This is a genomic window from Corynebacterium sp. TAE3-ERU12 (genome assembly GCF_019209905.1).
In the GTDB taxonomy this organism is placed as follows: domain Bacteria; phylum Actinomycetota; class Actinomycetes; order Mycobacteriales; family Mycobacteriaceae; genus Corynebacterium.
The window spans coordinates 1-54,737 of sequence record NZ_JAHUTM010000003.1 but is presented as its reverse complement, the minus strand read 5'-3'; the positions used below and the strand labels follow the sequence as shown (position 1 = coordinate 54,737).

At 61.2% G+C, this 54,737-nt stretch carries 57 protein-coding genes and 6 tRNA genes (1 of these 63 running past the window's edge); 42 read left to right on the top strand and 21 right to left on the bottom strand.

Annotated features, from left to right (window positions below):
- Together KRX51_RS08225 and KRX51_RS08220 are read right to left on the bottom strand one after the other, a co-directional pair.
- Positions 1–230, bottom strand: partial view of a metal ABC transporter ATP-binding protein gene (locus KRX51_RS08225; RefSeq protein WP_370625076.1) — the 5' portion only. The gene continues 469 nt to the left of window position 1, outside the view; 230 of the gene's 699 nt are visible here — the first part of the coding sequence; it begins with the start codon at positions 228–230; the stop codon falls past the left edge of the window.
- Complete coding sequence (locus tag KRX51_RS08220; protein ID WP_218362663.1) at positions 227–1,069, bottom strand: metal ABC transporter solute-binding protein, Zn/Mn family; 843 nt, start codon at positions 1,067–1,069, stop codon at positions 227–229. Before KRX51_RS08220 ends, KRX51_RS08225 begins: the two co-directional genes overlap by 4 nt.
- A gap of 94 nt (positions 1,070–1,163) precedes the next feature.
- Between KRX51_RS08220 and KRX51_RS08215 the strand changes: the two genes are divergently transcribed.
- On the top strand, positions 1,164–2,201 hold the full coding sequence (locus KRX51_RS08215) for a LacI family DNA-binding transcriptional regulator (RefSeq protein WP_218362861.1): 1,038 nt from the start codon (positions 1,164–1,166) through the stop codon (positions 2,199–2,201).
- On the opposite strand, the gene otsB is transcribed toward KRX51_RS08215, so the two are convergent.
- Complete coding sequence (gene otsB / locus KRX51_RS08210; protein ID WP_218362662.1) at positions 2,170–2,922, bottom strand: trehalose-phosphatase; 753 nt, start codon at positions 2,920–2,922, stop codon at positions 2,170–2,172. The two genes, KRX51_RS08215 and otsB, sit on opposite strands and share 32 nt — an antisense overlap.
- Before the next feature lie 35 nt (positions 2,923–2,957).
- Between otsB and KRX51_RS08205 the strand changes: the two genes are divergently transcribed.
- Positions 2,958–3,494, top strand: a complete 537-nt coding sequence (locus KRX51_RS08205; RefSeq protein ID WP_218362661.1) for a flavin reductase family protein — start codon at positions 2,958–2,960, stop codon at positions 3,492–3,494.
- Positions 3,495–3,503: 9 nt separating this feature from the next.
- Positions 3,504–4,004: a DUF4442 domain-containing protein gene (locus tag KRX51_RS08200; RefSeq protein WP_218362660.1), complete on the top strand. Its 501-nt coding sequence runs from the start codon at positions 3,504–3,506 to the stop codon at positions 4,002–4,004.
- Here KRX51_RS08200 and KRX51_RS08195 read toward each other — a convergent pair.
- From KRX51_RS08195 to KRX51_RS08180, 4 genes are read right to left on the bottom strand one after another with little or no spacing between them, the layout of a single operon-like run.
- Positions 3,943–4,377, bottom strand: coding sequence for a hypothetical protein (locus tag KRX51_RS08195; RefSeq protein WP_218362659.1), 435 nt, complete (start codon positions 4,375–4,377; stop codon positions 3,943–3,945). The genes KRX51_RS08200 and KRX51_RS08195 overlap by 62 nt on opposite strands.
- Positions 4,374–5,768: a trehalose-6-phosphate synthase gene (locus tag KRX51_RS08190; protein WP_218362658.1), complete on the bottom strand. Its 1,395-nt coding sequence runs from the start codon at positions 5,766–5,768 to the stop codon at positions 4,374–4,376. Before KRX51_RS08190 ends, KRX51_RS08195 begins: the two co-directional genes overlap by 4 nt.
- A 2-nt stretch (positions 5,769–5,770) precedes the next feature.
- The gene (locus KRX51_RS08185) at positions 5,771–6,160 is read right to left on the bottom strand and encodes a hypothetical protein (RefSeq protein WP_218362657.1); all 390 of its coding nucleotides are present in this window, start codon (positions 6,158–6,160) and stop codon (positions 5,771–5,773) included.
- A gap of 35 nt (positions 6,161–6,195) precedes the next feature.
- On the bottom strand, positions 6,196–7,617 hold the full coding sequence (locus KRX51_RS08180; RefSeq protein WP_255549571.1) for a threonine/serine exporter ThrE family protein: 1,422 nt from the start codon (positions 7,615–7,617) through the stop codon (positions 6,196–6,198).
- A gap of 40 nt (positions 7,618–7,657) precedes the next feature.
- Between KRX51_RS08180 and KRX51_RS08175 the strand changes: the two genes are divergently transcribed.
- The 4 genes from KRX51_RS08175 (at position 7,658) to KRX51_RS08160 (ending at position 10,918) form a co-directional block, all read left to right on the top strand.
- Positions 7,658–7,733, top strand: a tRNA-Thr gene (locus KRX51_RS08175).
- Positions 7,734–7,758: 25 nt separating this feature from the next.
- The gene (locus KRX51_RS08170; protein WP_218362655.1) at positions 7,759–8,211 is read left to right on the top strand and encodes a hypothetical protein; all 453 of its coding nucleotides are present in this window, start codon (positions 7,759–7,761) and stop codon (positions 8,209–8,211) included.
- A 30-nt stretch (positions 8,212–8,241) separates the two neighbouring features.
- Positions 8,242–9,048, top strand: coding sequence for a PaaI family thioesterase (locus KRX51_RS08165; RefSeq protein ID WP_218362654.1), 807 nt, complete (start codon positions 8,242–8,244; stop codon positions 9,046–9,048).
- Positions 9,049–9,193: 145 nt separating this feature from the next.
- Entirely contained in the window at positions 9,194–10,918 is a 1,725-nt protein-coding gene (locus KRX51_RS08160; protein ID WP_218362653.1) for a pyruvate dehydrogenase, read from the top strand.
- On the opposite strand, the gene KRX51_RS08155 is transcribed toward KRX51_RS08160, so the two are convergent.
- The gene (locus KRX51_RS08155; protein WP_370625075.1) at positions 10,915–11,673 is read right to left on the bottom strand and encodes an esterase/lipase family protein; all 759 of its coding nucleotides are present in this window, start codon (positions 11,671–11,673) and stop codon (positions 10,915–10,917) included. The genes KRX51_RS08160 and KRX51_RS08155 overlap by 4 nt on opposite strands.
- Before the next feature lie 3 nt (positions 11,674–11,676).
- Positions 11,677–12,093: an HIT family protein gene (locus tag KRX51_RS08150; RefSeq protein ID WP_218362652.1), complete on the bottom strand. Its 417-nt coding sequence runs from the start codon at positions 12,091–12,093 to the stop codon at positions 11,677–11,679.
- A gap of 53 nt (positions 12,094–12,146) precedes the next feature.
- On the opposite strand from KRX51_RS08150, the gene purD reads away from it, so the two are divergent.
- The 6 genes from purD to KRX51_RS08120 all read left to right on the top strand — a co-directional run bounded on the left by purD (position 12,147) and on the right by KRX51_RS08120 (position 19,206).
- Positions 12,147–13,400 carry a phosphoribosylamine--glycine ligase gene (gene purD, locus KRX51_RS08145; RefSeq protein WP_218362651.1) on the top strand — a complete coding sequence of 418 codons (1,254 nt, stop codon included), beginning with the start codon at positions 12,147–12,149 and terminating at the stop codon, positions 13,398–13,400.
- Between the two features lie 17 nt (positions 13,401–13,417).
- The gene (locus KRX51_RS08140; protein WP_218362650.1) at positions 13,418–14,740 is read left to right on the top strand and encodes a TrkH family potassium uptake protein; all 1,323 of its coding nucleotides are present in this window, start codon (positions 13,418–13,420) and stop codon (positions 14,738–14,740) included.
- Positions 14,733–15,389, top strand: coding sequence for a TrkA family potassium uptake protein (locus KRX51_RS08135; RefSeq protein ID WP_218362649.1), 657 nt, complete (start codon positions 14,733–14,735; stop codon positions 15,387–15,389). The genes KRX51_RS08140 and KRX51_RS08135 overlap by 8 nt, the downstream gene beginning before the upstream one ends.
- A 54-nt stretch (positions 15,390–15,443) precedes the next feature.
- Positions 15,444–16,817 carry an adenylosuccinate lyase gene (gene purB, locus KRX51_RS08130; RefSeq protein WP_370625087.1) on the top strand — a complete coding sequence of 458 codons (1,374 nt, stop codon included), beginning with the start codon at positions 15,444–15,446 and terminating at the stop codon, positions 16,815–16,817.
- A 141-nt stretch (positions 16,818–16,958) separates the two neighbouring features.
- Positions 16,959–18,314, top strand: coding sequence for an FTR1 family protein (locus tag KRX51_RS08125; RefSeq protein ID WP_218362647.1), 1,356 nt, complete (start codon positions 16,959–16,961; stop codon positions 18,312–18,314).
- Positions 18,301–19,206 (top strand): iron transporter, encoded by a 906-nt coding sequence (locus KRX51_RS08120; RefSeq protein WP_218362646.1) that lies wholly within the window; start codon positions 18,301–18,303, stop codon positions 19,204–19,206. The genes KRX51_RS08125 and KRX51_RS08120 overlap by 14 nt, the downstream gene beginning before the upstream one ends.
- Before the next feature lie 88 nt (positions 19,207–19,294).
- Here the strand turns inward: KRX51_RS08120 and KRX51_RS08115 are convergent, their stop codons facing one another.
- Genes KRX51_RS08115 through KRX51_RS08105 form a run of 3 tightly spaced genes read right to left on the bottom strand, consistent with a single transcriptional unit; the run spans position 19,295 to position 22,852 of the window.
- The gene (locus KRX51_RS08115; protein WP_218362645.1) at positions 19,295–20,158 is read right to left on the bottom strand and encodes a MaoC/PaaZ C-terminal domain-containing protein; all 864 of its coding nucleotides are present in this window, start codon (positions 20,156–20,158) and stop codon (positions 19,295–19,297) included.
- Between the two features lie 9 nt (positions 20,159–20,167).
- The gene (locus KRX51_RS08110; protein WP_218362644.1) at positions 20,168–21,517 is read right to left on the bottom strand and encodes a 3-oxoacyl-ACP reductase; all 1,350 of its coding nucleotides are present in this window, start codon (positions 21,515–21,517) and stop codon (positions 20,168–20,170) included.
- Between the two features lie 24 nt (positions 21,518–21,541).
- A complete protein-coding gene (locus KRX51_RS08105; protein ID WP_218362643.1) occupies positions 21,542–22,852 on the bottom strand; it encodes an acetyl-CoA C-acetyltransferase in 1,311 nt (436 codons plus the stop codon).
- A 118-nt stretch (positions 22,853–22,970) separates the two neighbouring features.
- Between KRX51_RS08105 and KRX51_RS08100 the strand changes: the two genes are divergently transcribed.
- The 9 genes from KRX51_RS08100 (at position 22,971) to KRX51_RS08060 (ending at position 32,115) form a co-directional block, all read left to right on the top strand.
- Positions 22,971–23,864, top strand: coding sequence for a phosphoribosylaminoimidazolesuccinocarboxamide synthase (locus tag KRX51_RS08100; protein WP_218362642.1), 894 nt, complete (start codon positions 22,971–22,973; stop codon positions 23,862–23,864).
- Positions 23,843–25,927, top strand: coding sequence for a S9 family peptidase (locus KRX51_RS08095; RefSeq protein WP_218362641.1), 2,085 nt, complete (start codon positions 23,843–23,845; stop codon positions 25,925–25,927). Before KRX51_RS08100 ends, KRX51_RS08095 begins: the two co-directional genes overlap by 22 nt.
- A gap of 52 nt (positions 25,928–25,979) precedes the next feature.
- Complete coding sequence (locus KRX51_RS08090) at positions 25,980–26,675, top strand: DUF2334 domain-containing protein (RefSeq protein ID WP_218362640.1); 696 nt, start codon at positions 25,980–25,982, stop codon at positions 26,673–26,675.
- An 81-nt stretch (positions 26,676–26,756) separates the two neighbouring features.
- Positions 26,757–26,996, top strand: coding sequence for a phosphoribosylformylglycinamidine synthase subunit PurS (gene purS, locus KRX51_RS08085; protein WP_218362639.1), 240 nt, complete (start codon positions 26,757–26,759; stop codon positions 26,994–26,996).
- Complete coding sequence (gene purQ / locus KRX51_RS08080; protein ID WP_218362638.1) at positions 26,996–27,655, top strand: phosphoribosylformylglycinamidine synthase subunit PurQ; 660 nt, start codon at positions 26,996–26,998, stop codon at positions 27,653–27,655. Before purS ends, purQ begins: the two co-directional genes overlap by 1 nt.
- A complete protein-coding gene (gene purL, locus KRX51_RS08075) occupies positions 27,652–29,922 on the top strand; it encodes a phosphoribosylformylglycinamidine synthase subunit PurL (RefSeq protein ID WP_218362637.1) in 2,271 nt (756 codons plus the stop codon). The genes purQ and purL overlap by 4 nt, the downstream gene beginning before the upstream one ends.
- Positions 29,923–29,928: 6 nt before the next feature.
- Positions 29,929–30,966, top strand: a complete 1,038-nt coding sequence (gene arsB / locus KRX51_RS08070) for an ACR3 family arsenite efflux transporter (RefSeq protein WP_218362636.1) — start codon at positions 29,929–29,931, stop codon at positions 30,964–30,966.
- Between the two features lie 619 nt (positions 30,967–31,585).
- The gene (locus tag KRX51_RS08065) at positions 31,586–31,846 is read left to right on the top strand and encodes a hypothetical protein (RefSeq protein ID WP_218362635.1); all 261 of its coding nucleotides are present in this window, start codon (positions 31,586–31,588) and stop codon (positions 31,844–31,846) included.
- A gap of 29 nt (positions 31,847–31,875) precedes the next feature.
- Complete coding sequence (locus tag KRX51_RS08060) at positions 31,876–32,115, top strand: hypothetical protein (RefSeq protein ID WP_218362634.1); 240 nt, start codon at positions 31,876–31,878, stop codon at positions 32,113–32,115.
- A 63-nt stretch (positions 32,116–32,178) separates the two neighbouring features.
- Here the strand turns inward: KRX51_RS08060 and KRX51_RS08055 are convergent, their stop codons facing one another.
- Positions 32,179–33,135, bottom strand: a complete 957-nt coding sequence (locus KRX51_RS08055) for an acyl-CoA thioesterase (RefSeq protein ID WP_218362633.1) — start codon at positions 33,133–33,135, stop codon at positions 32,179–32,181.
- 22 nt (positions 33,136–33,157) lie between these two features.
- Here KRX51_RS08055 and KRX51_RS08050 point away from each other — a divergent pair, with 22 nt between their 5' ends.
- From KRX51_RS08050 to purM, 3 genes are read left to right on the top strand one after another with little or no spacing between them, the layout of a single operon-like run.
- Complete coding sequence (locus tag KRX51_RS08050; RefSeq protein WP_218362632.1) at positions 33,158–33,523, top strand: sterol carrier family protein; 366 nt, start codon at positions 33,158–33,160, stop codon at positions 33,521–33,523.
- Positions 33,524–33,558: 35 nt separating this feature from the next.
- A complete protein-coding gene (gene purF / locus KRX51_RS08045; RefSeq protein WP_218362631.1) occupies positions 33,559–35,058 on the top strand; it encodes an amidophosphoribosyltransferase in 1,500 nt (499 codons plus the stop codon).
- Positions 35,055–36,119, top strand: coding sequence for a phosphoribosylformylglycinamidine cyclo-ligase (gene purM / locus KRX51_RS08040; protein WP_370625086.1), 1,065 nt, complete (start codon positions 35,055–35,057; stop codon positions 36,117–36,119). Before purF ends, purM begins: the two co-directional genes overlap by 4 nt.
- On the opposite strand, the gene KRX51_RS08035 is transcribed toward purM, so the two are convergent.
- Both KRX51_RS08035 and KRX51_RS08030 read right to left on the bottom strand, forming a co-directional pair.
- Positions 36,116–36,295, bottom strand: coding sequence for a DUF3073 domain-containing protein (locus KRX51_RS08035; protein WP_218362629.1), 180 nt, complete (start codon positions 36,293–36,295; stop codon positions 36,116–36,118). The genes purM and KRX51_RS08035 overlap by 4 nt on opposite strands.
- Before the next feature lie 109 nt (positions 36,296–36,404).
- The gene (locus tag KRX51_RS08030) at positions 36,405–37,430 is read right to left on the bottom strand and encodes a folate-binding protein YgfZ (RefSeq protein WP_218362628.1); all 1,026 of its coding nucleotides are present in this window, start codon (positions 37,428–37,430) and stop codon (positions 36,405–36,407) included.
- A gap of 30 nt (positions 37,431–37,460) precedes the next feature.
- On the opposite strand from KRX51_RS08030, the gene KRX51_RS08025 reads away from it, so the two are divergent.
- Positions 37,461–38,270, top strand: a complete 810-nt coding sequence (locus KRX51_RS08025; protein WP_218362627.1) for an aminodeoxychorismate lyase — start codon at positions 37,461–37,463, stop codon at positions 38,268–38,270.
- Here the strand turns inward: KRX51_RS08025 and KRX51_RS08020 are convergent.
- Together KRX51_RS08020 and KRX51_RS08015 are read right to left on the bottom strand one after the other, a co-directional pair.
- A complete protein-coding gene (locus KRX51_RS08020; RefSeq protein WP_218362626.1) occupies positions 38,267–38,875 on the bottom strand; it encodes an FABP family protein in 609 nt (202 codons plus the stop codon). The genes KRX51_RS08025 and KRX51_RS08020 overlap by 4 nt on opposite strands.
- A 14-nt stretch (positions 38,876–38,889) precedes the next feature.
- The gene (locus KRX51_RS08015) at positions 38,890–39,636 is read right to left on the bottom strand and encodes a DUF2993 domain-containing protein (RefSeq protein ID WP_218362625.1); all 747 of its coding nucleotides are present in this window, start codon (positions 39,634–39,636) and stop codon (positions 38,890–38,892) included.
- Positions 39,637–39,711: 75 nt separating this feature from the next.
- Between KRX51_RS08015 and KRX51_RS08010 the strand changes: the two genes are divergently transcribed.
- The 6 genes from KRX51_RS08010 to pstB all read left to right on the top strand — a co-directional run bounded on the left by KRX51_RS08010 (position 39,712) and on the right by pstB (position 45,331).
- Positions 39,712–40,392 carry a response regulator transcription factor gene (locus KRX51_RS08010; RefSeq protein WP_218362624.1) on the top strand — a complete coding sequence of 227 codons (681 nt, stop codon included), beginning with the start codon at positions 39,712–39,714 and terminating at the stop codon, positions 40,390–40,392.
- Between the two features lie 3 nt (positions 40,393–40,395).
- A complete protein-coding gene (gene mshD, locus KRX51_RS08005; protein ID WP_218362623.1) occupies positions 40,396–41,187 on the top strand; it encodes a mycothiol synthase in 792 nt (263 codons plus the stop codon).
- 201 nt (positions 41,188–41,388) lie between these two features.
- Positions 41,389–42,480, top strand: a complete 1,092-nt coding sequence (gene pstS, locus KRX51_RS08000) for a phosphate ABC transporter substrate-binding protein PstS (RefSeq protein WP_370625085.1) — start codon at positions 41,389–41,391, stop codon at positions 42,478–42,480.
- Between the two features lie 75 nt (positions 42,481–42,555).
- Positions 42,556–43,593, top strand: coding sequence for a phosphate ABC transporter permease subunit PstC (gene pstC / locus KRX51_RS07995; RefSeq protein WP_218362622.1), 1,038 nt, complete (start codon positions 42,556–42,558; stop codon positions 43,591–43,593).
- Positions 43,593–44,525: a phosphate ABC transporter permease PstA gene (gene pstA, locus KRX51_RS07990; RefSeq protein ID WP_218362621.1), complete on the top strand. Its 933-nt coding sequence runs from the start codon at positions 43,593–43,595 to the stop codon at positions 44,523–44,525. The genes pstC and pstA overlap by 1 nt, the downstream gene beginning before the upstream one ends.
- Before the next feature lie 29 nt (positions 44,526–44,554).
- Positions 44,555–45,331, top strand: a complete 777-nt coding sequence (pstB, locus tag KRX51_RS07985; protein WP_218362620.1) for a phosphate ABC transporter ATP-binding protein PstB — start codon at positions 44,555–44,557, stop codon at positions 45,329–45,331.
- Positions 45,332–45,403: 72 nt separating this feature from the next.
- On the opposite strand, the gene phoU is transcribed toward pstB, so the two are convergent.
- Both phoU and dusB read right to left on the bottom strand, forming a co-directional pair.
- The gene (gene phoU / locus KRX51_RS07980) at positions 45,404–46,135 is read right to left on the bottom strand and encodes a phosphate signaling complex protein PhoU (protein ID WP_218362619.1); all 732 of its coding nucleotides are present in this window, start codon (positions 46,133–46,135) and stop codon (positions 45,404–45,406) included.
- A 46-nt stretch (positions 46,136–46,181) separates the two neighbouring features.
- Complete coding sequence (gene dusB / locus KRX51_RS07975) at positions 46,182–47,330, bottom strand: tRNA dihydrouridine synthase DusB (RefSeq protein WP_218362858.1); 1,149 nt, start codon at positions 47,328–47,330, stop codon at positions 46,182–46,184.
- Between the two features lie 160 nt (positions 47,331–47,490).
- Between dusB and KRX51_RS07970 the strand changes: the two genes are divergently transcribed.
- The 7 genes from KRX51_RS07970 (at position 47,491) to KRX51_RS07940 (ending at position 49,552) form a co-directional block, all read left to right on the top strand.
- Positions 47,491–47,566: transfer RNA gene (locus KRX51_RS07970), tRNA-Lys, on the top strand.
- Between the two features lie 101 nt (positions 47,567–47,667).
- Positions 47,668–48,447, top strand: a complete 780-nt coding sequence (locus tag KRX51_RS07965; protein WP_218362618.1) for a CPBP family intramembrane glutamic endopeptidase — start codon at positions 47,668–47,670, stop codon at positions 48,445–48,447.
- 91 nt (positions 48,448–48,538) lie between these two features.
- Positions 48,539–48,614: transfer RNA gene (locus KRX51_RS07960), tRNA-Glu, on the top strand.
- Positions 48,615–48,624: 10 nt separating this feature from the next.
- A tRNA-Asp gene (locus tag KRX51_RS07955) sits at positions 48,625–48,701 on the top strand.
- A gap of 135 nt (positions 48,702–48,836) precedes the next feature.
- A tRNA-Asp gene (locus tag KRX51_RS07950) sits at positions 48,837–48,913 on the top strand.
- 25 nt (positions 48,914–48,938) lie between these two features.
- Positions 48,939–49,011: transfer RNA gene (locus tag KRX51_RS07945), tRNA-Phe, on the top strand.
- 73 nt (positions 49,012–49,084) lie between these two features.
- A complete protein-coding gene (locus tag KRX51_RS07940; RefSeq protein ID WP_218362617.1) occupies positions 49,085–49,552 on the top strand; it encodes a hypothetical protein in 468 nt (155 codons plus the stop codon).
- On the opposite strand, the gene epsC is transcribed toward KRX51_RS07940, so the two are convergent.
- Together epsC and cysK are read right to left on the bottom strand one after the other, a co-directional pair.
- Positions 49,549–50,142, bottom strand: coding sequence for a serine O-acetyltransferase EpsC (gene epsC, locus KRX51_RS07935; protein WP_218362616.1), 594 nt, complete (start codon positions 50,140–50,142; stop codon positions 49,549–49,551). The genes KRX51_RS07940 and epsC overlap by 4 nt on opposite strands.
- Positions 50,143–50,158: 16 nt before the next feature.
- Entirely contained in the window at positions 50,159–51,091 is a 933-nt protein-coding gene (gene cysK / locus KRX51_RS07930; protein ID WP_218362615.1) for a cysteine synthase A, read from the bottom strand.
- Between the two features lie 162 nt (positions 51,092–51,253).
- Here cysK and KRX51_RS07925 point away from each other — a divergent pair, with 162 nt between their 5' ends.
- The 3 genes from KRX51_RS07925 (at position 51,254) to murA (ending at position 54,343) form a co-directional block, all read left to right on the top strand.
- Positions 51,254–52,030: an enoyl-CoA hydratase-related protein gene (locus KRX51_RS07925; protein ID WP_218362614.1), complete on the top strand. Its 777-nt coding sequence runs from the start codon at positions 51,254–51,256 to the stop codon at positions 52,028–52,030.
- Positions 52,031–52,200: 170 nt separating this feature from the next.
- Positions 52,201–53,037: an acetate metabolism transcriptional regulator RamA gene (ramA, locus tag KRX51_RS07920; RefSeq protein WP_218362613.1), complete on the top strand. Its 837-nt coding sequence runs from the start codon at positions 52,201–52,203 to the stop codon at positions 53,035–53,037.
- A 40-nt stretch (positions 53,038–53,077) separates the two neighbouring features.
- Entirely contained in the window at positions 53,078–54,343 is a 1,266-nt protein-coding gene (gene murA / locus KRX51_RS07915; RefSeq protein ID WP_218362612.1) for a UDP-N-acetylglucosamine 1-carboxyvinyltransferase, read from the top strand.
- The last annotated feature ends 394 nt before the right edge of the window (positions 54,344–54,737 follow it).

The following is a 54,737-nucleotide window of genomic DNA, read 5'->3' as shown; positions in this document are numbered from 1 at the left end:
ATCGGCAGCTGTGGGTCGAACATTTTCTGCTGGGGGATATACCCCACCTGGCCGGTGGTGCTAATAGAACCACCGGTGAGCGGCCGCAGCCCCAGGGCGGCGGTCAATAATGTGGATTTGCCGACCCCGTTTGGCCCCAATACGGCCAAGAACTCACCGGCGGCAACCGCAAAGTCGAGGCCTTCCCACAGTGGCGCCATCGCCGCATTGCGGCAGGTTAAAACGCTCACTCGTCGATGGCCTGCAGTGCTTGGACGGTCTGGAGGTACAGGTCGAAGAAATTCTGTCCCTCGGCCGGAGTTTCGTACACCTCCACCACCGGGATGCCCTTGGCCTCAGCGGTTTCGCGCAGGCGCTTGGAGACCTGGTCGGTGGTCTGCGGGGAATCGATCAGCACATCCAGGTCGCCGGAATCGATCAGTTCCAGGAAGGCCTGCACATCGCGTGCCGACGGGGTGGATTCGGCCAAGGTGGCCTTACGGAAACCCTCCGGGGTGGCCTCAATGGCATCAGTGCCGTCGAGGATGCCGTCGGCAAGCGGGTGAGTCTGGGCTACCCGGATCTCGCCGACCTTCGACTTCGCCTTCTTGATCTCATCGACGCGCTCATCTACGGCATCGGGGTCGCCGGCGCCGACAGCGTCGGCAAGCTCCTCGGCGACCTCCTCTAAGGCGTCGGTGTCGTACCAAATATGCTCGTTTTCGACTTGTTCGTCCTCATCGAGGGCGACGATGACCTTCGCGTCGGTGTCCATCGCGGCTTCGGTAAGCCACAGGTCATAGTGGCCGCCGCCGGCGACGAGCACATCGGCGTCCTCAACCAGAGCCATATCCGCGGCGGTGGGCTCGTAGGAATGCGGGTCAATGTCCTGCCCAGAGATGATGGGGCGCACCGAGATGGTGTCCTGGCCGGCCAGGACGACGTTGGCGACATCGCCCCACACGGTCGTTGAGGTAACAACGCGGGTGGTGATGGCGTCGTCATTGGCGGCTTCGGTGCTGTCCGGGGCGCTGGAGCAGCCTGCCAGCAGGCTCGTGGCAGCAACAATGCAGATGAGGTGGCGTGTCATATTCCATATTCAAACACGAGATGAAAAAAGTTCCCAATAGCAGGTGTTGTGTAAATTTGGTGCCGTGACCGCAACGCCGCGCCGCCGAGGAACCATGGCCTCCATCGCTGCTGAAGTCGGCGTATCGCGCACCACGGTATCCAACGCCTACAACCGGCCCGAACAGCTCTCCCCAAAACTGCGCGAACATATCCTCGCCGTCGCCCACCGGCAGGGCTACCCCGGCCCAGACCCCATGGCCCGACACTTGCGCACCCGCCGCGCCGGAGCCGTTGGCGTACTGCTGACAGAGGAACTGTCCTTCGCCTTCGACGACCCCGCCAGTGTCGAATTCCTCGCCGGGCTGGCCGAAGAATGCGGCGTGCGGGAATCCTCACTGATGATCATCCCGGCCAGCTCAGGTGCAGGAAAGGCCGGGGAGGACCTTATCCGTGGCGCCGCCGTCGACGGCATGATCGTCTACTCCGTCGCCGACGATGACCCATTCCTCGATATCGTCGCCCGCCGCGGCCTGCCCACCGTCATCTGCGACCAACCCACCGGGCGCACCCACCTGCCTTTCGTCGGCATTGATGACCACGCCGCCATCCAGCCGGCCGTGCGCCGCCTTACTGACCTAGGCCACCGCCGTATCGGCATCCTCTCGGTGCGGCTATCCCGCACCCAGCACGACGGCCCCGTGCGGCCTGCCGATCTCGCCGACGCGCACCACCACGTCCAGCGGTTCCGCATTGAAGGCGCCCTCGAAGCGCTTGCCGACGCTGGTATCACCGACGTGCCCATCGTCGGCAGGCACCTCAATACCCGCACCGCCAATGATGAAGCCGCCGCCGAGCTGCTCGGCAATAACCCGGACCTGACTGCCGTGGTGTGCACCACCGACACCCAGGCCCTGGCTGTGCTGCGCTACGCCAGCGCGCACAATATCCGGGTGCCAGAAGACCTCTCCGTCACTGGCTTCGACGGCATTGAGTTAGCCTTGCGCGCCGGGCTGACCACCATCATTCAGCCCAACCGCGAAAAAGGCCGCGCCGCTGGGCAGGTGCTGTTCAACGAATCCAACCAGCGGGTGATCCTGCCCACCGAATTGTTCCCCGGAGCTACTGTCGCGCCTGCTCGCGAGCGTCCTTGAGGTCTCGTAAAAACTCCGTGACCGCTGCGGTATCAGCCAGCCGGCAGTTCGCCGCGGTGTCTCCCGGGCCCACTTTGACGCCCACATCGGTGCCGGTGAGCACCTCCATGGCTGACTCGTCGGTGACATCATCACCGATAAACAGCACCGTCTGCTGGTCGGTGCGGGCCTCCTTGAGCCAGGAACCCTTCGTTATCTGCACCACCGAGATCTCCAGGACGTCTTTGCCGTCGGTGAGGTACAGGCCCGGGACGGGGTGCATATGGGCGCGCACGAGGTCCAGAATCTTCGTGCGCTGCACCGCACCGTGCACCTGGCGCACGTGCACCACCCGGGAGGCAGGCTTTTTCTCAACCCACGCGCCCGGGGTGTCCGCAATGAGCTCATTGACCCGAATATCAATCGCGGAGAGCAAATCCGTCTGCGCGCCGTCGATATCCACGCCTTGGTCAGTTTCCGCACCGTGGCTGCCCACCAGCCCCACACTGGGGCCGAAGTCGGCGAGCTGGCGCAGGTCCTGCATCCGGCGGCCGGAAACGACCACAACATCGGTGTCGGGCAAAGCAGCCAATCCTTGCAGTGCCTCAGCATTACCGGGGCGGGGGGTGGCCGCCATCGGGTCATCGGAAAAATCAGCCAAGGTGCCGTCGTAGTCGACGGCTACCAGCAGCTGACTGGCGCGGCAGAGTTGGGCAATGGCATCACTGGAGTCGATCTTCACGCCATCGACACTACCTACGACTAAGGTCGGCGCATATGGAACCTTTGCGCGACCTAGATGAGTGGTCAATCCGACGAGCACTCGGCGAATTCGCTACCGGCATTACTGTCGTCACCACCAAAGGGCCCTACGGTTTTGCCTGCCAATCTTTTACCTCGCTTAGCCTCAATCCGCCGTTGGTTCTTTTCACAGTGATGCGCACCTCGCGGACATGGCCATTTATTGAAGAAAACGGCACTTTTACGGTCAATGTGCTCACCGCTGAGCAGCAGCACATCTCCGAAACCTTCGGTCACTCCGCGCGCGATAAGTTCGCCGTGGGCACCTGGGAGGACTCTCCGCTGGGTAACCCGGCATTGGTGGGCAGCGCGATCTGGATCGACTGCGAGGTTCACCAAGTCCATGACGGCGGCGACCACCATATTGTGATCGGCCGGGTGTGCGATATCGGCCACCGGCAGGATGAAGGCACAAAACCCCTGGTGTATCACCGTGGTTCCTATACGCGCCTCGACGACCCCGGGCACGATGCGGACCGCGCCGCTATGTCGGATCAGCGCCCATCTTTGTAAACTTTCCCCATGCGAATGACACCAGCGCGACTGCGCCGATATATGTGGCTATGGCCGCCGTACCTCGGCGCCGGAGTGCGAGTAACCGAATGCGCCGAAGACGGCTCCCGGCTTGTCGTACAGCACCGCCAGCGCCCCTGGAATACCAACGCCCTGGGCATCATTTTCGGCGGCACCATGCAGTCCATGACGGACCCGTTCTACACGCTGCTGGGCCTCATCCGGCTCGGCCACGACTATGTGGTGGTCGACAGCGCAGCCGAGATTGAATTCCTGGCCAGGGGGCGTGGCACCGTAACGGCGGTTATTGAATTCACCGACGCGGACCTGGCTGATATTAAAGCCAACACCGCCGCCGGGCAGGCCTACCGCAAGTGGTTCAGCACGGAGATCACCGACGAGTCCGGCACTGTCATCGCCCGGGTACGCCGCCAGCTCTATGTGCGGCTTAAGCCGAAGGCACGGCCGCAAAACCCCCAGGAGCCTGGCCCGCAGGGGTCTTCCCAATGACATAACCGCGCAGCGCGTCGTCTTTGACTTCCAGCCGCAGCGGGCCACGAACTTGCCGACGTAGGCGCTGGTCGAATACCCGCTCATCGTCAGTGCAGTCCGTGGTGCGCAGGATGTCGGGTTTCTCAAAATCGGCGGTGGTGTCATCCACCCACGTCAATTCGCCGCGCCACTGGCCGCACTGCGAGCTGCCGGTATATGAGGTACGTCCTAGTACCAGCGTTGGGGGAGCGGTCGGCTTAGCCGGCGCCGTCGGCAAGCCCGGGTCGTCATAGACATGCGTGATCTGCCAGGAGGTGTCGGCCAGCAGATCACTGGTGCTGCTACAACCCACCAGCACTAATGCGCACCCAATCGCGGCGAGACGCTTCACGATTCCAGATCCCCCAGGAAATTCGAGGCCCATAGCTTCACATCATGGTCACGTACCTGGGCGTGGAGTTTCGACATCCGCTCCTGAGAACCGGACAGGGCACTCATCACCGCCCGCTTCATTGACTCCTGATCATGCGGGTTGCACAGGAAAGCGTCGGAAAGCTCCACCGCAGCACCGGTGAACTCAGACAGCACCAGCGCACCAGAACCATCGGGATGGCAGGCCAAGTACTCCTTGCACACCAGGTTCATGCCATCGCGCAGCGCGGTGACCAGCATGACGTCGGCGGCGGAATATAAATCCAGCAGGCGGGCAAACGGCACCGGGCGGTGAATGTAATGGATCACCGGGTGGCCCAACCGGCCATAGCGGCCATTGATCCGGCCCACGGCTTGTTCCACCTCAGCGCGCAGCCGTCGGTAATCCTCGACGCGCTCACGCGAGGGAGTAGCTACCTGCACCAAAACAGCGTCCTCAGGCTCCAGGGCGCCGCTGTCGAGCAGTCCCTCAAAAAGCTCCAGGCGCTGCAGGATGCCCTTGGTGTAGTCCAGGCGATCCACGCCGAGCAGCAAATGCTTCGGGTTGCCCACAGCCGCGCGGACCCCCGCAGCATCAGAATTGAGGGCCTGCGCAATAACGCTGCCGGAATCAATCGAGATCGGGTACCCGCCCACGTGCACGCGCCGACCATCAGTGGCGGTCACCTGGTTGCCGTCGACCTGCAGCTCATCCGGCAGGCCCGTATGCGAAGAACCGCGGCCACCAATATTGGCGCACAATTCCAAGAAATTCTGGGCGCACTCCTCAAGCTGGAAACCCACCAGGTCAGCACCCAAAAGGCCGCGCACGATCTCTTCGCGCCACGGCAACTGGCGGAAAATCTCCGCCGCCGGGAACGGGATATGCAGGAAAAAGCCGATCTTGACGTCGGGACGCAACTGGCGCACGATGCCCGGCACCAGCATCAGCTGATAATCCTGCACCCAAATCGTCGCACCCTCATCGGCATGCTCCACCGCAGCGCGGGCGAAACGGTCATTAACTTCGCGGTAGGACTCCCACCAATCCCCGTCATACTTCGGGGTGACAATAAGACCATGCAGCAACGGCCACAGGGTGGCGTTGGAAAACCCCTCATAGAACTGCTCGTATTCCTGGGCGGATAGCTCCACCGGGAATAGGTGCAGGCCTTCGTCGGTGGTGAGCTCTTCGGGGGCAGTGATATCGCCCTGCGTGCCAGGCCACCCCACCCAGGCGCCGTCCTGGGCCAACAGCACAGGGGTCAGTGCAGTAACAAGACCACCCGGGCTGGACTCCCAGCGCACCTCATCGCCATCGACAACAGGCGCAACCGGCAGCCGGTTACTGACAACAACCAGGTCAGCCACTACTAAGCCTTCTTAGTGGTCTTTTTAGCCGCCTTCTTCGTCGCCTTTTTCGCGGACTTCTTGGCGGTCTTCTTCGTGGCCTTTTTCGCGGACTTCTTAGCGCTCTTCTTGGCGGATTTCTTAGCCGCCTTCTTCGAAGCCCTCTTCTTCGGGCCGGTCTTGGAGCTAGAGCGGGTGCGCGCGGCTTCCTGCTCCTCCAGGTACTCCTTCTCGACCTTCTTGAACTTCAGGCCATCTGGCTCGATGCCCAGCATGCACATCAGCTGCACGCAATCGAAAAAATCGTCCGAAAGCGACGCAACGATCTTTCGCGCGTCCGCTGCCGTGCGTTCCTCGACCTTGACGAGAGCCTCGTTCTGCGCAGTGCGGGTGTCGGTAACCTTCGGCGGCACGGATTCTCCTTTTGATGAGCGGCGTTGTAAGTGACCTATTCTACCAGCGGCGGTTTACGCCGCATCCGGCGAATCCGGGGGCGCATAATATTGCCGGCCCGGTGCACCATCCGGGGACGCCGCAACCGGCGGGCCATCCACTCACCAAGTACCAGGCCAGCGGCCAAAGCTGACGCCGCCGCCAAGGCCGCGAATAAGGCGGTAAAGCCCACCACATTCTGCTCATGCAGCATGCCGTAGAGGCCACGGTAGATAGACATGCCCGGCAACATCGGAGTGATACCAGCAATAGCGGTCACCAATGGCGGCACCGCGTAGCGACGCGAAAGCAAACCGCCAGCCAAACCCACCGCAGTCGCTGCGATACCAGCAGCGGCAATGGGGCCCACACCCATCGGGATCAGCAGGTAGTAGTTCAACATCGACCCCAGCAGGGCAGTCAGGCCGGTGACAATAAGGCCCTTCAGGTTCGCCTGGGAGGCCATGGCAAAAGCCACCGCCGCTGCGGTGCCAGCAAAGACCTTCACCGTCGACTGGGCGAAACCAATCGGGGGAGCGGCATCGACAATCGGCAAGTGCACATTGAGCAGGTTGAGCAGCTCAAAGCCCATTGCCACGCCGACGATGATGCCGCCAGTGAGCAGCATCGTGTCGAAGAACCGCGCAGAACCAGTCACCGGGGCGCCGGTGATGCCGTCCTGCAATGCCTGCACCAGCGTCAGGCCCGCCAGCATCACGATGATGCCAGAGGCAATAATGCGCGAGGGCGGCAGTGCGTAGTCGAACTGCAAACCAATCTGGTAGCACAGGGCAGCGAAGGTGGTGGCAATAAAACCACCCGTCGCATTGAGGAAGAATGCTGGCAGACTGCGCAGGGCCAAGGCACCAATCGCGGTGACAATGGCGAGGGTGGCGAAGAAACTCGATATCGCCACAAGCATATTTGAGCCGAATAGCAGCGAGACAGACGCGGCCATCGTCGCCCACGCCAGGTAGACCACGCGCATCCGGTAGCGCGGCGGTGCCTCTTCGATATCGGTCATGACGCACAGAGCGTCGTCAAGCGTGATGAAACCGCCACGAATATCGCGCACCAGGCGATCCACCCGGGCGAGTTTTTCCATATCCACCGTGGTGGACTCCACCACGCGCAGTGCGGTCACCGGGACGCGCCGCTCACCGATGAGGTGGAAGACCGTGACAGAAGTCAGGGTGATATCCACCTGCACTCGGGTCAGGCCGAAGGCGGCGGTAACCGCCCGCAGTTGCACCACCGTGTCATTATTTCCGGTGCCGCACGCCAGCAACTGGCCACCGATTCGTGCCGCCAACTCCAACACGTCACTGACCTGGTTGGGGTCCTTATAATCAATCGGTGCCAGCGGCAACGGGGCGCTCGCGGAGCGGACCAAGTCCACGGTCGCGGTCGGCCCCCGAAGCCATTTTCGTAAGCCCATCGGCATCACCTTTCGACTTCCTTGTACGATGTTGCGCAGTGCCGGAGTGGCGCAATTGGCAGCGCGCCCGCCTTGTAAGCGGATGGTTGTGGGTTCGAGTCCCATCTCCGGCTCCACGTGAGCATAGGTCAGGAGGCCCTCATGCCGGAACGTAGCAACACCAATCGCACGTTGGTTATCGTTTTCAGCGTCTTAGCAATCGCTGCTGCGCTGCTCATCGGGGCGTTATTCGCCAAGGTGGCTAGCGAAAATGAGCCCGCCAATGTGCTTGCTGCTGCCACGACAAGCGAGTCGACGGCGCCCACAATGCTTGAAGCCGGTTCCACCACTGTTGTGGAGACCCGCACGATTCATGTGTGCGAGATCGGTAATGGTTACGGTGTTTCGCATATTGGTGTCGAAGGCGACGGAAGCTGCGATACCGCCTCGGACTACATGCGGTCTTTGGTCAGGGGCCATAACCCCGATGAGGATGTGCTTGCCGACGTTGCCGCCGACCGGCCGGAATGCACCCAGCGCGGCACGGCCCGGCTACGGTGCGAAGCCGATGATGGCACTTTCGTGTGGCTATGGGATGAAGCCAAGTTCGGATAATTCGCGCGACAAAACGCTACATTTTTACATATGTCTTTACGGGAACGGATTGTCGGACGCTTCGCTGACCGGGTAACTCCGGGGATGCTGCGTCAATTTCTTAACGCCTGGCCGCCGCTGGCTGCTGCCGGCATCAGGATCACCGATATTGCCAGTGACTGGTCTGGTGGTCGGCTCGAGCTGCGAGTTAACCGGCTCAACGCCAATATGCACGGCGTGGCGTTCGGGGGCACCCTGTTCTCTATGACCGATGTGCTTTTCGGCACCTTGGTGATGCAGCGGCTTGGCTCAGAATATGAGGCCTGGACGCGCACCGGTTCCTTCGAGTTCATCCGCCCGGGCCGTCGCGGCACCTACCTTGAAGTCGAAGTGTCCGACGAATTGATCGACCAGATCCATGCTGATCTCGCTGGTGGTTACTCCACGGTCGTCCAGTACACCTCTGTGGTGCGCGATGCCGGCGGTGGGCTGGTCGGCATTGGTCACCAGGACCTGTATGTGCGCCGTCGCGGCGGCATGAAGCCGCCACCGAACCCGAACCTGGTCAACCGCGTGGCGGGGGAGAACCTCATTGCCGCGGCGCGCACCATGGCCCGTCTGGGCTGGCGTGATGAGCTTGAGCGGCTCACCGAGCACGAACGTGTGGCACGTCGTTGTATCGATCCTCGTGCCCGCGCTGTGGCGTGGCTGCAAGGTGTGCCCGGTGCTGACGAGGACTTCATCGCCGCTGGTATGCCCCCTGAGGTCATGGATGCGATTAACGGCAAGCGCACCCCGGAGTCAGTTCCGCTGCTTGATGAGGTAGATGCCGCGCGGGCCTCCTTGGCGCAGTACTAGACCGAGGTGCTGACAGTCATCGGTAAGGGGTAATTCGTTCCGATCCACCGGGCGTGGCGAATACGAGGAAAACCGCGTTCAATTGGGGAAGCGGGCTGTCAATACCGGCGGCCCCTGCCCCCACCCGCTAGCCGAAAGGCCATGCATGAACGTCTCAGAACAACTCATCGACACCCTCGTCGCCAATGGCGTGCGCCGCATCTACGGCCTCGTCGGAGACAGTCTCAACCCTGTCGTTGACGCAGTGCGCTGCAATGATGACATCGAGTGGGTGCACGTCCACCACGAGTCCTCCGCTGCCTTCGCTGCTGGCGCGGAATCACTCATGACTGGGGAACTCGCCGTGTGCGCAGGTTCCTGCGGCCCCGGCAACCTGAACTTGCTCCAAGGCGTCTACGACGCCCACCGCAATGGCGCAAAACTTCTGGTGTTGGCTTCGCATATCCCGTCGGAGCAGATCGGCACCAACTTCTTCCAGGAAACCCACCCCGAGCAGCTGTTCGCGGAATGCTCCGGCTACTGCGAGATGGTCAATTCCCCGGCGCAGGGGGCGAAGATTTTGCACAACGCCATCCAGTCGACCGTCGCTGGTGCTGGTGCTTCAGTGCTGGTGCTGCCCGGTGATATCGCCGAGTCCAAGGCTGCCGACTCGCCGGTTCTGCAGTCCGCGATCACTGCAACCCGCCCTGCTGGAGTGCCATCCGACGACGAGGTCCAGGCACTTGCCCACGCGATTAATGAGGCAACCACGGTCACCATTTTCGCTGGTGCCGGCGCTTCCCGGGCCGAGACCCTGCAGCTGGCGGAGAAAATCCAGGCCCCCGTCGGCCACGCCCTTGGCGGCAAGGAGCACATCCAGTACGACAATCCCTTTGATGTTGGCATGTCCGGCCTGCTGGGCTACGGCGGCTGCCAGGACGCGCTTGATGATGCCGACCTGACCATCATGATCGGCACCGACTTCCCGTACGAGAGTTTCCTGCCGCACGATAACGTCGCCCAGATTGACGCCAAGCCGGAAAATATTGGTCGCCGCACCACCGTGCGCTACCCGGTAGCAGGAGATTCGGCGGAAGTTATCCGGCGACTACTGCCGCTGGTGGATGCCAAGGATTCCGAATTCCTGCATAAGCAGCTGAAAAATCACGCCCGCGAGCTGGAGAAAGTCGTCGAGGCCTACACCACCGGGGTGGAAAACCACACACCGATTCACCCCGAGTTCGCCGCCCGCGAGCTGGATAAGCTCGCTGCCGATGACGCGGTATTCACCTCCGATACCGGCATGAATAACGTGTGGGCCGCCCGCTACATCACCCCCAATGGGCGCCGCCGCGTGCTGGGTTCCTGGCGCCACGGCACCATGTCGAATGCTTTGCCGCATGCCATTGGGGCCAGCTGCACTGACCGCACCCGCCAGGTCATTTCCTTATCCGGTGATGGTGGCCTGGCCATGCTGATGGGGGAGCTGCTCACCGTGCGTCGGCACAACCTGCCGGTGGTCATCGTGGTGTTCAACAATTCCTCACTGGGCATGGTCAAGCTGGAGATGCTCGCCGCCGGCGACCCCGATTTCCAGACCGACCACGAGCCGGTCAATTACGCCAATATCGCCGAAGGCTGCGGTATCCGTGGGGTGCGCATTGAGGACCCGAAGCGGCTCAAAGAGCAGCTTGCCGACGCACTGTCCACCAATGGTCCGGTGCTAGTCGATATCGTCACCGACCCCAATGCCATGTCAATGCCGCCAGAGATCGACTTTGAACAGCTGCGCGGTTTCGCCAAGGCGTCGGCACGCACTGTCATGTCCGGTGGGGTGGGCGAGATGATTCAACTGGCCAAGTCGAATCTGCGCAATATTCCCCGGCCCTAGTCCACTTCACGCAAGGCGTCGCGAACAATGACGAGCACACGCTCGTCGGTCGCGACGTCTTCGTGAAGCACGACCGCACGCGGGTGCCGGTCCTGGAGCATGATGTTCTCCACCGTGCCCACGCCACCGTCGTCAAGGAAACACGACGATGATGGCTTAATCAGCTGATCGGTGCGCGAAGCGATGCAGGTGTAGGTCACCCCAGGGGCGAGCACGTCCCGATCCGCGACCGAATCCACCAGCTCAGAGCCGGTAATCTGGTCCAGCGCGGACTGGCCCCAATAACTGTGCACCAAACTCTGCAATAAACCTTCCGCGCCGGGCACCTTGAGCAGAGCAGAAGCACGCCCACCCAGCGGGGTGCCGTGATTCGGTGCCGCTAAACACACCACATGCCGAATCTGCTCCGTGGAGCTAAAAGACAGCAGTGTCGATAGCAGCCCGCCTTGACTGTGCCCCACCAGAATTGCGCGCTCCCCGCCTGTTGACCACAGCACGGCATGGATATAGGCACGCAACTCATCAAGAGATTGCGCCAGCGGGTTCGTGGCCCGGAAACCATAATCGGGCGCGAAAACAGCCCACCCATCCTCGCGCAGCATCTCGCCAAGGCCGGCCCACACACTCTTCGAATGCCCGGTGCCATGCAACAAGATCACCGGGTAGGGGCGCTCCTCAGTGACCTTGGCCAGCCAGTTGTCCTCGAAAATTCCCCTCCGGGTGACGTAGGTGGCAAGGGGCGCAGTATTCGCCACGGCCTAGGAGCGCCCGTCAGCGCCGGTGCCCAGTTCGGCACGCAGTGCCTCTGCGGCGGCATCCATTTTGGCCTCGTCCGGGTTGCGCAGCACATTCGACAGGTCATAGCCGGACATATCGTGCGCCGGGAAAATGTGGATATGCGCATGGGGGACTTCAAAACCTGCAATGAGGTAGCCAGCCCGCGGTGCGTCGAAGGCATCAATCACAGCGCGCCCAATCATCTGCGCGACCTCATTCATGCGGGCCCACAGCTGGGGCGGGGCATCGGTCCAACGGTCCACTTCCTGCACCGGAACGACGAGCACGTGACCGTACGCGATCGGTTCGATGGTGAGGAATGCGGCGACAGTGTCGTCACGGTAGACGAAACGTCCGGGCAGCTCGCCCTCGATGATTTTCGTGAATACGGTTGCCATGTCTCAAAGATAGCGGGACTGCAGTTATTGCGCTGGCAGTTAGAATCGCAAATATGCGCATCCTTGTTCTTGGTTCCGGTGCCCGCGAGCACGCCCTCCTCAACGCAATGCAGGGACACCAGCTCCACGTCGCCCCCGGCAATGCCGGGATGACGGCCCTGGCTGATCTGCATTCCATCGACCCCGCCGACGCTGACGCCGTCGTCACGCTAGCCAAAGAGCTCAACCCCGACCTCGTCGTCATCGGCCCCGAAGTGCCACTCGTCGAAGGCGTCGCCGACGCCCTACGCGCCGCCGACTACCCAGTTTTCGGCCCCGGCCGCGAAGCCGCCCGCATCGAAGGGTCCAAAGCATTCGCGAAAGACGTCATGGCCGCTGCCGGGGTGCGCACCGCCCAAGCCCAGGCAGTGCACACCGTCGCCGAGCTCGACTCTGCACTCGATAATTTCGGCCCCAACTACGTGGTCAAGGACGATGGCCTGGCTGCCGGTAAGGGCGTGGTGGTCACCGATGACCGCGCCGCCGCTTTTGAGCATGGCCGGGAGGTCATCGAATCCGGCAACCCAGTGCTGCTCGAGTCCTTCCTCGACGGCCCCGAAGTGTCCCTGTTCTGCCTGGTCGATGGCACCACTGTCGTGCCACTGCTGCCCGCCCAGGACCATAAGCGCGTCGGCGAAGGAGATACCGGCCCCAATACCGGCGGTATGGGTGCCTACACGCCACTTGAATGGCTGCCCGAAGGCGCCACCCAACAGATTGTTGACGAGGTCTGCATCCCCGTGGCCCGCGAAATGGCCCGCCGTGGCTGCCCGTTCTCCGGTCTGCTCTACGCCGGCCTGGCCTGGGGTGCTGAAGGGCCCGCCGTGGTCGAATTCAACTGCCGCTTCGGTGATCCCGAAACGCAGGCGGTGCTCGCCCTTCTGGAGTCCCCGCTTGCCGACGCCCTCTACGCCACAGCCACCGGCAGCCTTGACCAGCTCCCGCCGCTGCAGTGGCGCGATGGTTATGCATTGACTGTGGTGCTTGCCGCGCATGGTTACCCGGCCAGTACCCGCACCGGTGACCCCATTGGGGGTGCCGAGCCGGGCCGTGAAGCTGATGGCATTTTGCATGCTGGCACTGCCCGCAATGACGAAGGGGATGTGGTCTCCGCCGGAGGCCGCGTACTCAACGTCGTTGCCACAGGTCAGACCCTTGAACAGGCTCGGGAACGGGCCTATGAAACCCTGGACACCATTTCGCTGCCAGGCTCCCATGCCCGCCGCGATATTGCCCTGCCCGCAGTGGAAGGACGCATCACTATCTAGGGTGTATCGTCCTGAAAATGGCACTGGTACGTAGGCCACGCCCCCAAGCTGCGGTGGCTGTTGGTTTTGCTTCTATCATCCTCATCGGTACAGCCCTGTTGATGGCGCCATTTTCCACCGCGCCGGGCCACACCACTTCCCCCTCTGACGCACTATTCACCGCCACGTCCGCGGCGTGTTTGACCGGCCTCGTCACCGTCGACACGGCCACGCACTGGTCCCATATCGGCCAGTTCATCATCATGGTGCTCATCCAGCTCGGCGGCCTCGGGTTTATGACGCTGGCCTCCCTGGCCATCCTGGCTCTTTCCGGCCAGATGGGGCTGCGGGCCCGCGATGGTGCCAGTGCTGAGGGACGCGGTGTGGCCCTAGGTTCGGTCTCTGCTGTAGCACGCGCCACCCTGCTATTTACCCTGGTTGTTGAGGTCGTGGTCGCTGCCGTATTAACGGCCCGGTTTCATTCCGCCTACGACATGCCCCTTGCCAGCGCGGTATGGCAGGGCGTGTTTCACTCCATCTCTGGTTTCAATAACGCAGGCTTTGCGCTGTACAGCGATAATGTCATTGGATTCGTTTCTGACGCCTGGGTGCTTTTGCCGCTGGCTTTTGCCCTGATGGTTGGTGGCCTGGGTTTTCCGGTTTTGCGTGAGGTGTGGCTGCGGCCCCGGCGCTGGTCACTCACAGCGCGGCTTACTTTTATCGGCACTGCCGTGTTGGTTCCGGCCGGTGTGCTGCTTGTGGCTTTCGGTGAGTGGGAAGGCGCGATGGCCGGGCTGTCTTTCGGCGATAAGCTGCTGAACGCATTTTTCGCCGGGGTGAGCCCCCGTACTGCTGGTTTTAATGCCCTGGACTACGCCGAATTTCACCGCTCGACACTGATCGGTACCGATATTTTGATGTTTATTGGTGCAGGCTCAGGTGGTACCACCGGCGGGGTGAAGGTCACAACAGCGGCGGTGCTGGTTGCCGCGGTTATTGCCGAGGTGCGTGGCGATAATTCCGTCGCCCTGGGTGGCCGCACTGTGCCTGCGGCAGTGTTGCGGCAGGCCTTGTCGATTCTGTCTTTTGGTGTCCTGCTTGTTGTTGGTTCGACGACGTTCATCCTGTTCGTCGCCCCGCAGTTTTCTACCGACCAAATTCTTTTTGAAACCACTAGCGCATTCGCCACGGTGGGACTATCAACAGGTATTACCGGTGTGCTGCCGCTGGCTGCGCAATTCAACATTATTTTGTTGATGTTCGCTGGTCGTGTGGGGCCTGTCGCATTGGCAACCGCCATGGCGATGCGCCCGCAGGTGCGCCGTTATACCTACCCAGAGGAAAGGCCCTTCATTGGCTAGAAAGCACAATTCTCACGTCGTCATTCTTGGTCTGGGCCGGTTCGGTCAGGCGCTGGGCGAGGAGTTGATGTCCGGTGGGGTGGAGGTGCTGGGCGTCGATTCGGATTCCCGCCGGGTGCAGATGTTGTCGGATTCTTTCGACCACATTGTGCATGCCGACACCACCATCCCTGGTGCGTTGCAGGAACTTGGCGTCCATGAGGCTAAGCGTGTTGTTGTTGCCATTGGCGCGGATCTTGAGGCCTCTTTGCTCACCACTTCTGCGGTGGTGGATTTTGGGGTGCCGTCGATTTGGGCGAAGGCGGATAGCCCTGCCCATGCGAAGATTCTTAGCCAGATTGGTTGTCACCATGTGATTCGCCCGGAGGCCGATACTGGCCGTCGGGTTGCTCATCTTATTGGTGGTGGGGTGCAGGAATACGTCGAGTTCGACCATGATTTCGCGGTTGCTCGGATTGCCCCGCCGGTATCTGCCTTGGGTCACCGCGTCGGTGAGATTAACGCTTCTGGGGATGTGGAGATCCTTGGTTTGCGGCAGGGTGGGCAGCGTTTCCGCCGTGCGCTTGCCGACGATGTGCTCGCCGCTGGTGACTTGGTTCTTGCCGGTGGACCGGCGCGTAGCGTGGAGTCCTTCGCGGCGCGCTCCTAGACTGGGGGCGTGACTATCGCCAATGTTCTCGCCACCCGTTATGCCTCCCCGGAGATGACCCGCCTCTGGAGCCCGGAGCACAAGATCATTCTGGAGCGCCAGCTTTGGATTGCTGTGCTGAAGGCCCAGCAGGCCCGCGGTATCGATATCCCCGATGACGTCATTGCCGCCTATGAGTCGGTGATTGACCAGGTGGATCTTGATTCCATCGCCGAGCGGGAGCGCGTTACCCGCCACGATGTGAAGGCCCGTATTGAAGAGTTCTGTGCTTTGGCCGGCTCGGAGCATATCCATAAGGGCATGACCAGCCGCGATCTGACTGAGAATGTGGAGCAGTTGCAGGTCGTTGCTGCGCTGCGCATGATTCGCGACAAGATGGTTGCTGCCACTGTGCGCACCACTGAACTCGCCGAGCAGCATCGCGATCAGGTGATGGCTGGTCGTTCGCATAATGTTGCCGCCCAGGCCACCACGTTGGGTAAGCGTTTCGCCTCTGCTGCGGAGGAGATGCTGCTGGCCACGGAGAATATTGACCATGTGCTGGACACCTACCCGGCGCGTGGCATTAAGGGCCCGATGGGCACTGCCCAGGACATGTTGGATCTGCTTGATGGGGATGAGGAAGCGCTGGCCTCCTTTGAGCAGGAGATCGCCGCTGGCCTGGGCTTTGATCATGTTTTTGATTCCGTCGGCCAGGTCTATCCGCGCACCCTTGATGTGACTGCGTTGTCGAGTCTGGTGCAGGCCGGTGCTGGTATGTCTTCGTTGGCCACCACGATCCGGTTGATGGCTGGTAATGAGACGGTGACGGAGGGCTTTAAGGAAGGCCAGGTCGGTTCTTCGGCCATGCCGCATAAGATGAATGCTCGCTCCTGTGAGCGTGTGAATGGTTTCCAGGTGCTGCTGCGCGGCTACTTGATGATGGTTTCGGATCTGTCTGGCAACCAGTGGAATGAGGGCGATGTGTCCTGTTCGGTGGTGCGCCGGGTTGCGCTTGCCGACGCTTTTTTCGCCGCCGATGGCATGTTGGAAACCTTCCTGACGGTGTTGACTGATTTCGGTGCGTTCCCGGCCATGTTGGAGCGTGAGCTTGAGCGTTATTTGCCGTTCTTGGCTACGACCCGGATTTTGATGGCGTGTGTGCGCGCTGGTGTGGGTCGGGAGACCGCGCATGAGGTGATTAAGGAACATGCGGTAGCGATGGCGTTGGATATGCGGGAGAAGGGCGCTGATCAGAACCTCATCGAGCGGCTTGCCGACGATGACCGCATCCCGTTGGATCGTGCGCAGCTTAGCGACGTTTTGGCTGACCGGGCGGCCTTTACGGGTGCGGCCGGCGCGCAGGTGGATCGGGTTGCGAAGCGGGTGTCGGAATTGGCCACGCGCTACCCAGTCGCTGCTAAGTACCAGCCGGGTGACATTTTGTAGTTCGCTGTTGTGGCCGCCGTCTGGGCCTATTTCTCGTAGTAATTGAGATTTGGGTCTGGACGGCGGCTTCATGCGGGCCTAGCATTGGTATTGCTAACCCACCAAGACAAGGGTTTGCTTAATTTCCGTGAGGAAGTACTGATGCGACTCCTACATAGCGTCATAGTGGCACTGCTATTCCTGATGGTGCCTGCAGTAGCAATGGCAGCGCCCACCCAGGACGTGCCGACATGTGAAAAGGGAGTCACCAACCCAGATGGATCAACGCGTACTTATCGTGACTACGCGTTGTGTATGGCCGCTGAGCTCGACGAAGCTCAGGAAGCCTATGACAGCGGTGATACCCAAAAGGCCCTCGACGAAGTCGGTGAGGCGTATTTCGGCTGGTATGAGAATAATCTCGAGCCCGCGTCGATGACGCTGGCGGGCAACCGCAAGGTCAAGATGGAGGGGCGGTTTACCCGCCTCAAGATCGCAATCGGCGGTGCAGCACCAGCTGAGGAAGTCCATCAGGACATCGAAACCCTCAAGATCGCTGTTGCGCGAGACGCGATGGCACTGGACGGCATTATCGGTGATGATGCCCCGGAAAGCGCTGGTCGTGACCTCTTTGACGGTGATGCTGCGCAGGTAGAAACAGATCAAAGCACCATGCGCTGGGTCGATTTCTCCACCGCTTTCGCGCTGTTGCTACGGGAAGGCTTGGAAGCGCTCCTCGTTGTCGCCGCGATTGTGGTCTACCTCGTGCGCAGTGGAAATAAGCACCTCCTGAAGTCTGTGGCCGTGGGCGTCGGCGCAGCTGTCGCGCTGTCCTTCGTCTTGGCCTGGGTGATGCATTTCTTCACCGGCGGGGCCAGCAAAGCCTCTGAGCTATTCGAGGGATTCACGATGTTCCTCGCCGTAGGCATGTTGTTCTACGTCGCCAAGTGGATGCTGGCTCGCGCCTCACGTGAGAAGTGGGACAACTATGTAGCTGGTGTTGTTGACACCCGGGTGTCGAAGGGGGCGGCCAAAGCCCTGATTTTCACGGTCTTCATCACCGTGATTCGTGAGGGCGCGGAGCTCGTCTTGTTCTACACAGCGGCTTTCGCCTCCGGCGGGCACGATAGGACAGCTATTGCAGGTGGTTTCCTGGCCGCCTGTGCCGTTTTGGCTGTGATCTATGTGCTGTTCCGGTTCGGCGGTTCCAAGCTGCCGGTTGGCCCCATTTTCTACTCCACCGCGATTCTGCTTCTTGCCATGTGTTTGTCCTTCGTCGGCAAGGGCGTTGCAGAACTCAAGGAGGGCGACTTCATCCTGGGCGATACGAACCTGCCCTGGATGTCCCACTACTTGCCTGAATTAGGCATCTACCCGTGGGCAGAAACTCTTCTGCCGCAGCTGATTTTGCTTGTCGCTGCGGTGTGGATGGTTGCTGCCCATGCCATTAATAACCGCAAATCACAGCCAAAACTAGTACCGGCTGAGAAGGAGAATCCTCCACATGAAGACCACTAATAAGCGAGTTCTGGCAGCCGTTGCCGTTGGTGTGCTCGGCCTTGCTGGCTGTGCTGATAACGACGGCAGCGTCAGCGACGCAGCCGACGCCGCCGCCGACAGCGCCAGCAGCGCTACCGAAGCAGCCAAGGGCGATGACGAGGGCAATAAGGAAGAATCCGGCGAAGCCAGCGACGCTGTTGAGGTCAACGCTCGACCCGACGAGTGTGGCCTGCAGGAGCAGGAGGGCCCGACCGCTTCCTTCGGCCTGTTCGATGCTGCCGTGATGTTCTTCCAGCCGGGTCAGATGGCCCCGAACCCCAACTCCACGATGGAGATGCTCGACTACGACGAGTCGCAGATGCATATCGAGTTGGACCTGAAGGCCAATGCTTATGCCACCAACTGGGGCTACTCAGTTGATGAGACCCCGGCCAACCTGAAGATCGCCTACAAGATCGAAACCAAGGACGGCGATGAGGTCGACACCGGCATGATGATGCCGATGAACGCTATCGATGGTTCCCACTACGGCACCAACCTGGCCAAGGACACCATCAAGAAGCCGGGTGACTATAAGCTCACCGTCACCATTTTCCCGCCCAGCGACTACGACATCCACTCCGACTACATCACCGGTGTTCCGGCTACTGAGTGGTTCGGTCCGCTGACCCGCACTATGGACTGGAAGATCACCCAGGAGAATCTGGATGCCATCGAGAAGGCAACCGTGAAGGATCCGATGACTCCGCCGGAAGAGTGCAAGGACTACCAGAAGAAGATGTTCGAGGATAAGACTGCCGAGAAGAATCTTCAGGAAGCCGAGGATGAAACCCCGCTGGATATGCCGTCCATGGGCGGCCACTCCGGCCATAGCGACCACTCCGACCATGAGGATCACAACGACGAGTAATTCGGCATAGTCTGAGCCACAACGGATCGACGAAAGGCGCCCCAACCATTGCGGTTGGGGCGCCTTTTGGTGCTACTGAGCAGCCTGATTAATCAATCCGGTGCACAGCGCCGGTGAAGTGCGGGCGCTTCTTCTTACCGTGCCACGCGACGATCTCGCGACCTTCGGCACAGTCAGTAATCGCCAACTGCACCGTGGCGGGCAGCACGACGGGGGCGGCGAACGAGATAGTGAACTCGAACGGGCCGGTCACGTCGGCTTCAGCCAGGGCACGCGAGGCGGTGTACATACCGTGTGCGATGGCGGCGGGCATGCCCAGCGCCTTCGCGGTCAGACCAGTGATGTGGATCGGGTTCCAGTCACCAGAGATAGCGGCCCATTTGCGGCCGGTATCGCCGGACAGGCGCCACTGGGCAGTGGGGGTCGGGACGCGGAACTTCTCCCGCTGCCCACCCTCAGCGGGCAGCACATCCTTCAGACGACGGCCCTTGGCCAAATACACCGAACGTTCCTCAACGAGGACAGTATCGGTGCCAGCGGCCTTCACCGTGGCGTCCAAGAGAACCTCGGTGCCGGCGCGGTGCTCACGGAAACCAGAGACACGCACCTCAAGATCCACCGTGGAGTCCACCGGGACGTCGGCAAGCTGACGGTAGGTGTTGTCGGTGTGGACCAGGCCCATCATCGGCAGCGGGAAATCGTCAGCAGCCATCAGCTCCAGCTGCAACGGCATGATGAGCGAATGCACGTGGCCGAAGAAGGCGTTATCGGACAGCGGAGCGCCAACGAGGCGACGGAACTGTTCGTCACGTTCGCGCGGCACAGCAGCGCCGTTGACCGCCAGCGCGGGAGTGCGTAGCTCCGTGGAGTTCGGGCGCTTCTTGGCCATGCCGACGGCGGCCTTCGCGTACAGCGGGGCCAGTTCAGGGACAGCGGACAGAGTCTTAGTCATATACAGCTCCTAGGCGCCGACGATGTTCTGGCCACACACGCGCAGCACGTGACCATTAACGCCCAGGGCCTGGTCAGAGACCAGGAAGGCGATGGCGTTAGCGACGTCGAGAGGCAGACCACCCTGCTGCAGGGAGTTCACCCGGCGGGCGACCTGACGGTTGACGAACGGCACGGCGGCGGTCATCTCGGTCTCGATGAAGCCCGGTGCCACGGCGTTGATATTGCCGCCCTTCTCAGCGAAGGTGTCCGCCAGGGACTCGACCATGCCAATCACACCGGCCTTGGACGCGGCGTAGTTGGTCTGGCCACGGTTGCCGGCAATACCGGAGGTGGAGGCCAGCGACACGATACGCGGGGAATCCTGGAAGGCCGGGTGGGCCAGCAGCTGCTCATTCATCTTCAGCTGGGATTCGATATTCACCGCAATGACGGCACCCCAACGGGCCTCGTCCATATTGGCGAGCATCTTGTCGCGGGTAATGCCGGCATTGTGCACCACAATGTCCAGGCGGCCATAACGCTTCTCAGCGGCGTCGGCGATGATCGTGCCGGCGTCATCAGCGGTGATGTCCTGCTGCAGTGCCAGGCCGTCGATCTCATTGGCGACCTTGGCGAGGTTATCGCCAGCGGCGGGAACGTCGATGACAATGACCTTGGCGCCCAGCTCGGCCATCTGCTTTGCGATAGCAGCACCAATGCCACGGGCGGAACCGGTCACAGCGGCAACCTTGCCGGCCAGCGGCTTATCCCAATCCTCGGGCAGGTCACCGGCGGCGGAGGACACCCGCAGGAACTGGCCGTCGATGAAAGCGGAGCGGCCTGAGAGCAAGAAGCGCAGCGAAGCCAGCACCGACGGAGCGGAAATATCCACACCGTCTTCGACGAGGACACCATTAGCGGTGGAGCCGCCACGGACCTCGTGGCCCAGGGAACGCACGATGCCTTCGACACCGCCGCGCACGGCGTTGAGGGCCGGGTCGGTGATATCGGTGGACTTGGCGCGGGAAACGACAACCACGCGGCCGCCCTTATCCAGCTTGCGCAGGTGCTTCGCGGCGGCGAGCACCGGGTCCTGCAGGTCGGTGGGGCGGGCGGCGTCGGTCAGCACAACCACAATGGCGCCGACCTTATCGTCACCAGCCTGGTCACGACGGACATTGAGATCCCACTCGCCGAGGGCATTGGCGATGGTGTCTGCGTCCGCGCCGGAACCGGTGATGAGGACCTTATTGTTATTGCCCAGCACGCCGGCGCCCTTCTTGTGGCGGCGCAGGAACGGGGGCTGGGGCAGGCCCAGCGACTTGGCGACACCGGTGAGCGGGCCGCCGTTGACGAGATCCTGATACTTATCAGCCATGAAAAATCAAACTCCTTTTAGGTATTAGGGGCGAGCCTCGAGGATGGCGACAACGCCCTGGCCGCCGGCAGCACACACGGAAATCAGGCCGCGGGTGAGCTCGCCGGTTTCGTCGGTCTTGGCGCGCAGCATCTTGGCCAGCGAGGCCGCGATCCGGCCACCGGTAGCGGCGAAGGGGTGACCGCAGGCCAGCGAGGAGCCATTGACGTTGAGCTTCTCGCGCGGCACGGAACCAAAGGCGCCGTCCAGGCCGAGCTGCTCGCGGCAGAACTCTTCGTCTTCCCATGCCTTCAGGGTGGACAGCACCGTGCCGGCGAAAGCCTCGTGAATCTCGAAGAAGTCGAAATCATCGAAGGTCAGGCCGTTTCGGGCCAACATGCGCGGGGTGGCGTAGGCCGGGGCCATCAGCAGGCCCTCGGCGCCGTGCACGAAGTCCACAGCGGCGGCTTCGGAGTCGACCAGGTCGGCCAGCACCGGCAGGCCACGCTCATTGGCCCACTCTTCGGAAGAGATGAGCACCGCGGAGGCACCGTCGGTAAGCGGGGTGGAGTTACCAGCGGTCATCGTCGGCTCAGCTTCCAGGCCGCGGCCGAAGACCGGCTTGAGCTTGCCGAGCTTTTCGACGGTGGAGTCGGCACGCAGGTTGGTGTCGCGGGTAACGCCCTTGAACGGGGTCATCAGGTCGTTGAAGAAGCCCTCATCGTAGGCGCGCGCGAGGTTCTGGTGGCTCTTGGCGGCCAGTTCATCCTGCTCTTCGCGGGTGACACCCCATTTGGCGGTGGTGATGGCCTGGTGCTCGCCCATGGACAAGCCGGTGCGCGGCTCACCGGTGGAGGGAGCAGCGGGGGCGAAGTCCGAGGGGCGCAAGGAGCCGAAGATCTTGACCTGGTCCATCGGGGACTTGGCGCGGGTAGCGTCAAGCAGCTTCACACGCAGGTCATCGGACAGTGCCAGCGGGGCGTCGGAGGTGGTGTCCACGCCGCCGGCGATACCGGAATCGATCTGGCCCAGCTTGATCTTGTTGGCAATGGAGCTCATGGCTTCCATGCCGGTCGCGCAGGCCTGCTGCACGTCGAAAGCGGGGGTAGTGGGGGAGAGTGCGGAGCCGAGCACGCACTCGCGAGTGAGGTTGAAGTCACGGGAGTGCTTCAGCACAGCACCTGCGGCGACCTCGCCGAGCCGCTCATCGGCTAGGCCAAAGCGGGCGATGAGCCCGTCGAGGGCAGCGGTGAGCATGTCCTGGTTGGAAGCGTGGCTGTACTCCTTATTGGAGCGAGCGAACGGTATGCGGTTGCCGCCGACGATAACTGCGCGGCGAATTTCCTGGGAAGCCATGTGGTAGTGAACCTCTCCTGTCCCTATTTGTGAGGTGAGTAACTATTTTTAAACATTACGTAGTTACAAGGCGGCTGTCACAAGAACGCCGCTAACGACGGGTCTAGACTATGCGGACATGCGACCCCAACTCTCTTCGTACCCCCATCTCTCAGCAGGGAAAGTGCGCGAGATCTACGAGATCGACGACGACACTCTCCTGCTGGTGGCTAGCGACCGGATCTCTGCCTACGACCACGTGCTGCCGACTGAGATCCCGGACAAAGGCCGCGTTTTGACCGCCATGAGCGTGTTCTTCTTCAACGAACTCGACGTGCCGAATCATCTTGCCGGCCCCGCCGATGATGAGCGCATCCCCGAGGAAGTGCTCGGCCGTGCCCTGGTGTGCAAGAAGCTGGAAATGCTGCCCTTCGAATGTGTGGTGCGCGGCTACCTCACCGGATCGGGGCTGAAGGAGTACCGGGATACCGGTGCGATCTGCGGTATCGAGTTGCCCGAAGGCCTCACTGAGGGCTCTCGTCTGGAAGAACCCATTTTCACCCCCGCTACCAAAGCAGAAATCGGTGAGCACGACGAAAATGTGAGCTTCGACCAGGTTATTTGCATCCTCGGTCGGGAGCGCGCGGAGCAGCTCCGCGACGCCAGCATTGCTATCTATCAGCACGCCGCCAAACTGGCCGCCGAGCATGGCCTGATTCTGGCGGATACCAAATTCGAGTTCGGGCTGGATGCCGACGATAATTTGGTGCTTGCCGACGAGGTTCTCACCCCGGATTCCTCCCGCTACTGGCCGGAGTCGTCTTATGCCGAAGGCCAGGTCAACCCGTCCTTCGATAAGCAGTACGTGCGGGACTGGCTGACGAGCTCCAAGTCCGGTTGGAAGAAGGACGTTGGTACGCCCCCGCCGCCGCTGCCCGGCTCTGTGGTCGAGGCCACCCGCGAGCGCTATATCGAGGCCTATGAGCGCATCTCTGATCTGCGTTTCGCCGAATGGCACGGGGAGCCTGCGTGATCGTACCCACCCCGGAAAAGCGGCCCTTTATTCGCACCATGCACGGCCGCGAGTTCAGTGATGATTATGAGTGGCTGCGCGATAAAACGGACCCGAAGGTCATCGCCCATCTCGAGGCGGAGAATGCCTATACCGATGAGATGACTGCCGATCTCACCGAGCTGCAGGACGCGATCTATGAGGAGATCCGTGCGCGCGTGCAGGAGACGGATATGTCCGTGCCGGTGCGCGCCGGCGACTGGTGGTACTACGGGCGCACCGTTGAGGGCCGCGCCTATGGCCTGAGTTGTCGTATGCCTGCCGACGGTGATGATTGGCAACCGCCCACACCCGGCGACGGTGATGAGCAGGTGCTGCTAGATCTCGATGCCCTGGCCGAAGGCCACGAGTTCTTCAGCGTCGGTGCCTCCAGCGTCTCCCCGGATGGCAATTACTTGGCCTACAGCACCGATACCGTTGGCGATGAGCGCTACACCCTGCGCATTCTCGACTTACGCAGTGGCGAGTTGCTTGCCGACGTGATCCCCGGCATCGCCGCCGGGGCCACCTGGGCTGATTCCCGGTTTGTGTTCTACCAGAAGGTCGACGCCGCCTGGCGGCCGGATTCGGTATGGCGCCACGAGGTGGGCACTGACCCGGCCGCCGATGTGTGCGTCTACCGCGAGGACGATGAGTCCTACTGGGTTGGTGTGGGGGCCACTCGCAGTGAACGTTTCGTCATTATTGAGTCCGCGTCGAAAATAACGTCGGAAAGCTGGTTCATTGATACCGCTGAGCCCACTGGCGAACCCCAGTTGGTGCGCAAGCGTGAACGCGGCGTGGAATACGACATTGACCACGCGGTGGTGCGCGGCCGTGACTGCTGGCTGGTCACCCATAACCGCACCGGCCCGGACTTCGCACTGGGCGCCTGCCCGGTGGGCCCGTGGGACGGTGAACTCGAAGAGATCGTCGCGCATGAAGCAGGCCGCCGCATCGATGGTGTGGATTGCTTTGCTGGGCATACCGTGCTGGCCTACCGATCCGGCGGCATTGGCCGGTTGGCCTTGGCTGGGCCGGATCTGAACTTTGTGGAGCTGGACTTCCCGGAGGAACTATTCAGTGTCGCCCCTGCTGGTAACGCTGAGTGGGAAGCGCCGGTGCTGCGTTTCACCTACGGTTCGTTTACCACCCCAGGCCAGGTGTGGCAGTTGGATGTGGCTACCGGGCAGCGGGAGCTTCTCAAACAGCAGCCTGTGCGCGGTGGCTATGACGCGGCCGATTATGTTGCCGAACGCCGTTGGGTGACTGCCCGTGATGGGGCGCAGGTTCCGGTGTCGCTTATTCGTCGCCGGGACTGCGCACTCGACCAGCCCCGTCCGCTGCTGCTCTACGGTTATGGCAGCTACGAGATGCCGACCGACCCGGGTTTTTCGGTGGCGCGACTATCGCTGCTGGATCGCGGCATGGTGATGGCCATTGCGCACGTGCGCGGCGGCGGCGAAATGGGGCGTTCCTGGTGGGAGCAGGGCCGTGGGCTGACGAAGAAGAACACGTTCACTGACTTCATTGATGTCGCCGATGATCTGCTCGCCGCTGGGATAACAACACGTGAACAGATGGTTGCCGACGGCGGTTCGGCTGGTGGCATGTTGATGGGGGCGGTCGCCAACCTGGCCGGGGACCGGTTTGCTGGCATTGAGGCTGTGGTGCCTTTTGTGGACCCGTTGACCTCTATGCTCATGCCGGAGCTGCCGCTGACCGTGGTGGAATGGGATGAGTGGGGCGACCCGTACCACGACCCGCAGGTCTATGACTACATGGCCAGCTATGCGCCATATGAGAATATCCGCGCCCAGCACTACCCACCGATCCTCGCTGTGACCAGCCTCAATGACACTCGTGTGTTGTATGTGGAGCCGGCGAAATGGGTGGCGAAGCTGCGCGAGGTCGCACACGGTGGCCCATTCCTGCTCAAGACTGAGATGAGTGCGGGCCATGGTGGCGTATCGGGCCGGTATGCGAAGTGGCGGGAGACGGCGTTCCAGTTCGCGTGGCTGATGCGTCGCGCAGGGGCTGCCTGATATTCACGTCAGTCTCACTTAGAGTTCATCCGCACCTGTCAGATTGGTGTGCATGAACCAACCGGCACTCGTCGTCTCGCTATCAGGCCTGCGTGATGACCGCCTCCTCGACGCAGCGCGGTTCACCACCGCGCTGGCCGATCGCGGTATCGCGCCGGCATTGCTGGTTGCGCCTCATCTGGGGCGCGACTGGTCGCTGCGGCGTTCGCCTGCGGTGCTGGAGTGGATTCGGCGCCGCCAGGAAGAAGGCGCCGAGATTATGTTGGCCGGCTTCGACCAAACAGACCGTGGGCGCCGCGCCGAGTTCGCCGACCTTGGCGGCCATGAGGCCCGACTCCGGCTGACCGCCGCGACTCGGCAGATGGAAGCGCTGGGTTTGAGCACCGATATGTTCGCCCCGCCGCGCTGGTTGCTGTCCCCCGGCACTCTGGAAGTGTTGCCGTCCCTTGGTTTCCGTATCGCTGCGGACCTGCACGCGGTACATAATCTTGTCACCGGCGCATCGGATCCGACTCGTGTGCTGGCGCTGGGCGAAGGCTTCGGCGCGGCCCGCTGGTGGCGCCGGGCAGTGCGCACCGCGGTGGAACGCAATATTGAAAACGGTCGTCCGATTCGCCTGTCTGTGTCGGCGTCGCGCCTGAAGGATGAGAAGAATCGTCGCGATATGTTGCGCATTATTGATCGGGCGCTCAATGTCGGTGCCGAGCCGGCCGGGTACGGCACTGTTCCGTTGAGTTTGGCTGCCTAGCCGGGCCGCGGGTTCCCCCGGTCGCTGAATATCGCTGACCGGTTAAAATAAACCACGCATCCCCAATTGAAGGAGTTCAGCGTGGCCCGTGCAGTTGTCCATGTCATGCCCAAAGCGGAAATTCTCGATCCTCAAGGCCAGGCCGTACACCGCGCACTGGGTCGCATCGGTGTGACCGGTGTGAGCGATGTCCGCCAGGGCAAGCGCTTCGAGCTGGAGATCGACGACACCGTCACCGACGAGCAGCTCAATGATCTCGCCGCGACGCTGCTGGCGAATACGGTCATTGAGGACTACGAGATCCATCGCGAGGCCCAGTAGTGAAAATCGGCGTTATTACTTTCCCAGGAACACTGGACGACGTTGACGCCTTGCGCGCAGTGCGCCTCGCTGGTGCGGAGCCAGTGCAGTTGTGGCATGCCGACGTTGACCTTCGCGAAGTCGAGGCCGTCGTGGTGCCCGGTGGCTTCTCCTATGGCGACTACCTGCGTGGTGGCGCCATCTCCTCACTGGCGCCCATTATGACCCGGGTGAAGGACGCGGCTGCTAAGGGCATGCCCGTACTCGGTATCTGCAACGGCTTCCAGATTCTCACCGAGGCTGGTTTGCTGCCCGGCGCACTGACCCGCAATGAGGGCCTGCACTTCGTGTGCCGCGATATTCACCTCACCGTGGAAAACCGCGGTACTGCGTGGACTTCGCAGGCCCCGGATCGCATCCTCATCCCGTCCAAGCACGGCGAAGGCCGTTTCCAGGCCACCCCGGACACCATCAAGATGCTCGAAGGCGAGGGCCGGGTGGTGTTCCGCTACGAGGACAACCCCAATGGCTCGATGAACGATATCGCCGGCGTGTGCAGCGAAAATGGTCGTGTTGTTGGCCTGATGCCACACCCCGAGCACGCTATTGAAACCCTCACCGGCCCGTCGGTCGATGGCCTATCCCTATTCACTTCGGTCCTCGAGGAGGCCCTGGCATGAGCACTGTCGAGCACGCCGCGAACACCCCTGACCTCGAGCAGCCTTATGCCGCGTTGGGTCTGAAGGACGACGAGTACCAGCGCATCCGTGAGATCCTGGGCCGTCGGCCTACCGACGCTGAACTCGCCATGTACTCGGTGATGTGGTCTGAGCACTGCTCCTACAAGTCCTCCAAGGTTCACCTGCGCTATTTCGGTGAGACCACCACCGATGAAATGCGTGCCCATATGCTCGCCGGTATCGGTGAGAACGCTGGCGTTATTGACGTCGGCGATGGCCTGGCGGTCACGTTCAAGGTTGAATCCCACAACCACCCGTCCTACGTGGAGCCCTACCAGGGCGCGGCCACCGGCGTCGGCGGCATTGTCCGCGACATTATGGCGATGGGCGCCCGCCCGGTTGCGGTGATGGACCAGCTCCGTTTCGGCCCTGCCGAGGCCCCGGACACCCAGCGTGTCTTGCCTGGTGTGGTCAGCGGTGTGGGTGGTTATGGCAACTGCCTGGGTCTGCCCAATATTGGTGGCGAGACTGTTTTCGACGCCTCCTACGCCGGTAATCCTCTGGTCAACGCCCTATGTGTGGGTGTGTTGCCTGCCGACGACCTGCACCTGGCCTTCGCTTCTGGTGAAGGTAACCGGGTGGTGCTGTTCGGTTCCCGCACCGGCCTGGATGGCATTGGTGGCGTCTCGGTGCTGGCCTCGGACACCTTCGAAGAGGGCGCCGAGCGCAAGCTGCCTGCGGTGCAGGTGGGCGACCCCTTCGCTGAGAAGGTGCTCATTGAGTGCTGCCTTGACCTTTATGCCGCTGGTGTTGTGGTGGGCATTCAGGACCTCGGTGGTGCTGGCCTGTCCTGCGCTATTTCGGAGCTCGCTGCTTCCGGTGATGGTGGCATGGAGATCAACCTGGACAAGGTGCATCTGCGTGCGAAGAATATGACTGCCGCAGAAATCCTCTCCAGTGAGTCCCAGGAGCGCATGTGTGCTGTGGTGACTCCGGAGAATATGGATAAGTTCTACGAGATCTGCGCCAAGTGGGACGTCATTGCTTCCGATATTGGTGAGGTCACTGGCGGTAAGAACCTTGTGGTCACCTTCCAGGGGGAGACCGTGGTTGACGCCCCGCCGAAGACCATCGCTGATGAGGGCCCGACTTATCATCGCCCCTTCGCCCGCCCTGAGTGGCAGGACGATCTGCAAAAGCCCGTGGAGCTGGAGCGCACTGATCTGCGCCAGACTGTGTTGGACCTGGCCGCCAGCCCTGCGTTGTGTAGCCGCGCCCATATCACCGAGCAGTACGACCGTTATGTGCGTGGCAATACTGTGGCTGCGCATGGTTGTGAGGCTGGTGTGCTGCGTATTTGTGAGGACACTGGTCGCGGTATTGCCTTGGCTACCGACGCCTCGGGCCGGTACACGAAGCTTGACCCGCGTACTGGTGCGCTGCTGGCCTTGGCTGAGGCGCATCGCAATGTCGCGGTTTCGGGTGCGAAGCCGCTGGCTATCTCCAACTGCCTGAATTTCGGTTCCCCGGAGAACCCCGATGTCATGTGGCAGTTCGCGGAGGCTGTGCGGGGGCTTGCCGACGGTGCCGCCGAAATCGGTATCCCTGTTACCGGCGGCAACGTGTCCTTCTACAATCAGACCGGCTCTGAGCCGATCCTGCCGACTCCGGTTATTGCCGTGCTGGGCACTCTGGCCAACGTGGATCACGCCATCGGTAACCGTTTCCATGCCGGTGAGGAGCTCTACCTTTTGGGTGAGACCCGCGATGAGTTCGGTGGTTCCATCTGGCAGCAGGTTGCCCACGACACTCTGCAGGGCATGCCCCCGGCCATTGACCTGGCCGATGAGCAGCGCCTGGTGGAGTTCTTCCACGGCACTATCGAACGCGATGGCAAGCACTTCGTCACCGCAGCCCGCGATCTGTCCGAGGGTGGCTTATCGCAGGCGCTGGTGGAGACCTGCATCCAGTCCGGTGTGGGCGTCGATGTGGAGCTCACCGGTGACCCGTTCACCGCACTGTTCTCCGAGTCTGCCTCCCGTGCACTGGTGGCCGTTGCGCCTGAGGACGCGGACAAGCTCAAGGCCCGCGCCGAGGACATCGGTATCCCGGTCACCAAGCTTGGTGCAGTCACCGATGACGCCACCTTCCGGGCCGGGGCGGTCACTATTGACGTCGCCGAGCTCGCCGAGGCTTGGCGCAATACTCTGCCCGACTTATTCGCCCACGCAGCCGGGGCGAATTCTGTTGTCGCGGCGGAGGACTAAAACCCGATGCACAACGAGAAATTATCACTGCTCGACCGGTTATTGCCGGTCTGGATCGCTATCGCGATGGCCGTCGGCCTGCTCCTGGGCCGGTTCGTGCCTGGCTTCGACACGCTGCTCGGCGGCATTGAGGTCGCCGATGTGTCGTTGCCGATCGCGATCGGTTTGTTGGTGATGATGTATCCCGTTTTGGCGAAGGTGCGCTACGGCGATATCGGCAATGTCGCTGGCGATACCCGCCTGATGGGTTTGTCTCTTGTGCTGAACTGGGTCGTAGGCCCACTGCTGATGTTCACACTGGCCTGGATTTTCCTCGCCGACCTGCCGGAATACCGTACCGGTGTGATTATCGTCGGCCTGGCCCGCTGTATCGCGATGGTGCTGATTTGGAATGACCTTGCCGACGGTGACCGCGAGGCCGGCGCGGTGCTGGTGGCGATTAACTCCGTTTTCCAAATCCTCATGTTCGGGGCGCTGGGCTGGTTCTATCTCACGGTCCTGCCGGGCTGGTTGGGGTTAGACCAAGTCCACCTTGATGCCGGGGTGTGGCCGATTGTGCGCTCTGTGTTGGTCTTCCTGGGGCTGCCGCTGATTCTTGGCTGGGCTACGCGGACCATCGGGGAGCGCAAGTTGGGTCGCGAGGGCTATGAGACCAAGGTCCTGCCGGTTATCGGCCCGTGGGCGCTCTACGGCCTGCTGTTCACCATCGTGGTGCTGTTCGCATTGCAGGGCGATGCTGTGCTGCATTCTCCGGGGTCTGTGGCCCGTATTGCGGTGCCCCTGCTGGCGTACTTCGTGCTGATGTTCGCTATTGCGCTATTCGCCGCTAAGGCCGTCGGAATGAGCTACCAGCCAGCAACGACGGTGGCATTTACCGCGGCCGGCAATAACTTCGAGCTCGCTATCGCAGTGGCTATCGGCACCTTCGGAGCGGCCAGTGGTGAGGCCCTGGCCGGTGTCGTCGGGCCGCTTATTGAAGTGCCGGTGCTGCTGGGACTGGTGTATGTGATGCGTTGGGCACGGCAGCGGCTGTTTACTGTTTAAACACCGCTTACCGCAATGCCGCAGTGAAGAAATGCTTCAGCCGTGGGGCAAGTGTGGTCTTCGAGCCCTGTTTCGCGTCCCTTTCGCCCTGTTTCGCGCCCTTTTTCGCCAGATCCGTACCAATTGCGCAGATCCGTACGAAATTTCGCACGGATCTGCGCAATTGGTACGGGTTTGTGTGCGGGCGACGTCGAGAGCAGCCGGGGGCGGTGCTTTTTCGCGCCTGTCCGTGCATACAACGGACGCGCTTAGCCAGGACCCATCAGTGGTTGTCGCCGCTTTCCCTGTTTCGCAGGGCTGGCCCTATGTGTGTATGCGGGTAAACGTCGTCCCCGCGTGAGCGGGGTTACTCCGCTGCGGTTGAAGCCACGGCACAAGGGAAGCGCGTTGACTGGTTAAGGAAGGCGCGGTACCCTCGCATTTGTCCCTGAAAGAATCTCTGAGATCCAGGGCAGATAATGCGAAAACCAGCAAAGGTTCTACGTGCAAACCATGCCCGGCATATCTTTTTGCTGAATTCCCTGCAGCTGCTGAAAACCGGAGTCGAATCGCTGCCGTTTACCAGTTGCACGACTGCAGGCTCTGATAACTGTCAGCGATGAGGAAGGTGATCACACCAATGAAAACCAATAGCAGCGCCCCACCTGTCGCCAAACCCGTAGGCCTGGTCGTCCTGGCCTACTTCATCAGCTACCTGGGCATGAGCCTGAGCAACAACACCGTGGCTTGGATCTCGCTTATCGGCGTGGCTGCTATCGCTATTGCTTTGGTCGTCATGGCTGTTCGGGAAAAGGGTGTACACCTGTGGGCAGGAGCCATCATTGCTGCTGTATCACCATTGATGTGGGTCGCCTGGTACGCACCGCAGTTCTCGGCTTAATCCGACCGCAACGCTGCAAGGAGAAGACAATGACATCCAATCGTGCTCGTGTCGTCGGCTGGGTGGGCGCCGCCATCGGACTCATCTGCGCCCTCATCTGGCGCTTCCAGCTTCCTAACCTTGGCGATTTCGGCCAGGCCGCACTGCTGATCAGCAATGTCCTCGCCTCGATTGTGGCGCTCTACGTTGGTGCGACACAGCGGATGACCGCCCTGACTATCGTCGGTACGCTGGCGTTTCTTATGCCCCTACTGGCGCTTCTAGCCTAAATACCCCAGCACAAGAAAACCCCGCCGCACCGAATGGACAGTGCGGCGGGGTTTGCTTATTGCTTAGTTACGCAGCAGCGGCGGCGGCGCGTACTTATCACGAAGCTCCTGCAGGTACAGCGAGTGTGCGTGCAGCCGCTTATCCTCATCAGTTGCCGGAGTGAAGTGCGGAATCGGCTGTGGGGTGAACTCATCATCCACGGCCACATACGTCATCGATGAGTGCAGTGCCTTCGCTAGGCCATCGCGGCCCTTCCGGGGCTCGCCGGTGTAGACGTGCACAGACATGTGCATAGAGGTGGTGCCGGTACGCAGCAGTCGCGCACGTACCTCGATGAGGTCACCAATGGACATCGGCTTGTAGAAGCGAATACCGCCGGCGTAGACGGCAATGGTGTTGCGTCCGGACCAGTTCATCGTGCATGCGGTAGCGCACTCATCAATCCACTCCATGGCGGTACCGCCGTGTACCTTGCCGCCCCAGTTCACGTCGGAAGGCTTAGCCAGGAAGCGGGTGACCAGTTCCGGCGCGGAGGAATCCGCGGTGTAGGTCTGGGTGCGCATGGAGGCCTCGATATCGCGGCGCAGGTCGAATCGGGCCAAAGCGGCGTCGCGGGCCTGGATTTCTTCTTCGGTAGTGGGCTCCCACTGGGGAACCTTGGTGGGCTTCCGGTTTTCGTCCATGGCCACGAAAATGACCATGCAGTCCGCGGCGCGGGTGAATTCGCCATCGCGTGGGTCAGCAGAGAGCACCTCGTTGACGATGTGCATCGAGGTGCGGCCGGTATAGGCAATCTTGGCGCGCACTTCCACCATGTGCCCGTTGGGGATGGGCCGGTCGAAGTGGATATGCCCAAAATAGGCGGTCACACAATAATGCGAGGACCAGCCCACCGCGCATGCGTACGAGGCTTTGTCGACCCACTGCAGCACGCGGCCGCCGTGAACGCTGGAGGAACCAGCCATGAGCACGTCGTGCGGAGAGGCCAGAAAACGGAGTGTTACCGAAGGGGATGGCATGGTTCAGATAATAATCGGTTCCATGGCGAACATCATTCAGGGCTCCGAGCTTGCCGACGCTATCCGCGCGGTAGAGCCGTATATCGACGGGACCGGAGATGCGTCCAGGGCCGAGATCGCACGCGCGGTGCGTCTGTCCGCGAGGATGATTGGCCAGCTCGCGCCGGGTAAATCCGTGGAATTGCGGGTTCCTCCGTTTGTGGCGGTGCAATGCATTGAGGGCACAACCCATACCCGCGGAACTCCGCCGGCGGTGGTGGAAACCGATCCTCGTACGTGGTTGCGTATCGCTGTTGGGCGTGCCCCATTGTCGGATGCGGATGTCTCCGGGCAGCGTGCCGATGCGGTGGAACGCTACTTACCTGTCATCCGGTTACCTAAGCGGTAAGGGCAGCGACTATCCTTATCCAGGTGGCAGACTGCATGAACACGCCCCAGGACACGGTCGATCCAGATCCACGCGAGGAATGTGGTGTATTCGGTGTGTGGGCTCCCGGCGAGGACGTCGCCAAGCTCACCTACTATGGCCTTTTCGCTTTGCAGCATCGCGGCCAAGAAGCCGCCGGTGCCGCCGTTGGTGATGGCGACCAGATCCTCGTCTTCAAAGACTTAGGCCTGGTTTCTCAGGTCTTCGATGAGCAGACGTTGGAAGCTATGAAAGGCCATGTCGCCATCGGCCATACGCGCTACACCACCGCGGGCACACCGTGTTGGGATAACGCCCAGCCGATGTTCCGGATGGCCAGTGATGGTTCCGATGTCGCTCTTGCGCATAACGGCAACCTGATCAACCACATTTCGTTAGCCGAGGAAGCCGAGCAGCGAGGCCTGATAGACCTGGCCGAGCGCTTACCTTCGGATTCCGACGTGATGTGCGCATTGCTCGCCGATGACCTGGCTAAATTCGAACCAGGAGCACGCACCCCGCTCGAGGCCGCAGCTTTAGAGCTGTTGCCGCGAATCGAGGGTGCGTTTTGTTTGACCTTCACCGACGGCAATACCTTGTATGCCGCCCGGGACCCGCATGGCGTGCGCCCACTGGCGTTGGGCCGGCTAGAGCGTGGTTGGGTTGTGGCTTCGGAGACGTGTGCTCTTGACATCGTCGGCGCAGCACATGTGCGTGATATCGAACCCGGTGAGCTTGTTGCTATTGATGAGTCCGGGGTGCGCACCACCCAGTTCGCCTCGCCCCAGCCGTCGGGATGCATTTTCGAGTTCGTCTACCTTGCCCGCCCGGACTCAGATATTCGCGGCCAGTCGGTTAATGCGGTGCGGGTGGAAATCGGCCGCCAATTGGCGCGGGAATTCCCCGCCGACGGGGATATGGTCATTCCGGTGCCAGAGTCGGGCACGCCTGCTGCGGTGGGTTACGCCCAGGCCTCCGGTATCCCATTCGGCCAGGGCCTGACGAAGAACAGTTATGTGGGGCGCACGTTCATTGAGCCTTCGCAGACTATTCGCCAGTTGGGTATCCGGCTGAAGCTCAATCCGCTGCGGGAGGCTATCCGCGGTAAGAAGCTGATTGTGGTGGATGACTCCATTGTGCGCGGCAATACGCAGCGCGCCCTGATTCGGATGCTGCGTGAGGCAGGTGCGGCCGAAGTGCATGTGCGCATCGCCTCGCCGCCGGTGAAGTGGCCGTGCTTCTACGGCATCGATTTCGCTTCGCCTGGTGAGCTCATCGCCAATGGTGTTGATCAGGAAGATCTGGTGGGCAGCATTGCCCGGGCGATTAATGCCGACTCGTTGGGATTTGTTTCCGTCGACGGTATGACCGAGGCGACGGGGCAGGCCGCTAAGACGTTATGTCGCGCCTGCTTCGATGGCGCCTATCCTTTGGGGTTGCCAGAGGGTAATCCCAATGCAGAAGCCGTGGCCCGCATGCAGGCAGGCCACACCATTCATGACAGCGTGAGGACATAGTGACCAAAAATAAGGGAGTCTCGTACGCCGACGCCGGAGTCGATATCGAAGCCGGGGACCGGGCCGTGGAGCTTTTCGCTCCGATCGCTAAGAAAGCCACTCGCCCGGAGGTGCGTGGCGGTCTCGGTGGTTTCGCCGGACTGTTCGCCCTAGGGGAGTACCGCAAGCCGTTATTGGCTGCGTCCTCTGATGGTGTGGGCACCAAACTTGCCGTGGCCCGGGCCATGGATAAGCACGACACCATCGGCCTGGACTTGGTCGCGATGGTCGTCGATGACCTGGTGGTATGTGGCGCTGAGCCGTTATTCCTGCAGGACTACATCGCGATCGGCAAGGTTGTGCCCGAACATGTGGCCAGCATTGTTTCTGGTATCGCCGAGGGCTGCCAGCAGGCCGGGTGTGCGCTGCTCGGTGGTGAGACCGCCGAGCACCCCGGTGTGATGGACCCCGATGAGTACGACGTCTCCGCCACTGGTGTGGGTGTTGTCGAAGAGGACGAGGTGCTCGGCCCCGACCGGGTGCGCGATGGCGATATTGTCATCGCGATGGGCTCTTCGGGCCTGCATTCCAATGGCTACTCGCTGGCCCGCCGCGTCTTGCTAGAGACCGCTGGTCTGGGTGTCAATGAGCATATCGACGACTTTGGCCGCACCCTTGGTGAGGAGCTGCTGGAGCCGACGAAGATCTACGCCCTGGATTGCCTGGCGCTGACCGGTGAGGTGGAGGTCCGCACCTTCTGCCATGTCACCGGTGGTGGCTTGGCGGCGAATCTCTCCCGCGTGATGCCCGACGGGCTGACCGCAGAGCTTTCCCGCGGTACGTGGAGCCCAGCTCCGGTATTCCGCACTATCGCTGAAATCGGCCAAGTGCCGCGCGATGAGATGGAGCGCACGTTCAATATGGGCGTGGGCATGGTCGCCATCGTGGCCCCGGAGGATCGGGATCGTGCGATGGCAATCCTGACTGCCCGCCATATTGAGTGCTGGGAGCTGGGAACTGTGCGCGCTAGCGCAGAGCAGGAAAGCGGTGCGGTGCTCGTCGACGAGCACCCGCGGTTCTAGCGGTCAGTGCCGGTGGCCCAGTCTTCTGGGTCCACCAGGTCATCGCTGGCTGACTCCTCCGAAGGGGAGTCGCCAGCGAGCTCGCGCTGAAGACGCTCCAGATCCATGTCCGGCGTGTTGTACTTCAGCTGGCGGGCAACCTTCTGCTGCTTAGCCTTGGCGCGGCCGCGACCCATGCGAGACCCCCTTGATGGTCAGGGGCGGGCAAAGCGGCCGCCCCCTTGAGTTTGTCTATGCGTATTTCCTGTAGAACACCTTAGCCGAAACGGTTCGGAATAAGCCACGTCAGGTTGTCTTACCCCGAAGCTTATTGACCGCCGCCCGGCCCGGACGCACTGAATCATCCCTATCGATGGTCTCCGGATCGACCTTGATTGCGCAGTCGCCTGCGGCAAGATCATCGCTGGTCTGCGCGGTGCGCTTGACCAGTCCCAGAGCGATAGGTCCGAAGTCACAGTGATCAACTACGGTGCCAACCCGGCCTACCGTACGCCGTCCGGCAGTAATTGGATCGCTCGGGTCCGGTCGTGTCGCGCTGCCGTCGAGTTGCAGTAGCACCAAGGTGCGTGGCGGCCGGCCGAGATTATGCACCCGTGAGACGGTTTCCTGGCCCCGGTAGCAGCCCTTGTCCAGGTGCACGGCCTGGTCCGCGCCGATCCAATTCGGCACCTCATGCGGGATCGTCTTCTCATCCAAGTCGGGGTTGATTTCCGGGCGCAGCGCGGTGACCCGTTCGGCTTCCCAGGCCATTAATCCCGTCGGCACTGCACCAGCGGCCTGTGCGTCGCGGCAGGCGGCGGTGAGGTCGTCGGGGGCGCCAATGAGGTCCACGCGGCCGTTGCCGGGCCATTGCGCCGGGTGTTTATGGACACCGGGGGTGTCGATTGCCACTGGGTTGCCGATAAGGCTGATTACGGTCAGGTCAGTCTCGGACACGGTGACGTCATAGCGGAAGATCATCCGCTCTAGGTAGGTCCGCAGACTGTCGTATTGGCCAGGTTCGACGTCGATGAGCACCTCGTCGGCAAGCGGTGTGATCGACATATGGTGCAGCACTCGGCCCTGCGGGTCGAGGTTGAGTGCCTCCGTCGGGGAATCCGCGATCTGTTGGGAAAACAGTGTGTTGAGGTATTCCACCCGGTCGGCGCCGGTGAGTCGCAGAACGCGGCGGTATGAGCGGTCCACGATGCCGCAGCCGGACATTGCGGCCCGCTGTTCACCAAGGGGGTTACCGAAATGCCAGGCCACCCCGGCGTGACCATTCGGGTCATCATCGGGCACAGCAACGAATCCGGGTGCATGAAGAATCATGTCCGCAGACTAACGCAATAGGCTGGTGGTATGAACAGCATCCTGGTGGACGTGCTTGCCGACGGTGGCCCTGCGTTGCGCGACCCCGCGCAGCCATTTTTGCTTGCCGACGATTTGGGCGCAGTGCGTGGCGACGGTGTCTTCGAGACGTTGTTGGTGCGCGATGGGCATATGTGTAACCGCGTCCGGCATGAGCAGCGATTCAGCCGCTCTGCCGCCGCGTTGGACCTACCTGCGCCCGATATTGAGCTGTGGCGCAGCGCTGGCCAACTGGCGGTGGGGCAATTAAGCGGGGAAGCGGCTATGCGGTGGGTGTACACCCGAGGTAGCGAAACTACTCACCAGCCGACGGGATATATCCTGGTCAAGCCGGTCACGCCGCGGCCGCGGGAGGTCAATGTCCTGCTGACGCAGCGGGCGTTCACGGTGACGGCGGGGGCGAAAACCCTGTCCTATGGGGCCACTATGGCGGCGTTGCGGGAGGCGCGGGCCCAGGGCTGCGATGACGTTATCTACATCACCGACGCTGACCACGTGCTCGAAGGCGCGACGTCAACGGTGGTTCTGGTGCGCGGCAATCAGTTGATCACACCGGCCGCGCAGCCGGATATTTTGCCCGGCACCACCCAGGCCGCGCTCTTTGAGACCGCCCCGCAGTACGGCTGGTCGTGTACGGCGGCGACGGTGACGGTATCGGACCTGTGGGCGGCGGATTCGGTGTGGTTGGTGTCCTCAGTGCGCACCGCTGTGCGCGTCGCTGCGATCGGCGGGGAGGAATTGCCGGTGCGTGGCGACGAGCAGGCGGTGCGGGCGCTGTGTGAACAGGCTTTGGCTACTTAGCCGGCCCAGCGGGAGAGCTGCACGGATAGCAGGGGGACGTAGTTTTCGCCCTGCATGCGCTCATCCACCCAGCCGAGGTCGTTATTCGGCATCAAGCCGTAGAGGCGCTTGCCGGCGCCGAGGGTGCTCGGGCCGGATGCGGTGACCATGGTGGAGGCAGAGCTCATTTCCCAGGCTCGTTCGGAGATGGGCTTGCCGTAGAAAATTTCGGTGGCGCCTTCACTGTGTGCGCAGACGACCTCGATCTCGTCGTCTTCGCTGATCCGCCAGAAGCCGACTTCGCGGCCGACGGGCTCGTTATTGTCGAGGCGCCAGGTGCGGGTCTCGTAGCGCAGGTAGTTCTCGCCGTCGTGGGAGAACACCGCCTGCATGCCGATTTCGTAGTCCTCGTCGGCACCGCCGTTGGCCTTACCTTCGCCGCGCCAGACCCCGACGAGGGGCAGCAGGGCGAGCAGGCCGTCGTGAATATTGGGGCCTTCGCGCAGGTTCGCGGTGTCCCCGGGCACAGGCAGATCCGAAAAGTCGGCGATATTTCGGCCGCTGGTCTGCTTGGCCTGTTCTGCGGCGCGGTCGATTGCTTCGTTTCCGTTGCTCGGGGTAGTCATGTGCTCCAGCCTACTTAGCGGGATCGTGGGAGAAAATCGTCAGCCGAAACCTGCACTTCACGCTGTTCATTCTCGATGTAGATAGCACCGCCGGCCACATAAATGCGGGTCGGATCGTCGGCAAGCGGCAGGTTATCGCCGGGCAGGGTGAGCGTGAAGATATCCATCACGTCGCGGTCACTTAAGGGGCATTCGTTATGCCGCACTTGGTAGGGGGTGATGTGTACCGTCCCTTGCCAGATACGTAATTTCACTGCGACTTCGGCGGGTTCGGAGCAGCCTTTCGGGGTGCCTTCGAGCAGCGCTTCGGTTTCCCATCCGCCACTGGGGGATTCGTCTTCGAGATTGCGTACGCGCAGGTCGGGGACGTCGATCAGTCCGCCTAGGGCGACCGCGTCGAGTTGGATGCGGGTGAAATATTTTTTGGTGCGCGCCTCGGTGAATTTGCCGGTGAGGATAGCTTTGGCGGGAACTTCGGCATTAACGGCACCAGATTCAACGGTGACCAGTCCTAGTCCCGGGATGTCGATATCGCGGGCGCGTGCCTTGATGGAACTCCATTGTCCGGTGATGAAGGAGGACGTGTAGGCCACGCCGCCGAGGCTGGTGTAGGGGGCTGCCGGCAGGTTGGCGTCTTCGCGCAGCGTGTTGGCGAAGGTGTGCTCGGCATGGATAGCCAGGGCCGTATCAGCCACCGCGGCGGTACCGAGGATGGCTGCGGCGGCGGTGGCGATTATGCGGGTGCGACGTGAATAAGGCACGGCTCCATTCCTACCCTTTTGCGTTATGGCATATCATCCCGGGAGTACCTTGTTGTGGACGGAGGTGGTGGCGATATGCGTTTGGCTTTGATCAGTAATAATCCCGATATCCGCGCCACGATCCCAACTCTTGGGTTGCTTAATCACGAGGTTGTCCGGTTGCCGGCGTCGGTGCAGGCCGCTGCATTGCTTGATGATGCCACCGTGGCGTTGATCGACGCGACTGGGCCGAATCTGTTGGCGGTACGTGAGTTGTGCCGCACGATTGCCGGCGCGAACCCAGACCTTCCGGTGGCGGTGTTGGCCGTGGATACGGCGTTAATTGCTTTGGATGGTTCGTGGGCGATTGATGATTTCATCTTGCCGGATGCCTCCCCGGCGGAGATTGATGCGCGCCTGCGGTTGCTGCTGTCGCGTCGCCCGGTGCCGGTGACTGAGGACGATGAGGACGCGATGATTGTGGTCGGCGACCTTGTTGTGGATGAGCACACCTACACTGCTCGGGTGCGGGGGCGCCAGCTTGACCTGACGTATAAGGAGTTTGAGCTGCTGCGTTATTTGGCGGCCAATGTGGGGCGTGTTTTCACTCGGGCCCAGCTCCTGGAGGACGTGTGGGGTTATGAGTATCGTGGCGGCACCCGCACCGTTGATGTGCATGTGCGTCGCCTGCGCGCCAAGCTTGGCCCTTCGCATGATGACCTCATTGCCACGGTGCGCAATGTCGGATATAAGGCCATCGACCCCGAAGCGGAGTAGCGCATGAACCCCACCGAGATCCTCCAGGCAGCCACTGCCCATGATGGAGTCGAGCCGTTGGGGGAGGCCTTCCTAAAGAAGCTTGCCGACGCTGTGTGCGTCCCGGGCGGGTTTGCTGTCGTTGATGGGGATACTGCTGAGCTGGTTGTGCACCCTGATAAACGTCGCCAGGGCATTGGTACGCAGTTATTGGCTCAGGTGCGCCCGGCCCAGGTGTGGGCGCACGGGAACTTGCCTGGTGCCCAGGCTTTGGCTCGTTCGGCGGGGATGATTGCAGGCCGGACGTTGTTGCAGATGTCGTTGCCCGGGCCGGCCGCAGAGGTGCCGGAGGCGCCGGCGGGTGTGCATGTGGAGAGCCTGCCGGAGGTACAGCAGCGCCTAGGGGAGCGGGAGGCCGATAAGCGGTGGTTGGCGGTTAATAACGAGGCTTTTGATTGGCACCCGGAACAGGGCGGCTGGGATCAGCAGCAGTTGGATGAGGCTCGGGATACCCAGTGGTTTGACCCCAATGGGGTGTTCTTTGCCGTTGCTGATGATGGTGAGGTTCTCGGGTTCCACTGGACCAAGATGCATAGCGCCGATGTGGGCGAGGTGTACGTGATTGGTCTGGCTGATGCTGCTCGTGGGCGCGGTATTGGCGGATGGTTAACCCGGGTGGGGATCGCGCATCTAGCCGCACGTGGGGTGCAAGAGGTGTTGCTGTACGTGGAGGCCGATAACACTCCGGCGGTGCGCACGTATGAGTCCATTGGCTTCAATATTTCTCAGGAAGACGTTCAGTATCGGTGGGCCTAGAGCCGGTTAAACAGCCAAATGTGATGTAAAACACGCCATCTGGCAAAGAAAATCCCCATGTTTACCCTCAGTTCATTTTTAGACAAGGGTTCGGCAACCGGCCGACGTTAACTTCAGGTTTCAGACAGGGCTACTGCGCCCCGTTATCGCTGTGCACCAAGCCTCGACTGGTTTGGTCGAAATATCCTGGAGGAAATTTTGCTGAACGCTGCACGCCACCGTACCGCTGCCATGATTGGTCTTACTGCCGTTGCCGGCCTCACCTTGTCGGCTTGTTCTGAGGAAGGTGCCGGCAATATTGAGGTCGAAGGCCTCAGCGAGGTTTCCGGCGAGCTGCAGGGTGAAGGCGCTAGCTCCCAGCAGCGCGCCATGGACTACTTCGCCTCCCTGTACGAGCAGGCTGCCCCCGGTTCCACTCTGTCCTACAACGCCTCGGGCTCTGGCGCCGGCCAGAAGCAGTTCATTGGTGGCGAGGTCGCCTTCGCTGGCTCTGACTCCCCGCTGAAGGATGACCAGGTTGCCGAGGCCACCGAGCGCTGTAGCGGTAACGCCCCGCTGCACCTGCCGATGGTTATCGGCCCGGTCGCTATCGCCTACAACCTGGGCGATATTGAGCTGACCCTGACCCCGGACGTCGTTGCCAAGATCTTCAACGGTGACATCACCGAGTGGAATGACCCGGCCATTGCAGAGCTCAATGACGGCGCTGACCTGCCGGACTCCGAGATTGAGGTTGTCTACCGCTCTGATGAGTCCGGTACCACCGATAACTTCATGAAGTTCCTGTCCGCCTCCGCTGGCGACGTGTGGCCGCACGAGCACTCCAAGGCCTTCCCGTCCGGCACCGGCGCCGGCGCCAAGGGCTCCTCCGGTGTTGCCGACCAGGTCAAGGAGATCGAAGGCTCCATCACCTACGTTGAGTCCGGCTTCGCCGAGGACAACGGCCTGGGTATCGCCAAGATTGACTTCGGCAACGGCCCGGTTGAGCTCAATGCTGAGTCCGTCAACACCGCCCTGGAGAACCTGGAATACAAGAGCGAAGGCAACGACATGGTTGTCGATGCCGAGAAGCTGTTCCAGCAGGATGGTGAGGGTGCCTACCCGCTGGTTCTGACCACCTACGAGATCGTCTGCTCCTCCGGCTACGACGATGAGACCCGTGACCTACTGAAGAACTTCCTCAAGGTCGTTCTTGAAGAGGGCCAGGGCGAGGAACTCGCCAACCTTGGCTACATCCCGGTTGACGGTGCGTTCAAGGACAAGCTGGTCGACGCTGTCGACTCCATCAACTAACAACATCATGTGACTGAGGCCGGTTTCCGCCATCCGAACGGAAACCGGCCGTGGCACGTATCGAAGGGTTCAATAATGACATCGTCGACACCTGTGAAAGGTGGCCTGACGCTCGATCAGGAGACTGAGGGACCGTCGCAGAAGAAGGGCTCCACGGCCGACCAGATCGATGCTTCCGGTTCTTCTGTAATTCGTCCGGGTGACCGGATCTTCCAGATTCTGTCCGTTGCGTCGTCTTCGCTGGTGACTGCCACCATTATTGCGATCGCAATCTTCTTGCTGGTTCGCGCAGTCCCGTCGATGAGCAATAACGTCGCGAATTTCCTGACGTACAACCAGGACTGGAATCTTCTCGACACCTCGGCGATGAAGTTCGGTATTCCGAACCTCTTCCTTTCGACCGTGGCCGTGTCGCTTTTGGCGCTGCTGCTGGCGATGCCAGTCGCATTGGGCATCGCTATCTTCCTGACCAGCTATGCCCCCAAGAAGCTCGTCAAGCCGTTGTCGTTCTTGGTGGACCTGCTCGCCGCAGTTCCGTCCATTGTCTACGGTATTTGGGGCTTCATGGCCGTGGGGCCGTTCCTCTCGGACGTCTACCGCTTCCTTGGTGAGAACCTCGGCTTCATTTTCCTGTTCCACCACTACGCCAACTCACCGGCGTACGACACCGGCCGTAACCTCTTTACTGGTGGCATCGTGCTGGCCATCATGATTCTTCCGGTTATTGCCGCCACCACCCGTGAGGTCTTCGTGCAGACCCCGAAGGGGCATATTGAGGCCGCGCAGGCCCTCGGTGCCACCCGCTGGGAAGTCACCAAGATGGCTGTGCTGCCCTTCGGCAAGTCCGGCTATATCGCTGGCTCCATGCTGGGCCTGGGACGTGCCCTCGGTGAAACGATGGCGCTGTACATGGTCCTCGCGCCGACCTCTCTGTTCCGTGGTTCGCTGCTTGACGGCGGCACCACCTTCGCCACCGCCATCGCGAATGCTGCCCCGGAGTTCAACGACAACCTCAAGGCCGGCGCCTACATGTCCGCTGGTCTGGTGCTGTTCTTGCTGACCTTCGTGGTCAACTCCGCTGCCCGTATCGTCGCCGGCAATAAGGGAAAGTAATGAGTAACGCCAATACCCCCGTAGCGGCTAGCCCGGACGCTAAGGTCCCCACCGCTGAAACCACCTTTACCCCCATCAGCAAGTCGCGGCGTAGCGCGGACAAATTTGCCGGTGTCATCATCTACGCGACCATGGCCATGGCGCTCATCCCGCTGATCTGGGTGCTGTTCTCTGTGGTCCAGCACGGCCTGCCGATGATCCTTTCCGCCGAGTGGTGGACCCGCTCGCAGCTCGGTATCACCGTGAGCTCTGAATCCGGCGGTGTCGCACACGCGGTTATCGGCACCCTCGTGCAGGCCCTTGTGACCTGTATTGTCACCATCCCGATCGGCATCTTCGTGGCCATCTACTTGGTGGAATACGCCAAGGGCTCCAAGCTCGGTTCCGTGACCACCTTCATGGTGGACATCCTGTCTGGTGTGCCGTCCATCGTGGCTTCCCTGTTCATCTACTCGATGTGGGTCGTCATGTTCGGCATGAACCGTTCAGGTGTGGCTGTGTCCCTGGCTTTGGTGCTGCTGATGCTCCCGCTGGTGATTCGTAATACCGAGGAGATGCTGCGCGTCGTGCCGGCTGACCTCCGTGAAGCTTCCTACGCCCTCGGCGTTCCGAAGTGGAAGACGATTGTCCGCATCGTGCTGCCCACCGCACTGTCCGGCATTGTCACCGGCATCATGCTGGCTGTTGCCCGAGTGATGGGCGAATCGGCCCCGATGCTGATTCTTGTGGCTACTTCCCGCATCATCACCTGGAACCCGCTGGGTCAGTCCCAGTCTTCGCTGCCACTGTTCATGCTGGACATGTACAAGGTCGGTGATACCGGCGCCGCCCAGGCCAAGATGTGGGGCGCAGCCCTGACCCTGGTCCTCATCATCACCCTCATCAATATCGCTGCCCGACTGATCTCTGCGAAGTACTCCGTCAAGCAGTAGTCGCTCGACCTTTCCGAAAGGTAATAACAATGGCCAAGCGCCTTGATCTTGAAAACGTTGACATCTACTACGGTGACTTCCACGCAGTTCAGAACGTCAACCTCCACGTTCCGCCGCGCTCGGTGACTGCCTTCATCGGCCCCTCCGGTTGCGGTAAGTCCACCGTGCTGCGCTCCCTGAACCGTATGCACGAGGTCATCCCGGGTGCCTACGTCACCGGCAAGGTGCTCCTTGACGGTGAAGATATCTACGGCAAGAAGGTGGACCCGGTGTCGGTGCGAAACACCATCGGCATGGTCTTCCAGAAAGCGAATCCGTTCCCGACCATGTCCATCGAGGACAATGTCGTGGCCGGCCTGAAGCTCTCCGGCGAGCGCGATAAGAAGAAGCTGCGCGAAATCGCCGAGAAGTCCCTGCGCTCCGCCAACCTCTGGGAAGAGGTCAAGGACCGCCTAGATAAGCCCGGTGGTGGACTGTCCGGTGGGCAGCAGCAGCGCCTGTGCATCGCTCGCGCCATTGCGGTCGAGCCTGAGGTTCTCCTCATGGATGAGCCCTGCTCCGCCCTGGACCCGATCTCGACCCTGGCCGTGGAGGACCTCATCCACGAGCTGAAGGAAGACTTCACCATCGTCATCGTGACGCACAATATGCAGCAGGCCGCACGTGTGTCCGACCAGACCGCCTTCTTCTCCCTCGAGGCCACCGGCAAGCCCGGTCAGCTCGTGGAAGTCGGCGAGACCAAGAAGATTTTCGAAAACCCCGACAAGAAGCAGACCGAGGACTACATCTCCGGCCGCTTCGGCTAAACCCAGACACACAACAAACCCCGCCCCGGCTGCTATCAGCCAGGAGCGGGGTTTGTTGTATTACCGGGCGCCCTACCGGGAGAAATTACGTTCCAGTGTTTCCAACCGCTTCTGCAGCTCTTTGCTCTCCGCATGAGACTGCTGGCGCTCCAGGTATTCAGCAGGCTTATAGCCGGTCGCGAGATACACCATCCGGGAACTCACCTCAACGGCATGGTCCGCATAGCGCTCGAAATAGCGCGACAATAACGTCACATCCACGGTGACCCGAGAGTTATACGGCCACCGATCCTCGCTTGTAGTCAGAGTTGCTAGGTGCTGGTGGATATCGTCGACAGCATCGTCCTGGCGGGCCATAGACAGCGCCAAATCCACGTCATATGTGATGAGGATCTCACGCATAGATTTGGTGATCGAGTCACAATTCCTCGCCATTTCCTTGAGGAAACCCTCCACACGTTCCGGCAAAGCCTTCTCCGGATGGCGGCGGCGGGCGATATTGGCGATATGTACGGACAATGAACCCATCCGGGTCAAGTCCTCCACGATATAAATTCCGGACACAATCTGGCGTAAATCACGCGCGACAGGTGCCTCTAAAGAGAGCAGTTCAATAGCACGCTCTTCGCAGCGAAGCCGCAGCTCATCGAGATGATCGATGCCGCTCAGGACGGATTCGGCGGCCTCTAAATTGGCGTCGAAAAGGGCCTTGGCAGCAGACTCATTCATCCCGTGGATGTGGTCGCACATGAGGATGAGATCATGGCCAAGGTGGTCCATTTGCTCGCGGTAAACGGTACGCATAACTCGCAATAGTATGCGTCGTACACCGTTTTCGCGCGCCAAGTACTTAGCCGCCGGAGTTCATCACGTCAGCGCCTACCGGCACAGTCCGATCCTCCGGATCATCAAGCCACCCCTCCGGCAAAACAACCTTGCCCGGAGACCCCTGGCGCCCACGCGGGCCATCGGCATCCGCAGGCCGGGCATCGGCATGATCACCAGTACGCAATACGTCCAGCAGTGAATCCAACTGCTCCAGTGAGGACACACGCGACAGTTGGCTACGTAATTCACCACCGGCCGGATACCCGCGCAGATACCAACCAATATGCTTGCGGATATCTCGGCAGGCCCTAGCCTCATCATCAGCGTCGGCCATGAGCTGAGCGTGCCGCAGCATGATGTCGGCCAGTGCGGCCAACGTCGGCGGTTCCGGGATTTCCCCACCATTAAGGTCGGCTGAAATCTGAGCGAACAGCCACGGGCGGCCCAGGCAGCCACGGCCAATAACCACACCATCGCAGCCAGTCTCGGCCATCATCGTGCGTGCGTCCGAAGCGGCGAAAATATCACCATTGCCCAACACCGGGATGCCCGTGCCGTCCATATGCTCCTTCAGGCGGGCGATCTCGGCCCAATCGGCCTTACCGGAGTACCGCTGGGCCGCAGTGCGTCCATGCAGCGCCACCGCGGCCGCACCCATATCGGCGGCGATGCGGCCGGCGTCGAGATGCGTGTGGTGCTCGGCATCAATACCAACCCGGAATTTCACCGTCACTGGAATATTGGTGCCCGCCACCCCGCGGACGGCCGCGGCAATAATGTCGGCAAAGAGGCGGCGTTTATACGGCAGTGCAGCGCCGCCGCCCCGGCGGGTGACCTTGGGCACAGGGCAGCCGAAGTTGAGGTCGAGATGATCGGCGATATCTTCTTCGGCAATCATCCGGGCCGCGCGTTCTGTCCACTCCGGGTCGGTGGTGTAGAGCTGCATGGAGCGCGGGTCCTCATCGGGCGCGAACTCGGTCATTTTGAGGGTTTTGTCGTTGCGCTCCACAAGGGCGCGGGCGGTGATCATTTCGCACACGTATAACCCGGAGACCGTGCCGGTGAGTTCGCGCTCTTGTTGTCGACACAGCGACCGAAACGCCATGTCGGTGACACCGGCCATGGGGGCCAGTACGACCGGGGAGGCGAGTTTGAAGGGACCAATCTGCAGCTTGCTCACGCCGGGAATTGTTGCACCGCAACGCGCCGCAGTGAAATCGCCGGCTAGTACACCTTCCACCAGCTCATACCGGACTGTGGGCACATAATTTTGGGCATGTGCACGCCGCTAGTTTGGTTCGCCGGGCGCTGTGGTTAGAATGTTCACGCACGGGCCTCTAGCTCAGTTGGTAGAGCTACGGACTTTTAATCCGCAGGTCGTGGGTTCGAGCCCCACGGGGCCCACCAAAAAAGGCCGACCATCTTGGCATGGTCGGCCTTTTTTCTATGTCTTATGCAGGCACAGCAGCGGTACGCTTGTGCTATCACGCTGATAAGGAGAACTTGAGATGTGTACTCGCCGCGAAAAAATGGCCCTTGGGGTCATGGCCGGCTATATCGCCCTGATGGCCATTGGCCTGGGCGTGTGGAGGTTCGCCTTTGGTATTTACTACGCCGACGCGAACTTCGGTAAGACCTACGTGATCGTCGAAGCCGCCATGTGCACCTTCGCCTGGTTTGGTTGGCGTTGGATTGAACGAACCCATTTCTCCGGCGACGAAAAACCCATCCCGCCGACCTTCGGCAAGATCCGCCGAGCCTGGGTTTTCGCCCCATTTGCTCTGACTTTGGGGTACGCGGTGTTGGTGTTGCTTATCGACGGGCATGTCCCAGACTCGGTATGGCCAGTGGTGTCCTTGCTTATCCTGGTCGCGTTTGTGGGCTTCTCGGAGGAACTTATTTTCCGTGGTGTGGTGCTGCGTAACTTCATGGCGGAGCGTTCCGTTTTTGTGGCCATCGTGGTCTCTGCGACTGGTTTTAGCCTGTTGCACTCGGTGAATGTGATTGGTGGTCTGCCGCTGCAGGATGTGCTGATGCAGATGGCGTCGACATTCTCGGCGGGTCTACTTTTCGCGGGTTTGTACCTGTGTCTGAATAGCCTGTGGCCGCTGATGATTTACCACGCCCTGTTCGACTTCAGTTTGCTGGCCAGCGGTCTTTTTGGTGTTGATATGCAGTACCACTTGGTGCCGTTGACGCTGCTGGAGTATCTGCTGGTCATCCCGATTGTGTGGTGGGTGGCTACCCGGTACAAGGTACCGCAGGATGAAATGATGCTGAACACCTAAAAACAGCCGTAGCTACCAGCGGTTTTGGTGGATCTGGGGTGGTGTTCTATGATTTCTAAACGTTGCCCTGCGAGGGGCAGCGCTGAGGTGAGCTCCCATCGTCTAGGGGCCTAGGACTCCGCCCTTTCACGGCGGCAACACGGGTTCGAATCCCGTTGGGAGTACCACCTCAATTAAGGCCCTGTGGCGCAGTTGGTTAGCGCGCCGCCCTGTCACGGCGGAGGTCGCGGGTTCAAGTCCCGTCAGGGTCGCCAAAAGAAGCGCCGGTACTTCCGGCGCTTCTTTTGTTTTCACCTATTTACCAGGTGATTTGTGTGCGTAGTCTGCGCCTGTGTAGAGTACTCGCTTGTGCAACAGGCCAGCCTGAAGCACACAAAAATTGGCAATATGGCCCTGTGGCGCAGTTGGTTAGCGCGCCGCCCTGTCACGGCGGAGGTCGCGGGTTCAAGTCCCGTCAGGGTCGCCAGAGGTTCCTCTTCGGAGGGGCTTCCGGCCAGATAGCTCAGTCGGTAGAGCGTCCGCCTGAAAAGTGGAAGGTCAGCGGTTCGATCCCGCTTCTGGCCACAGCCAATGCAGCAGGCCCGGGTTTTTACCCGGGCCTGCTTTGCTGTTCTTTATGGGCAGATAAGATAGTCCCATGACCGTTGAATCCGCTTCGCCCGGCACTCTGTCGAATGACGACACGCTACCCCCGGTGGTCCGTCTGTTTGTCTTCGCTGATGAAGACCAGCGTGCCGAAGCCGCACAGCGTGTGCGCGATGAGTTAGCCGAACTTGTGCCCGATGCCGGCGCTGAGGTCTATGAGGACGTCATGCCGGCCTCACCGACGCTTGAGGTGCTCTCTGCGGCCTGGCGTGAGGCTAACCCAGGCCAAGACCCGGGGGCGCGCCGCAATCAGCGCATCACCATTGTGGTGCCCGATATGAGCTACGCGGAGCTTGCTGACCTGTCTGGGCCTCTTGCTGAGGCAGTGAGCCCCGGCTGGAGCGTTGGTATGGCTGCAGCGCGTGCGGAAGGCTCTGGCCGGCTGCCGTGCCGGGTGGCTGTGGGGCGTGCCGACGAGCATCCCGGCGAGCCGCCTTTGCCGTACCAGGAGCAGTCTTAGATTCCGTCGCCGTCGCCGGCTACGTACAGCGACGGGTCGACTAGCGGCTTGCATTCTTCTGGTTTGCGGTGCCGCACCTCGGCGGGAACGCCGGTGAGGATGGAATCCGGTGGGGCGTCGTGCGTGACGACGGCGTTGGCGCCGATTGCGCAGCGCTCACCGATAATTACGGGACCTAGGACCTTTGCGCCGGCGCCGACGGTGACCCCATCACAGATGGTGGGGTGGCGTTTGACAGGCGCAAGGCTGCGTCCGCCGAGGGTGACTCCGTGATAGAGCATCACGTCATCACCGATCTCGGTGGTTTCGCCGATAACCACGCCCATGCCGTGGTCGATAAAGAAACGGCGGCCAATGGTGGCGCCGGGGTGGATCTCAATCCCGGTCAGAAACCGGGTGAATTGGGCCTGGATGCGTGCGACGCCTTTCCAGGCGCCGCCGCGCAGCCAGAACCGGTGCGCGATTCGATGTGACCAAATCGCGTGGAGGCCGGAATACACAACCGCGTTTTCCGCATCCCCGCGGGCGGCGGGGTCATGGTTGCGCGCGTTGCGTAGGTCTTCCCTCATGGTCTCCAGGAACTGAAACATGATCCTAGATAGTAGTTCAGTCCTGAAGATCGGAGAACAAGGCGGTGGAGACGTAGCGCTCACCGAAATCCGGGATCACGGTGACGATGAGCTTGTCCTGGTTTTCCGGACGTGCGGCGACCTCAAGAGCGGCAGCGACATTGGCGCCGGCGGAGATACCAGCGAAGATGCCTTCCTTAGCGGAAAGCTCGCGGGCGACCTCCATGGCGCGTTCATTGCTGATGTCGATGACTTCGTCGAGCTGATCGCGGTCGAGAACATCGGGCACGAAGTTTGCGCCGAGGCCCTGGATCTTGTGCGGGCCGGCGGTGCCTTCAGTAAGTAGGGGAGAAGCGGCCGGCTCGACGCCGACGAGGTTGACTGCCGGCTTCTTGGCCTTGAGGTGGCGGCCTGCGCCGGTAATGGTGCCACCGGTGCCGATGCCGACGACGAAGAAGTCAACCTCACCGTCGGTCTGCTCCCAGATTTCCGGGCCGGTGGTGGCCTCGTGGATTTCCGGGTTGGCCTGGTTAGCGAACTGGCGCGCCAGGATGCTGTTTTCGGTATTGGCCACAATTTCGTTGGCCTTCTCTACTGCGCCACGCATGCCTTCAGCGCCCGGGGTGAGCACAAGCTTGGCGCCGAAAGCGCGGAGTACGATACGGCGCTCATTAGACATTGTGTCCGGCATGGTGAGGATCACGTCGTAACCGCGCGCCGCGCCGACCATGGCCAGTGCGATACCGGTATTACCGGAGGTACCTTCGACAATGGTGCCGCCGGGCTGGAGCTCTCCGGAGCGTTCGGCTGCGTCAATAATGGCCTTACCGATGCGATCTTTAACGGAGTTCGCCGGGTTGGCGCCTTCAAGCTTGACCGCAATATTGCCGGGCAGGTCGGCACCGATACGATTGAGCTTCACCATAGGGGTGTTGCCGACTAGTTCAGTGACATCGTTGAAAATGGTCATGTCAGGGTCCTTTCATCTGAGTGAGGCCCCTACCGTACTAGCACCTAGCACGTAAGTACAGACCGGTACGTCTATATGGTGAAAAATCGGTCTATGCACAACCTGCGTGATGCTCCATGATGGAATCACGCCAACCCCTCCCATAGAAAAGGACTGCGCTCGATGTCCAATTACGAGACCATTCTGACCAGCGTCGATGGCCGCGTCGCCACCATTACTCTCAACCGCCCCAAGGCTCTCAACGCGCTGAATACCACCGTTATGAAGGAGCTCGTTGAGGCCGTCGAAGGTTATGAGGCCGACCGCGGAATTGGCGCCATTGTCATCATTGGCTCCGAAAAGGCTTTTGCCGCCGGCGCCGATATCAAGGAAATGGTCGATCTGCGGTACCCGGCTATCTTTGTCGACGACATTTTCTCCGGCTGGGATCGCCTGCAGAAGGTCCGCACGCCCATCATTACTGCCGTGTCGGGCTATGCCCTCGGCGGCGGCTGCGAACTCGCGATGATGGGTGACATTCTCCTTGCCGCCGATAACGCTAAGTTCGGCCAGCCGGAAATCACCCTCGGCGTTATTCCCGGCATGGGTGGTTCACAGCGCCTGACCCAGGCCATCGGCAAGGCTAAGTCGATGGACATGATTCTCACCGGTCGTCAGATCGGCGCCGAAGAGGCGGAGCGTTCCGGGCTGGTGTCCCGTGTGCTGCCGCTGGAGGGTTTTGCTGAGGCTGTGGCCGACATTGCTGCCCATGTTGCCGATATGCCGCTGAGCGCTGCATATGCCGCCACTGAGGCCGTGGATCGGTCCTTCGAGGTCTCCTTGGCTGAGGGTGTGCATTATGAGCGTCGGGTGTTCCACTCGCTGTTCTCCTCGCCCAATAAGGTCGAGGGCATGAAGGCCTTTATCGAGAAGCGCCGCCCGAAGTGGGACCGGGGGTAGTGAAGGTGTATCCAACAGGGGGCACGGCAATCACGAGATGTGAGGCATAACGCACTGATCGATGCCCGTTTCGAGGGTACAATCGAGGCCGTACTCGTGATTGTCCCCCCACTTGGGGGTTCATACCGGGATTTTGTCTTTATCCGGGTAGCGGAGCAGGAGGAAGCTGGATGGATCCCCACCGCATTGCTGACGACGACGAAGTCATTCGATCGTCGCTGGTCAGCCTGAAAAACACCACCGGAATACCGGTGACGGCTTACGGCGACGTCATCGAGCCGGCCAAGCTGAAGATCACCCATTGGGTGGGGTTGCGTACTCCAGCACTGCACAACCTCATCATTGATGCCGGTTCTGGTGTCGGTGGCCGCGTGCTTGCAACGCGACGGCCGGTGGGGGTGAGTGATTACCTACGCGCCAAGGTGATCACCCATGAATACGATGACGCGATTCGCGATGAGGGACTCCATTCCCTCGTCGCGGTCCCCGTCATCGTCGGACGCAATGTGCGCGGTGTGCTCTATGGCGGTGTTCATTCCTCCGTCCGCCTCGGCGACAAGGTGCTGGAAGAAGTCACCATGACCGCGCGCAGCCTGGAACAAGACCTTGCTGTTGCTGATGCCTGCCGCAATCTTGACCGCACCGCGACCAATAAGGGCCGCCGCGTGATGAACGGGGCTGAGTGGGAGCAGGTGCGTTCTACCCACTCCCGGCTGCGGATGTTGGCTAACCGCATCGAGGATGAAGATATTCGCGGCGAGCTTGAAGAGTTGTGCGACCAGATGGTCAGCCCGGTTCGGGTGAAGCAGACCACCAAGCTTTCTGCCCGTGAGCTCGACGTTCTTGCTTGTGTGGCTCTTGGCCACACCAATGTCGAAGCTGCCGAGGAAATGGGCATTGGTGCTGAGACGGTGAAGTCTTATCTGCGCTCGGTGATGCGCAAACTCGGCGCGCACACCCGGTATGAGGCAGTGAATGCGGCTCGCCGGATAGGTGCGTTGCCCTAACAGTGGGCCCCGACGCTGCTTTTGTGGTTGTGTTTAGACCGTGACTGCCGAAATTTTCCTCGTCGGTGGCGGCGCTCGGCTTCAGGGCCAGGTGCGCGTTACCGGGGCTAAGAACTCTGTACTCAAGTTGATGGGCGCTGCGCTGCTCGCAGAAGGCACTACGGTGCTGCGCAATTGCCCCGATATCGATGATGTTCCCCTGATGCAGAATGTGCTCGAGGGCCTTGGCTGCCAGGTGGAGCGGGATCGCGATGTTGTTGCGATCACGGTGCCGCGCGAGATTTCCTCGCGTGCGGATTTTGAGGCTGTGCGCCAGTTCCGCGCCTCAGTTTGTGTGCTCGGCCCGCTGACTGCGCGGTGCAGTGAAGCTGTTGTTGCTCTTCCTGGTGGTGACGCTATTGGTTCGCGTCCTTTGGATATGCACCAGTCTGGGTTGGAGCGCCTGGGTGCGACCACCCGGATCGAGCATGGTTGTGTGGTTGCCCAGGCGGCAAGGCTGCAGGGTGCTGCGATTGTGCTGGACTTCCCGTCGGTTGGTGCCACCGAAAATATTCTTACTGCAGCGGTGCTTGCCGACGGTGTGACCACCTTGGATAACGCTGCCCGAGAGCCGGAGATTGTGGACCTGTGCAATATGCTCTGCGCGATGGGCGCGCGCATTTCCGGTGCGGGTACCAACACCATCACCGTTGAGGGCGTCGATTCGTTGCACGCTACTGAGCATGAGGTGGTGGGCGACCGGATTGTTGCTGGTACGTGGGCCTATGCCGCCGCAATGACGCGCGGTGATATCACCGTCGGTGGTATTGACCCCATTCACCTGCATCTTCCGCTGGAGAAGCTGCGTGTTGCTGGTGCGCAGGTGGAGTCTTTCCCGACGGGTTTCCGTGTTCGTGGAACCGAGGCTCCGCATTCGTTGAACTATCAGACGTTGCCGTTCCCGGGCTTTCCGACGGATTTGCAGCCGATGGCCATTGCGATGGCAGCGGTGAGTCAGGGCTCGAGCGTGTTGACGGAGAATGTTTTCGAGTCGCGCTTCCGCTTCGTTGACGAGATGATTCGCCTGGGTGCGGACGCAACGATTGATGGTCACCATGTGATGATTCGCGGTAAGCAGGCGTTGTCGTCTGCTCCGGTGTGGTCATCGGATATTCGCGCTGGGGCTGGTTTGGTGCTTGCCGGTTTGTGTGCAGAGCCTGGTGGGCAGACCGAAGTGCACGATGTCTACCACATTGATCGTGGCTATCCGCGGTTCGTGGAAACGTTGTGTGAACTTGGTGCAGATGTGCGTAGGCATACCCGTTAAACCGTGCTAAAACCGGCGTTACCCTGCCGTTTTGGTATTGGCAGGACTCAGTTGTAATGTAGTCCGGGCTGGCGCAAGCTAGCGGGAGTTATTCCCAAGTTCACCTCGATTTTGCAATCGGGACGGACATGGTTTAAACTCCAATCTCGCTGCCAATCGGGAGCCGGAAACGGAAACCGATGGTGTGCGCGTGTTGTGTGAGAACTCGATAGTGTGCCGATGTACTAATTTTTTTTGTGTGCATTGCTGGTTGCGTGCCCTTTTTTTGGGTGTGTGGTTGGTGGTGTGCGCGTTGGGTGCCTGCCCGCTCCCCGTGTGTGGTGGGTGCCTTTTTTGGAAATGCCAGACCGGCTGGCGCCTGCTTTGTGTGGGTGTTGGTTGGTGTGTTGTTTTT

What these genes read in the sequence shown, in the direction of transcription:
- pstA (WP_218362621.1), top strand. Translation starts at nt 43,593, where the DNA reads ATGAGTAACGCCAATACCCCCGTAGCGGCTAGCCCGGACGCTAAGGTC.
- KRX51_RS08160 (WP_218362653.1), top strand. Translation starts at nt 9,194, where the DNA reads ATGAACGTCTCAGAACAACTCATCGACACCCTCGTCGCCAATGGCGTG.
- KRX51_RS08165 (WP_218362654.1), top strand. Translation starts at nt 8,242, where the DNA reads ATGTCTTTACGGGAACGGATTGTCGGACGCTTCGCTGACCGGGTAACT.
- KRX51_RS08090 (WP_218362640.1), top strand. Translation starts at nt 25,980, where the DNA reads ATGAACCAACCGGCACTCGTCGTCTCGCTATCAGGCCTGCGTGATGAC.
- KRX51_RS08125 (WP_218362647.1), top strand. Translation starts at nt 16,959, where the DNA reads ATGCGACTCCTACATAGCGTCATAGTGGCACTGCTATTCCTGATGGTG.
- KRX51_RS07925 (WP_218362614.1), top strand. Translation starts at nt 51,254, where the DNA reads ATGTCCAATTACGAGACCATTCTGACCAGCGTCGATGGCCGCGTCGCC.
- KRX51_RS08110 (WP_218362644.1), bottom strand. Translation starts at nt 21,517, where the DNA reads ATGGCTGATAAGTATCAGGATCTCGTCAACGGCGGCCCGCTCACCGGT.
- KRX51_RS08140 (WP_218362650.1), top strand. Translation starts at nt 13,418, where the DNA reads ATGGCACTGGTACGTAGGCCACGCCCCCAAGCTGCGGTGGCTGTTGGT.
- cysK (WP_218362615.1), bottom strand. Translation starts at nt 51,091, where the DNA reads ATGACCATTTTCAACGATGTCACTGAACTAGTCGGCAACACCCCTATG.
- KRX51_RS07940 (WP_218362617.1), top strand. Translation starts at nt 49,085, where the DNA reads ATGACCGTTGAATCCGCTTCGCCCGGCACTCTGTCGAATGACGACACG.
- KRX51_RS08115 (WP_218362645.1), bottom strand. Translation starts at nt 20,158, where the DNA reads ATGACTAAGACTCTGTCCGCTGTCCCTGAACTGGCCCCGCTGTACGCG.
- KRX51_RS08200 (WP_218362660.1), top strand. Translation starts at nt 3,504, where the DNA reads ATGCGAATGACACCAGCGCGACTGCGCCGATATATGTGGCTATGGCCG.
- KRX51_RS08020 (WP_218362626.1), bottom strand. Translation starts at nt 38,875, where the DNA reads ATGACTACCCCGAGCAACGGAAACGAAGCAATCGACCGCGCCGCAGAA.
- pstB (WP_218362620.1), top strand. Translation starts at nt 44,555, where the DNA reads ATGGCCAAGCGCCTTGATCTTGAAAACGTTGACATCTACTACGGTGAC.
- KRX51_RS08095 (WP_218362641.1), top strand. Translation starts at nt 23,843, where the DNA reads ATGGCACGGGGAGCCTGCGTGATCGTACCCACCCCGGAAAAGCGGCCC.
- KRX51_RS08120 (WP_218362646.1), top strand. Translation starts at nt 18,301, where the DNA reads ATGAAGACCACTAATAAGCGAGTTCTGGCAGCCGTTGCCGTTGGTGTG.
- ramA (WP_218362613.1), top strand. Translation starts at nt 52,201, where the DNA reads ATGGATCCCCACCGCATTGCTGACGACGACGAAGTCATTCGATCGTCG.
- KRX51_RS08055 (WP_218362633.1), bottom strand. Translation starts at nt 33,135, where the DNA reads ATGCCATCCCCTTCGGTAACACTCCGTTTTCTGGCCTCTCCGCACGAC.
- KRX51_RS08060 (WP_218362634.1), top strand. Translation starts at nt 31,876, where the DNA reads ATGACATCCAATCGTGCTCGTGTCGTCGGCTGGGTGGGCGCCGCCATC.
- KRX51_RS08010 (WP_218362624.1), top strand. Translation starts at nt 39,712, where the DNA reads ATGCGTTTGGCTTTGATCAGTAATAATCCCGATATCCGCGCCACGATC.
- epsC (WP_218362616.1), bottom strand. Translation starts at nt 50,142, where the DNA reads ATGTTTCAGTTCCTGGAGACCATGAGGGAAGACCTACGCAACGCGCGC.
- KRX51_RS08150 (WP_218362652.1), bottom strand. Translation starts at nt 12,093, where the DNA reads ATGGCAACCGTATTCACGAAAATCATCGAGGGCGAGCTGCCCGGACGT.
- pstC (WP_218362622.1), top strand. Translation starts at nt 42,556, where the DNA reads ATGACATCGTCGACACCTGTGAAAGGTGGCCTGACGCTCGATCAGGAG.
- KRX51_RS08050 (WP_218362632.1), top strand. Translation starts at nt 33,158, where the DNA reads ATGGCGAACATCATTCAGGGCTCCGAGCTTGCCGACGCTATCCGCGCG.
- purF (WP_218362631.1), top strand. Translation starts at nt 33,559, where the DNA reads ATGAACACGCCCCAGGACACGGTCGATCCAGATCCACGCGAGGAATGT.
- KRX51_RS08205 (WP_218362661.1), top strand. Translation starts at nt 2,958, where the DNA reads ATGGAACCTTTGCGCGACCTAGATGAGTGGTCAATCCGACGAGCACTC.
- KRX51_RS08025 (WP_218362627.1), top strand. Translation starts at nt 37,461, where the DNA reads ATGAACAGCATCCTGGTGGACGTGCTTGCCGACGGTGGCCCTGCGTTG.
- KRX51_RS08030 (WP_218362628.1), bottom strand. Translation starts at nt 37,430, where the DNA reads ATGATTCTTCATGCACCCGGATTCGTTGCTGTGCCCGATGATGACCCG.
- KRX51_RS08170 (WP_218362655.1), top strand. Translation starts at nt 7,759, where the DNA reads ATGCCGGAACGTAGCAACACCAATCGCACGTTGGTTATCGTTTTCAGC.
- arsB (WP_218362636.1), top strand. Translation starts at nt 29,929, where the DNA reads ATGCACAACGAGAAATTATCACTGCTCGACCGGTTATTGCCGGTCTGG.
- KRX51_RS08180 (WP_255549571.1), bottom strand. Translation starts at nt 7,617, where the DNA reads ATGGGCTTACGAAAATGGCTTCGGGGGCCGACCGCGACCGTGGACTTG.
- KRX51_RS08220 (WP_218362663.1), bottom strand. Translation starts at nt 1,069, where the DNA reads ATGACACGCCACCTCATCTGCATTGTTGCTGCCACGAGCCTGCTGGCA.
- mshD (WP_218362623.1), top strand. Translation starts at nt 40,396, where the DNA reads ATGAACCCCACCGAGATCCTCCAGGCAGCCACTGCCCATGATGGAGTC.
- phoU (WP_218362619.1), bottom strand. Translation starts at nt 46,135, where the DNA reads ATGCGTACCGTTTACCGCGAGCAAATGGACCACCTTGGCCATGATCTC.
- KRX51_RS08035 (WP_218362629.1), bottom strand. Translation starts at nt 36,295, where the DNA reads ATGGGTCGCGGCCGCGCCAAGGCTAAGCAGCAGAAGGTTGCCCGCCAG.
- purD (WP_218362651.1), top strand. Translation starts at nt 12,147, where the DNA reads ATGCGCATCCTTGTTCTTGGTTCCGGTGCCCGCGAGCACGCCCTCCTC.
- KRX51_RS08065 (WP_218362635.1), top strand. Translation starts at nt 31,586, where the DNA reads ATGAAAACCAATAGCAGCGCCCCACCTGTCGCCAAACCCGTAGGCCTG.
- KRX51_RS08105 (WP_218362643.1), bottom strand. Translation starts at nt 22,852, where the DNA reads ATGGCTTCCCAGGAAATTCGCCGCGCAGTTATCGTCGGCGGCAACCGC.
- KRX51_RS07965 (WP_218362618.1), top strand. Translation starts at nt 47,668, where the DNA reads ATGTGTACTCGCCGCGAAAAAATGGCCCTTGGGGTCATGGCCGGCTAT.
- KRX51_RS08215 (WP_218362861.1), top strand. Translation starts at nt 1,164, where the DNA reads ATGGCCTCCATCGCTGCTGAAGTCGGCGTATCGCGCACCACGGTATCC.
- purL (WP_218362637.1), top strand. Translation starts at nt 27,652, where the DNA reads ATGAGCACTGTCGAGCACGCCGCGAACACCCCTGACCTCGAGCAGCCT.
- KRX51_RS08100 (WP_218362642.1), top strand. Translation starts at nt 22,971, where the DNA reads ATGCGACCCCAACTCTCTTCGTACCCCCATCTCTCAGCAGGGAAAGTG.
- purB (WP_370625087.1), top strand. Translation starts at nt 15,444, where the DNA reads ATGACCCGCCTCTGGAGCCCGGAGCACAAGATCATTCTGGAGCGCCAG.